48 protein-coding genes and 1 pseudogene (1 of these 49 running past the window's edge) are annotated in these 57671 nt (G+C 66.9%); 30 read left to right on the plus strand and 19 right to left on the minus strand.

Features of this window, described 5'->3' with window-relative positions; genetic code table 11:
- The 3 genes and pseudogenes from ON44_RS48065 to ON44_RS52370 form a co-directional block, all read left to right on the plus strand.
- A pseudogene (locus tag ON44_RS48065) lies at nucleotides 1–418 on the plus strand (hypothetical protein); the annotation flags it as partial.
- The gene (locus ON44_RS08465) at nucleotides 415–1251 is read left to right on the plus strand and encodes a hypothetical protein (RefSeq protein ID WP_085998500.1); all 837 of its coding nucleotides are present in this window, start codon (nucleotides 415–417) and stop codon (nucleotides 1249–1251) included. The pseudogene ON44_RS48065 and the gene ON44_RS08465, both read left to right, overlap by 4 nt.
- Entirely contained in the window at nucleotides 1248–3473 is a 2226-nt protein-coding gene (locus tag ON44_RS52370) for a serine/threonine-protein kinase (protein WP_040687704.1), read from the plus strand. The genes ON44_RS08465 and ON44_RS52370 overlap by 4 nt, the downstream gene beginning before the upstream one ends.
- A 117-nt stretch (nucleotides 3474–3590) precedes the next feature.
- Here ON44_RS52370 and ON44_RS08475 read toward each other — a convergent pair whose 3' ends face one another.
- On the minus strand, nucleotides 3591–5453 hold the full coding sequence (locus ON44_RS08475; RefSeq protein ID WP_157187080.1) for an FHA domain-containing protein: 1863 nt from the start codon (nucleotides 5451–5453) through the stop codon (nucleotides 3591–3593).
- 289 nt (nucleotides 5454–5742) lie between these two features.
- Nucleotides 5743–6573, minus strand: coding sequence for an SDR family oxidoreductase (locus ON44_RS08480; protein ID WP_040687708.1), 831 nt, complete (start codon nucleotides 6571–6573; stop codon nucleotides 5743–5745).
- A gap of 261 nt (nucleotides 6574–6834) precedes the next feature.
- Between ON44_RS08480 and ON44_RS08485 the strand changes: the two genes are divergently transcribed.
- Nucleotides 6835–7506 carry a TetR/AcrR family transcriptional regulator gene (locus ON44_RS08485; protein WP_040687709.1) on the plus strand — a complete coding sequence of 224 codons (672 nt, stop codon included), beginning with the start codon at nucleotides 6835–6837 and terminating at the stop codon, nucleotides 7504–7506.
- A gap of 20 nt (nucleotides 7507–7526) precedes the next feature.
- A complete protein-coding gene (locus ON44_RS08490; protein ID WP_245567065.1) occupies nucleotides 7527–8054 on the plus strand; it encodes a GNAT family N-acetyltransferase in 528 nt (175 codons plus the stop codon).
- Between the two features lie 5 nt (nucleotides 8055–8059).
- On the opposite strand, the gene ON44_RS08495 is transcribed toward ON44_RS08490, so the two are convergent.
- Together ON44_RS08495 and ON44_RS08500 are read right to left on the minus strand one after the other, a co-directional pair.
- The gene (locus ON44_RS08495) at nucleotides 8060–9613 is read right to left on the minus strand and encodes a glycerol-3-phosphate dehydrogenase/oxidase (protein WP_040687710.1); all 1554 of its coding nucleotides are present in this window, start codon (nucleotides 9611–9613) and stop codon (nucleotides 8060–8062) included.
- Between the two features lie 66 nt (nucleotides 9614–9679).
- On the minus strand, nucleotides 9680–10288 hold the full coding sequence (locus tag ON44_RS08500) for a TetR/AcrR family transcriptional regulator (RefSeq protein ID WP_040687711.1): 609 nt from the start codon (nucleotides 10286–10288) through the stop codon (nucleotides 9680–9682).
- Nucleotides 10289–10473: 185 nt separating this feature from the next.
- On the opposite strand from ON44_RS08500, the gene ON44_RS08505 reads away from it, so the two are divergent.
- Both ON44_RS08505 and ON44_RS08510 read left to right on the plus strand, forming a co-directional pair.
- The gene (locus ON44_RS08505; RefSeq protein WP_040687797.1) at nucleotides 10474–12051 is read left to right on the plus strand and encodes an FAD-binding oxidoreductase; all 1578 of its coding nucleotides are present in this window, start codon (nucleotides 10474–10476) and stop codon (nucleotides 12049–12051) included.
- Nucleotides 12048–13004: a YegS/Rv2252/BmrU family lipid kinase gene (locus ON44_RS08510; protein WP_051181752.1), complete on the plus strand. Its 957-nt coding sequence runs from the start codon at nucleotides 12048–12050 to the stop codon at nucleotides 13002–13004. The genes ON44_RS08505 and ON44_RS08510 overlap by 4 nt, the downstream gene beginning before the upstream one ends.
- Before the next feature lie 10 nt (nucleotides 13005–13014).
- Here the strand turns inward: ON44_RS08510 and ON44_RS08515 are convergent, their stop codons facing one another.
- The gene (locus ON44_RS08515; protein WP_245567066.1) at nucleotides 13015–13695 is read right to left on the minus strand and encodes an AAA family ATPase; all 681 of its coding nucleotides are present in this window, start codon (nucleotides 13693–13695) and stop codon (nucleotides 13015–13017) included.
- A 239-nt stretch (nucleotides 13696–13934) separates the two neighbouring features.
- Between ON44_RS08515 and ON44_RS08520 the strand changes: the two genes are divergently transcribed.
- From ON44_RS08520 to proB, 9 genes are all read left to right on the plus strand, one after another.
- Nucleotides 13935–16613, plus strand: a complete 2679-nt coding sequence (locus ON44_RS08520; protein ID WP_040687714.1) for a valine--tRNA ligase — start codon at nucleotides 13935–13937, stop codon at nucleotides 16611–16613.
- On the plus strand, nucleotides 16610–18070 hold the full coding sequence (gene folC / locus ON44_RS08525) for a bifunctional tetrahydrofolate synthase/dihydrofolate synthase (RefSeq protein ID WP_083897725.1): 1461 nt from the start codon (nucleotides 16610–16612) through the stop codon (nucleotides 18068–18070). The genes ON44_RS08520 and folC overlap by 4 nt, the downstream gene beginning before the upstream one ends.
- 223 nt (nucleotides 18071–18293) lie before the next feature.
- A complete protein-coding gene (locus ON44_RS08530; protein ID WP_373283138.1) occupies nucleotides 18294–18620 on the plus strand; it encodes a DUF4233 domain-containing protein in 327 nt (108 codons plus the stop codon).
- Between the two features lie 95 nt (nucleotides 18621–18715).
- Nucleotides 18716–19132 carry a nucleoside-diphosphate kinase gene (ndk, locus tag ON44_RS08535; RefSeq protein ID WP_040687718.1) on the plus strand — a complete coding sequence of 139 codons (417 nt, stop codon included), beginning with the start codon at nucleotides 18716–18718 and terminating at the stop codon, nucleotides 19130–19132.
- A 488-nt stretch (nucleotides 19133–19620) separates the two neighbouring features.
- Nucleotides 19621–22761: a translation initiation factor IF-2 N-terminal domain-containing protein gene (locus ON44_RS08540; protein WP_040687719.1), complete on the plus strand. Its 3141-nt coding sequence runs from the start codon at nucleotides 19621–19623 to the stop codon at nucleotides 22759–22761.
- Between the two features lie 306 nt (nucleotides 22762–23067).
- On the plus strand, nucleotides 23068–23379 hold the full coding sequence (rplU, locus tag ON44_RS08545; protein ID WP_040687720.1) for a 50S ribosomal protein L21: 312 nt from the start codon (nucleotides 23068–23070) through the stop codon (nucleotides 23377–23379).
- A 40-nt stretch (nucleotides 23380–23419) separates the two neighbouring features.
- Entirely contained in the window at nucleotides 23420–23686 is a 267-nt protein-coding gene (gene rpmA / locus ON44_RS08550) for a 50S ribosomal protein L27 (protein WP_040687721.1), read from the plus strand.
- Between the two features lie 224 nt (nucleotides 23687–23910).
- Nucleotides 23911–25365, plus strand: coding sequence for a GTPase ObgE (gene obgE / locus ON44_RS08555; RefSeq protein ID WP_040687722.1), 1455 nt, complete (start codon nucleotides 23911–23913; stop codon nucleotides 25363–25365).
- Between the two features lie 216 nt (nucleotides 25366–25581).
- Complete coding sequence (gene proB, locus ON44_RS08560; RefSeq protein ID WP_174415018.1) at nucleotides 25582–26709, plus strand: glutamate 5-kinase; 1128 nt, start codon at nucleotides 25582–25584, stop codon at nucleotides 26707–26709.
- Nucleotides 26710–26799: 90 nt separating this feature from the next.
- Here the strand turns inward: proB and ON44_RS48070 are convergent, their stop codons facing one another.
- The 3 genes from ON44_RS48070 to ON44_RS08575 form a co-directional block, all read right to left on the minus strand.
- Nucleotides 26800–28212 (minus strand): hypothetical protein, encoded by a 1413-nt coding sequence (locus tag ON44_RS48070; protein WP_083897726.1) that lies wholly within the window; start codon nucleotides 28210–28212, stop codon nucleotides 26800–26802.
- Nucleotides 28213–28387: 175 nt separating this feature from the next.
- On the minus strand, nucleotides 28388–28762 hold the full coding sequence (locus ON44_RS08570; protein ID WP_040687725.1) for a hypothetical protein: 375 nt from the start codon (nucleotides 28760–28762) through the stop codon (nucleotides 28388–28390).
- Nucleotides 28763–28848: 86 nt separating this feature from the next.
- Complete coding sequence (locus ON44_RS08575; RefSeq protein ID WP_040687728.1) at nucleotides 28849–29562, minus strand: ESX secretion-associated protein EspG; 714 nt, start codon at nucleotides 29560–29562, stop codon at nucleotides 28849–28851.
- Between the two features lie 262 nt (nucleotides 29563–29824).
- Here ON44_RS08575 and ON44_RS08580 point away from each other — a divergent pair, with 262 nt between their 5' ends.
- From ON44_RS08580 to ON44_RS08615, 8 genes are read left to right on the plus strand one after another with little or no spacing between them, the layout of a single operon-like run.
- The gene (locus ON44_RS08580; protein ID WP_040687730.1) at nucleotides 29825–32572 is read left to right on the plus strand and encodes a phosphoenolpyruvate synthase; all 2748 of its coding nucleotides are present in this window, start codon (nucleotides 29825–29827) and stop codon (nucleotides 32570–32572) included.
- Nucleotides 32559–35960 (plus strand): AMP-binding protein, encoded by a 3402-nt coding sequence (locus ON44_RS08585; RefSeq protein WP_040687731.1) that lies wholly within the window; start codon nucleotides 32559–32561, stop codon nucleotides 35958–35960. Before ON44_RS08580 ends, ON44_RS08585 begins: the two co-directional genes overlap by 14 nt.
- Nucleotides 35957–36280 carry an acyl carrier protein gene (locus ON44_RS08590; protein WP_083897728.1) on the plus strand — a complete coding sequence of 108 codons (324 nt, stop codon included), beginning with the start codon at nucleotides 35957–35959 and terminating at the stop codon, nucleotides 36278–36280. Before ON44_RS08585 ends, ON44_RS08590 begins: the two co-directional genes overlap by 4 nt.
- On the plus strand, nucleotides 36277–37368 hold the full coding sequence (locus ON44_RS08595) for an SDR family oxidoreductase (RefSeq protein ID WP_040687733.1): 1092 nt from the start codon (nucleotides 36277–36279) through the stop codon (nucleotides 37366–37368). Before ON44_RS08590 ends, ON44_RS08595 begins: the two co-directional genes overlap by 4 nt.
- Nucleotides 37365–38285, plus strand: coding sequence for a nucleoside-diphosphate kinase (locus tag ON44_RS08600; protein ID WP_040687735.1), 921 nt, complete (start codon nucleotides 37365–37367; stop codon nucleotides 38283–38285). Before ON44_RS08595 ends, ON44_RS08600 begins: the two co-directional genes overlap by 4 nt.
- Nucleotides 38282–39268 (plus strand): ScbA/BarX family gamma-butyrolactone biosynthesis protein, encoded by a 987-nt coding sequence (locus ON44_RS08605; protein WP_245567067.1) that lies wholly within the window; start codon nucleotides 38282–38284, stop codon nucleotides 39266–39268. The genes ON44_RS08600 and ON44_RS08605 overlap by 4 nt, the downstream gene beginning before the upstream one ends.
- A complete protein-coding gene (locus ON44_RS08610; RefSeq protein ID WP_040687738.1) occupies nucleotides 39268–39900 on the plus strand; it encodes a nitroreductase family protein in 633 nt (210 codons plus the stop codon). Before ON44_RS08605 ends, ON44_RS08610 begins: the two co-directional genes overlap by 1 nt.
- On the plus strand, nucleotides 39897–40835 hold the full coding sequence (locus tag ON44_RS08615; protein ID WP_051181756.1) for a UbiA prenyltransferase family protein: 939 nt from the start codon (nucleotides 39897–39899) through the stop codon (nucleotides 40833–40835). Before ON44_RS08610 ends, ON44_RS08615 begins: the two co-directional genes overlap by 4 nt.
- Nucleotides 40836–40856: 21 nt before the next feature.
- Here ON44_RS08615 and ON44_RS08620 read toward each other — a convergent pair whose 3' ends face one another.
- Together ON44_RS08620 and ON44_RS50040 are read right to left on the minus strand one after the other, a co-directional pair.
- Nucleotides 40857–41324 (minus strand): hypothetical protein, encoded by a 468-nt coding sequence (locus ON44_RS08620; protein WP_040687740.1) that lies wholly within the window; start codon nucleotides 41322–41324, stop codon nucleotides 40857–40859.
- A gap of 77 nt (nucleotides 41325–41401) precedes the next feature.
- Nucleotides 41402–41575 (minus strand): hypothetical protein, encoded by a 174-nt coding sequence (locus ON44_RS50040; protein WP_157187081.1) that lies wholly within the window; start codon nucleotides 41573–41575, stop codon nucleotides 41402–41404.
- 150 nt (nucleotides 41576–41725) lie between these two features.
- Here ON44_RS50040 and ON44_RS08625 point away from each other — a divergent pair, with 150 nt between their 5' ends.
- A complete protein-coding gene (locus tag ON44_RS08625) occupies nucleotides 41726–42013 on the plus strand; it encodes a hypothetical protein (protein WP_040687742.1) in 288 nt (95 codons plus the stop codon).
- A gap of 60 nt (nucleotides 42014–42073) precedes the next feature.
- Nucleotides 42074–44815 (plus strand): ATP-binding protein, encoded by a 2742-nt coding sequence (locus tag ON44_RS08630; protein ID WP_040687744.1) that lies wholly within the window; start codon nucleotides 42074–42076, stop codon nucleotides 44813–44815.
- A 300-nt stretch (nucleotides 44816–45115) separates the two neighbouring features.
- Here the strand turns inward: ON44_RS08630 and ON44_RS08635 are convergent, their stop codons facing one another.
- From ON44_RS08635 to ligD, 7 genes are all read right to left on the minus strand, one after another.
- Complete coding sequence (locus ON44_RS08635) at nucleotides 45116–45886, minus strand: MerR family transcriptional regulator (RefSeq protein WP_040687806.1); 771 nt, start codon at nucleotides 45884–45886, stop codon at nucleotides 45116–45118.
- Nucleotides 45887–45988: 102 nt separating this feature from the next.
- Nucleotides 45989–47491, minus strand: coding sequence for a flavin-containing monooxygenase (locus ON44_RS08640; protein WP_040687809.1), 1503 nt, complete (start codon nucleotides 47489–47491; stop codon nucleotides 45989–45991).
- A gap of 56 nt (nucleotides 47492–47547) precedes the next feature.
- Nucleotides 47548–48462, minus strand: a complete 915-nt coding sequence (locus ON44_RS08645) for a reductase (RefSeq protein ID WP_040687745.1) — start codon at nucleotides 48460–48462, stop codon at nucleotides 47548–47550.
- Nucleotides 48463–48548: 86 nt separating this feature from the next.
- The gene (locus tag ON44_RS08650; protein ID WP_051181758.1) at nucleotides 48549–49529 is read right to left on the minus strand and encodes an SDR family NAD(P)-dependent oxidoreductase; all 981 of its coding nucleotides are present in this window, start codon (nucleotides 49527–49529) and stop codon (nucleotides 48549–48551) included.
- A gap of 1 nt (nucleotide 49530) precedes the next feature.
- Nucleotides 49531–50517, minus strand: a complete 987-nt coding sequence (locus ON44_RS08655) for an alpha/beta hydrolase (protein WP_040687746.1) — start codon at nucleotides 50515–50517, stop codon at nucleotides 49531–49533.
- A gap of 162 nt (nucleotides 50518–50679) precedes the next feature.
- Nucleotides 50680–51636, minus strand: coding sequence for a D-isomer specific 2-hydroxyacid dehydrogenase family protein (locus ON44_RS08660; RefSeq protein ID WP_040687749.1), 957 nt, complete (start codon nucleotides 51634–51636; stop codon nucleotides 50680–50682).
- A gap of 112 nt (nucleotides 51637–51748) precedes the next feature.
- Nucleotides 51749–52705, minus strand: a complete 957-nt coding sequence (ligD, locus tag ON44_RS08665; protein WP_040687752.1) for a non-homologous end-joining DNA ligase — start codon at nucleotides 52703–52705, stop codon at nucleotides 51749–51751.
- A gap of 112 nt (nucleotides 52706–52817) precedes the next feature.
- Here ligD and ON44_RS08670 point away from each other — a divergent pair, with 112 nt between their 5' ends.
- From ON44_RS08670 to ON44_RS08685, 4 genes are all read left to right on the plus strand, one after another.
- Entirely contained in the window at nucleotides 52818–53258 is a 441-nt protein-coding gene (locus tag ON44_RS08670) for a MarR family winged helix-turn-helix transcriptional regulator (RefSeq protein WP_040687754.1), read from the plus strand.
- A complete protein-coding gene (locus ON44_RS08675; protein ID WP_040687759.1) occupies nucleotides 53255–54658 on the plus strand; it encodes an MFS transporter in 1404 nt (467 codons plus the stop codon). Before ON44_RS08670 ends, ON44_RS08675 begins: the two co-directional genes overlap by 4 nt.
- A gap of 43 nt (nucleotides 54659–54701) precedes the next feature.
- A complete protein-coding gene (locus ON44_RS08680; protein WP_040687761.1) occupies nucleotides 54702–55283 on the plus strand; it encodes a hydrolase in 582 nt (193 codons plus the stop codon).
- Between the two features lie 63 nt (nucleotides 55284–55346).
- Nucleotides 55347–55556: a hypothetical protein gene (locus ON44_RS08685; RefSeq protein WP_157187083.1), complete on the plus strand. Its 210-nt coding sequence runs from the start codon at nucleotides 55347–55349 to the stop codon at nucleotides 55554–55556.
- 28 nt (nucleotides 55557–55584) lie between these two features.
- On the opposite strand, the gene ON44_RS50045 is transcribed toward ON44_RS08685, so the two are convergent.
- On the minus strand, nucleotides 55585–55743 hold the full coding sequence (locus ON44_RS50045; protein WP_157187084.1) for a hypothetical protein: 159 nt from the start codon (nucleotides 55741–55743) through the stop codon (nucleotides 55585–55587).
- 112 nt (nucleotides 55744–55855) lie between these two features.
- Nucleotides 55856–57671 carry the 3' portion of a RecQ family ATP-dependent DNA helicase gene (locus ON44_RS08690; protein WP_174415020.1) on the minus strand. Its footprint extends 317 nt past the window's final position, so the window shows 1816 of its 2133 coding nt (coding positions 318–2133); its start codon lies beyond the right edge, outside the window; it ends in the stop codon at nucleotides 55856–55858.

Raw genomic sequence — 57671 nt, forward strand, 5'->3', positions numbered from 1 at the left:
GGATCCGCCGCTGCCGACGACTGCGGCGCCGCGGCCTCCGATCGCACCCCAACCCGCCGCGCTCGAGCTCACCCCCACGGCCATCGGGCTCGGTGGCGATGTCACCGCGGCCGGATCCGGGTGCGATCCGCAGTCGCAGGTCAGCTTGCTGGTCGGGGAGACGCCGGTGGGTAATGCTGTCGCAGGGGCGGACGGTGGCTTCCGGGCACCGCTGGCGCTGACGTCGATCGAAGTCGGGCGATACGAGGTGACGGCACGCTGCGGTCGCACGCTCACCGCGCCGCTGGATGTGGTGTTGGTCAGCCGGGTCAGCTCCGCCACGTCGACATTGACGGTGATTCTGTTCTTCTTGTTGATCGGTGCCTGGTTCTACGGGCATCGGCTCGTCTCGCACCTACCCGCGCGGAGGGAACCATGATGCGAGCCCGCATCTCGGCGGCGACGCGAATTATCCTGCTGCCCAGTGTGTTCGCCCTCGTGCTCGTCGGGTTGTTCGCGGCGCCGGTCGCGGCCAAGCCGCAGGGCGTCGACATGTCGGCGACCATCGACGATCACGATATCGCCGACACCTCCGCCACCGAACCGCTACGGCTGCAACCGAACAGCACCATCCGGGTGGCTATCGCGTTGACCAACAACAGCGATGGGGCATTGCATATTCGGCGGGTCGATCTGGCCGGGCATGTGCTCGGGCTGACGTTCTTCTCGTACTCGACTGCCGTCGAATTGATCATCGCACCGGGAAGAGCCGAGGCGCTGAAGTATCGGCTCGATCTGACCGGACTCGAGGGGCAGGCGACCGGACTGATCGTCGCGGATTTGGCGGTGATCGGCGAGGACGGCGCACCGATCGCCTCGATACCGCTGGACACCGATGTGCGCGGCTCGTTGTATTCGGTATACGGGCTGTTCGGGATCGCGCTGGCGGTGCTGACCGCGCTCGCCATCGCCGATGCGGCGCTGGCGATTGCCCGGCACCGGCTGTCCACCAACCGGTGGCAGCGCGGGTTGCGGTTACTCGCGCCGGGTATCGGCATCGGATTGATATTCGGGTTCACCGCGTCGGTGTTGCGGTGGTGGGTTCCGGATACCGGATTGTGGCTCGCGGTTGCCGGTGTGGCGGCTTCGGTCGGTTTTCTGCTCGGATACTGTTCGCCGACACCGGAAGTCGAGGATCTCGCGCCGACCGAGGAGTTCGACGAAACCGCCGATGTGGAAACCGTGCGCCTCCCGGATGGGGCGACATCTTGACATCTGATACCGGCCGATTGCGGGCCGTGCTGCCCGCATATGACATCGGTGCTCAGGTCGGCAGGGGCGGATGCGGTGTGGTGCTCGCTGGTACGCATCGTCGGTTGGGGCGACCGGTTGCCATCAAGCAGATTCCACCGCAGTTCGCGCACGACGAGCAGGTGCGGCGCCGGTTCGTCGCCGAGGCGCGCTTGCTTGCGGCCATCGATCATCCGCATGTGGTGCGGGTTTTCGACTACATCGAGGCCGATGAGCTGTGCCTGTTGGTTATGGAGTATCTGCCCGGCGGGACCGTTGGCAGTCGGTTCGCGACCGAGGGATTCGACGCGGCTACCGCGGTCGCGGTCGGGCTGGCCTGCGCCGCGGGGTTGGAAGCGGCACACCGCCACAAGATTCTGCACCGCGACGTCAAGCCGTCGAATCTCATGTTCGGTACCGGCGGTGCGATAAAGCTGACCGATTTCGGGATCGCCAAGATCGTCGGTGGCGATGAGACATTGGTGACCAGGACCGGTGAGATCATCGGGACCCCGGCCTATATCGCGCCGGAACAGGCACGCGGACAGCCGCTTTCGCCCGCCACCGATGTCTACGCGCTGGCGACCATGCTGTATCAGCTGCTGTCCGGAGTGCTGCCGTTTCCGCCGAACGAAGACCATCTGGCAACACTTTTCGCACACGCCTTCGGTCACCCGATACCGCTCATCGAGGTCGCCCCCGGCGTGCCGGAGCCGATCGCCGATGTGGTGATGCGCGGCCTCGCAACCGATCCCGCCGATCGTTTCGATACCGCCGAACTCTTCGGGATCGCTCTCGCCGAACTCGCCGCCTTGTGCTGGGGTGGCGATTGGCTTACGCCCGTGGGCATTCCGGTCATCGGTGCGGACACCATTGTCGCCGCCGCGACCGGGAGTAGCCGCGCCGCCGGGCGATCCGGTATTCAGACGCCGAGAGCACAAGGCGGGCCGGCCGCTGTCACGCAGCGGACAGGCGTGCCGCCCACGGGTTTCGAACCCCGCGCGCCGGCGACCGCCGACCCCACCCTGCCTCCGACCGGCGCCGCATCGCCACGGCCTGGGCTGTCCGCTGCGGTGCCACCGGCTTCGTCGGCTCCGACCGAGATCTCGCTGACGCCGCGACCGGATGGTTCGGATTCGGCTCCAGGTGGGCCGATATCGCCGGTGCCACCAGCGCACGGTGACGTCACGGGTGGTTTCGAGCAATTCGGGGCGGCACCGTCCATGCCGAGAGATACGCCACCGGGACCACCTTCGTATGGAGCGGGTCCAGGGTCGCAGGAGTATGGCAAGTCGGCGCGAGCGGTGCCGCCGTCGTTCGGGAGTCCGGAGACTGGTGGGATCGGGCAGTCGGCGGCGCCGCCCTTCCGGCCGCCGATGGTTCGGGTGCGTCCGGTGCAAGGGTTGCAGGACAACGGTGTTCGGTTGGCTGATGTCGATCGTCGGGATCTGGTGCCGATCCGCGATGTCGTCACTTTTGCCTCGCCGTGGCCGTTGTTCTTGGTGGGTGCGTTGCTTGCGGTGGCTGCTTGTGCGGTTGCGGTGATCGGGATGGGTGCGCCGACCGCCGGAGGGGATCTGGTACCGGGCACTGTCACCCTCGCCGGTGTTGATCCGACGGGGCCGAATCCGATCGAAGTCGATCTGTCGGAGCCGATTCCATTGCAAGTCAACGGAATTGATGTCGACTCCGCGGTGCTCACGGTTGAGGTATTCGGCGTGCGGTTGGGTGGGGATCCGGTGCGGCTGCAGCCTGGCGGCGTGGCCGACCTGCCCGATCCGGTCAACTCACATGTGCTTGCCGGAAACCTCGACGGCGAGCTCACGCTCCTGCGCAGTGGAAGCGAAATCGCCACGCAGCGGATCGAATTCCGCACCACCCAGAGTCCGACACGCACCGCTGCGACGGCCGTAATCGTCGTCCTCGTCCTGTTCGCCGTCGCCTACCTGGAGTCCAACACGCGCACCTTACGCCGCGGCCACGGTGGCCTCGCCAACATCATCGGCCTGTCCGTGAGTTCGGTCATCCTGTCCGCCGCCGTTGCCGGTGGCGCCTGGATTCTCCGCGACACTCCGCCCACCAGCACCACCCTCGCCGTCGCCGCCGTACTCGCCGCCGGAGCCGGGGTCGCCGCCGCACTGGGCGCACGACGAATCGGCAAGCGACACCTCTTCCTTCGCCGCGCACGACGCGGCAACCGTTGATGGCGGTAGCCCAGGCACAATCACCGCTGACCGAGCCAGTTGCCGAATGGGCCTACGCAGACTTGTGCGCGGTGAGCTATGTGAACGTCGGCAGGCTCAACGAATCGGCCTCACCACTCAGAAGCGGCGGCGTTTGCTCGTGGCCTCGGTTGGGTGTTTCGGGTGGGCCTCGGTCCGGTAGGTGAGGATGCGTTGGCCTATGCGGAGGCTCCAACCGGGGTGTAGTTCGGTGGGAGTGGTGCCGATGCGGGTCCATTCGTCGGCGCCGGGGGCGGCGATGAAAGTGCCTGCGGGGGTTGCGGCGTCGCGGACGTAGACCTTGCCGCGGTCGACCGAGACGTAGGCGTGCACCCGCGAGACGTGGCGGTCGCGCGGGACCGCCAGGGGCGTCGCAGTGGCCGCACGCACCGTCTCGTCGATCATCGGGCTGCGGCCGACAACGTACGGTCGGTCCAGCGGAAACGCGGAGCCATCCGCGAGAACCAGCGCGCCGACGGGCTGCCCCGCCCCCGAGTCTTCTGGGTTTTTCGCGCTGCCAACCGGTCGCAATGGCCGCGGTCGTACCCCCTGCAACGCCGGAATCTTGTGCAGTGCAATCGGTTCCGGCCGCGCTGCCACTCCCGACCGCGTTCCGGCTGCCTCCTCGCGTTCCCGGGCGGACATGGCCTGAGTACTGATCTCCTCCGGCGCGCCTCCCTGCCCGGATCCACCGGAGAGTTTCGAACCACTCGGCCGCGCCTCCGATGATGCTGCCCCCGGCCGGGCAGCGGCCGTCGATCCGGCGGGCCCGGCTTTATCGCTCGCCTCGCCGAATCCCACGGCCTGCGCGGCCGATCGTTGCGGGGACTGGTCAGAGTCCGTCGATCCGGTGGGGCTTGCCTTTTCGGTTGGTTCGTCGTAGTCGGCATCGGATTTCTGCGCGCGCCGGCCGGAGTGCGTCGATCCTGCGGGGCGCGTCTTCCCGGCGGACGGATCGGCTTCGGCTGACCGCGCGGCGGGTTTCTGTAGTGATCCAGTTGGGCGGGCGGATCCAGCGGCGTGCTCGAAGCCGGTGGATCCAGTGGCTTGCGCTGTGCCGGTGGGCTGGTCAGTTGTGTTGGGTCGGGCGGAATTTCCGGTCGACGCCGAATCTGGTCGCTGCCCCTGCGCGGCGGAATGTTGCGTTGATTCGGATGAGCGCACGGACTCGGCGGTTTGCGATGAGGCACGGGGCTGAGCCGATGTGGCTGGTCGCGGCGACCCTGCCAGCTGTCTCTGGGCGGCGGACCGTGCAACGGAGCGTTGCGTCGATTCGGATGAGCGCACGGACTCGGCGGCTTGCGCTGCGGCGCTGAGCTGGGCAGATCTGGCGGGTCGGGGCGTGCCGACGCGTTGACCGGTCGGGCTGGGCTCGGATTTCGCGGTCGGCTCGCGCAGGGCTTCCAATCCGGCCGGAGCGGTGGGGGGAGGCTCGGCGGTGGGGGTGCCGGTGATGTGGGCTCGGGTGGCTGCGGATTTTCCGGTTCGGCGGGCGGCTATGCGCAGGACGAAGCCGCTGCCGGGGACAATCCCGGCGCGCAGGTCGGTGCGTGGGAGTTCGTGTATCGGGAAGGCGGTATCGGCGCCAACCGTGATCCGGCGCACCGGTTCCCGCACGATTTCGTCTACCCAGGTGAACGCGCGGGCTCCGGAGAGTCGCCGGGTTCCCTCCGCGCCTTGGATCTCCGCACTGACCTGCCCGCGCAGCAGAATGACGGTGCCGTCCGCCGTCGGTGCGATGACGCCGAACGGTGGCGGTTCGGAATTGCCGCCGAAAACAACCGCGGCCAGCCGCTGCGCGATCGCCGCCCCGGGATAGCGCGTATCGGCCGCGGCCTCGATCGCACCGAGTATCCGGTCCGTGGAAGGGGTTTCGCCCGCGAGATACACGACAACCGCACCGAAGCGTGCGATCAGACCCTCGCCAGGCGCAATCCCCACCGTCGACGCGTCATTCCGCACTCGCGCCTCCTTCCCGGACCACTACCGGCGTCCAGCATAGAGCCTGCCGAACACCCGCCCCCGGCCCTCGACGAACCACGAGCGCGCACGCGCAATGATCTTTATCCGCTCCGATCGACGAAGTGTCGTGCATCACTCGATGCCGCGAATCCAAGGGCCCTTCACACAAGGGCTGCCCGCTGCCAGCTAGCGGCGCGTTGATGCTGGCGACCGATGACCTAGGCGCACGAAGTGATCCACGTGCCTGGATCGTGGGATCGATCTGCTGTGCACGACCAGCTGGGGAGGGTCAGCCGGTGAACTCGGATGCATGGTCTTCGAGCCAGGTGGTGAAGGGCCGGGCGGGATGGCCTGTGAGGGTGTTGACGGTGTCGGTGATCGGGGTGGGGACGCCGTCGCAGCGGCGCCAGTAGCCGAGGAGCCCGTCGGCGTAGTGGGCGGGAATGAGTTCGGCCACCTCCTGTTTCCATGCTTGGGGGGTGACGTGGGCGATGGTCGCGGTGCGGCCGGTGACCTTGGTCATGAGGTCGATCTGCGCGGTGAACGTCAACGTCTGCGGACCGGTGAGGGTATGGAAACCACCACGGTGATCCGGTTTCGTGAGCAGCGCATGGGCGCACTCGGCGACGTCGAGTTCGTGGATCGGATCGGCGTAGGCATTGGGGTAGGGGAGGCTGACCGGGCGGTCGGCCTTGATCGCGGACGACCAGCCGCGTGCATTGCCCGCGAAAGCGCCGGGACGCAGCACGGAGACCGTCATCGGTGCGTCGGCGAGTCCGAGCTCGGCATCGAGGTGGGACTTCGCGACCGGATTGGTGGTCGCATCCGGATCGAGCACCGCGGACGAGGACAGCAACACGATGTGATCGACCCCGGCTTCGGCTGCCGCGGAAACGAATTCGGTGCTGCACTCGGGTTCGGCATACAGGAACACCGAGGTGACGCCGTCGAGCGCGGCTGCGAAGGTGCCTGGGTCCCGCAGGTCGCACGCGACGGCGGACACTCCCGGGGGAAGCCGCTCAGGGCTTCGGGAGCCGACGCGGACGGGATAGCCGTCGGCGCGCAGCAGGGATAAGAGATTGGTGGCGACCGCGCCGCGGCCTCCGGTAATGAGAATCATGAGAAGTCCTTGGTGGGTGGTGATTCAGTGCTGCTGGTCGGCCTGAGCGTGGCGCGGTAGCAGTCGCACCAGTGCCAGGCTGATCAGCGTGATGGGGCGACGATCGCGAGGCTGACCGTCGGTACGTGCGCCTCACCCGAGCCGACCGTGTGGAAGTACACCGTCGTGATGGGGGCTGCGTCGGCGAGTTGCGCGGATGAACCATATGAAACGAACGGTGTTCGTGTCAAACGGTGTTCGTCGAGGCGTATGCTCCGGGATATGAGCGCCACACCCGTCAGCCGCCGGGCCCGTCCCGCGAAGGCACCCCTCAGTCGTGACGTCATCATCGAAACCGGTCTGCGCATCCTCGACCGCGACGGCTTGGCCGCCCTCACTATGCGACGCGTCGCACAGGACCTCGATACCGGTGCGGCCTCGCTCTACGTCTACGTCGCCAACCGCGACGACCTGATGGCCGCCATGCTCGACCAAGTGCTCGGTACGGTGCCCGAGCCGACCGGCGACACCTGGCGCGACCGCCTCACGACACTGGTCGAGACGACCGTGGACGCGATGTCCAAACACGAGGGACTCGCACTGGTCGCGCTCGGCTCGATCCCGACGAGCCCGAACGCCCTGCTGATCGTGGAGCGGTTACTTGCCCTGCTCGCCGAGGGGGGAGTGGACCCGCAGACCAATTCCTGGGCCGTCGACCTGATCTACCTGCACATATCCGCGCAGGCCGTGGAGCAGAGCGCGTACAACACCAAGGACACCAACGAGCAGGACTACATCGCCGAGGTCGCCCAGCACTTCGCCGAATTACCCGCCGACCGGTATCCGACGCTCGTGGCCATGCGCGAACAGATGCTGGCGGGCGGCGGCGACGATCGATCCCGCTGGGCGCTGCGTGCGCTGGTCAACGGCATCCTGGCGACTCCGGTCGAATGAATGCCGTGGGAGAATCACCCATGCGGATGATTCGACCGGCGGTCGAGGACGACCTGCCGACCCTGCAAGATATCGAGCGTGTGGCGGGCAAACCATTCGCCGACATCGGCATGATGGCCGTTGCCGATGACGATCCGCCGTCACTGGATACGCTCCGGGAATTCCAGCGGGCGGGCCGCGCCTGGATCTATCCCGATGACGCCGGCCGCCCGATCGGCTATCTGATCCTCGGAGTCGTCGACGGTAACGCCCACATCGACCAGGTCTCGGTGGATCCGGATCATGCGGGCAAGCGGATCGGCAAACGGCTTATCGACCATGCCGTGCGCTGGGCGAAAGCCCAAGGGATGCAGGCGATCACGCTGACCACCTTCATCGATGTGGCCTGGAACGGGCCGTACTACGAACGCCTCGGCTTCCGCTTCCTGACCCCCGCCGAGGAGACCGCGGAACTACGCGAAATTCGAGCCGCCGAGGCCGCGCACGGCCTCGACCTCTGGCCGCGCGCCGCCATGCGAGCCGAACTCGACGCCTGGCAACTGGACTGACGGAGCTAATGCTGCCGTGCGAAGGCGGCCTCCGCTGCGGGCAGTGCCGCCGCGCGGTCCTCGGGGACGAGTCCGATCCGGGTGCGACGGTCCAACAGATCGTCGGTGTCGAGGGCGCCTTCGTGGGTGATCGCGAAGGCGAATTCGGCTGCTGTGACGTCGATTCCTGGTGCGACCTGGTCGGCGAGAGCAGGGCTGCGGTCGACTAGTCGGAGTACGGACGCGGATTCGCTGCCGTAGCGCTCGACCAGCACGGTCGGCGCGGTGATGCGGTCGCGAGCGGCGCCGGAGACCGCGCCCACCAACGGAAGTCGCCTGGTTCGGCACGGCCCAGCGGTGAGGTCGGCGTGCGCGACCGCCGCATCGACGGCATCCTCGGCCATCTGGCGGTAGGTGGTGAGTTTGCCGCCGACAATGGTGATGACGCCGGTGGGTGAGCGCAGGACCGCATGGCGCCGGGAGATGTCGGCGGTGCTGTTATCGGCCGTCCTCAGCAGCGGGCGCAGTCCGGCGTAGGTGCCGCGAATATCACTGCGGATCAATGGCTTCCGGAGTGCGGTGTTGATGGTGTCGAGCAGGAAATCGATTTCGGCTTCGGTGGGCTTCGGTTCGTCGGGGACCGGGCCGGGGGCGTCCTCATCGGTGAGACCGACGTAGACCCGGCCGTGCGCGGCGGGGAAGGCAAAGACGAAACGGCTGGTGCTTCCGGGTACCGGAACGGTCAGCGAGGCGGTCAGACCGCCGAATGATTCGGCATCGAAGACCAGGTGGGTGCCGCGACTCGGACGGAGTTCGATGCTCGGGTCGACTTGGTCGGCCCAGACGCCGGTGGCATTGATGACGGTGCGCGTCCTGATGGACATGGTGTCGCCGGTCAGGGTGTCACGCAGGGAGGCCGAATCTCCGGTCACGTCGAGGGCTTCCACGCGGGTAAGGACCGTCGCGCCCTGTGCGGCCGCAGTACGAGCCAGCGCCACTACCAGCCGCGCGTCGTCCACCAGCTGTCCATCCCAGGCCTGCAGGCCGCCGCGCAACCCGTCGCGACGCACGGTCGGCGCCAACCGCAGCGCTTCGGCGGTGGCGACCCGACGCGAACGCGGCAGTGTCGCAGGCGAAGTGCCGGCACTGCGGCGCAGCACATCCCCGGCGATGAAGCCCGCGCGAATCAAAGTCCGTTGTGCAATTCCGATTTCCGGAAGCAGCGGTACCAGTTGCGGCAGGGGACGAACGAGATGCGGTGCGGTGGTGGTGATCAGAATCCCACGTTCGACCGCACTTTCGTGTGCGATGCCGACCTGCCCGCTGGCCAGATATCGGAGTCCGCCGTGCACCAGCTTCGAACTCCACCGGCTCGTGCCGAACGCCAGATCGTGCCGCTCCACCAGCACGGTTCGCAGTCCGCGCGCGGCGGCATCGAGCGCCGCACCGGCACCGGTCACGCCGCCGCCGATCACCAGCACATCGATTTCGCCGCCGTCGCCGAGCAACTGCAGCTCACGGTTGCGACGTCCGGCATTCAGCGCGGAATCGCCGTGGAGATCAGCCGAATTCGCAGTCATTACAATCCTTTTCGATGGCGTACGGATGGCCGGTGCCGAGGTATTCGGTCATCGCGATGGGCTTTGTCATCGCGTCTGCTCGACGGGAGCCAGGTAGCCGTCGATCGCACGGGTCAGTTCGGTATCCAGCGCCGCCCCGGCCAGCAACGGCGCGACCGTACCGGCCGACTGCACCGCCGACTGCGCGATGAGCAGCAGCATTGTCGCCATCTCTTCCGGATCACCCGCGCGAATCGTGCCGTCCAGGTGGCCTTCCCGGATACTGGCACTGAACAGCTCGATCAGCGCGCGCTGGTTGCGGCCGAGGCGGCCGAAGACATAGGTCAGCATCAGATCGGTATCGGCGCGGAAGATCTTGCCGAACAACGGATTCGAGCGAATCGTCGCCGCGCCCGCGACAACGCCCTCGACCAGTCGGGTGCGCGCATCGCCCTCGGCCGGCATGGCGTCGGCGACGATCGCGCGCAGTTCGCGCACCAACAGTTCGGCCACCAGCGATCCGGTATCGGGCCAGCGCCGGTAGACGGTCGGCCTGCTGACACCGGCGCGGCGGGCCACCTCGGTGAGCGTGGTGCGGCGCACCCCGAACTCCTCCACACAGGCCCTGGCCGCGTCGAGGATCGCGAGATCGGTCGCCGAGAGCGCGTCGTCGGGGGTGGACGCTGCGGAGGTCATCGAGTATCACCACCGGGTGTCGGCGGCACCGAAGTGCCGGGAAACGAGTGCCTATTCGTTACTGCTTGACAGTATATGTCAAACTGTAACGCATGGTCGAGACGCAGCAGCACACCGACGAAATCGGATCGTCCGCGACCGGGGCGCCCGCCGCAAACCCGGGCGCGTCGACGCACGCGGCGAGTATGGTTTGGGACGCCTGGGGCATCCCCGCCGGACACAAGCCGCTTTCGGCTTCGATTCGGAACCTGTTGACGCAGGTATTCGGAGTGTCCGGTGACCCGGTGGCGCGCCGCGATGAGGGCGATGTGCCGCTACGCGAGTCGACGCTGACGCCGACTCAATGGGACGGGTTGGTCGCGGTGGTCGGCGTGGGCAGCATTTCGGTCGACCACCACGATCGTCTACTGCATGCGGGCGGTAAGAGCACTCCCGACCTGCTGCGCCGTCGCGGCGCTGGTCCGCAGGACGCCCCCGATGCCGTCGTCTTCCCCGCCGATCACGAGCAGGTGCTCGCGGTGCTCTGTTACTGCGCCGACAATGCCATCGCGGTCGTCCCCTTCGGTGGCGGCACCAGCGTGGTGGGCGGCGTCGATCCGGTCCGCGGTCGCTTCGACACCGTCATCGCGCTGGATCTGCGCCGCCTGGACGGTATCTCGGAGATCGACCCGGTCAGCGGCACCGCCACCCTCGGCGCGGGACTCACCGGTCCCAAGGCCGAGGAACTGCTTGCCGCCCATGGACTTTCGCTCGGCCATTTCCCGCAGAGCTTCGAATTCGCCAGCATCGGCGGATTCGCCGCCACCCGCTCCTCCGGTCAGGCATCGGCGGGCTACGGCCGCTTCGACGACATGGTCCAGCGCCTCGAGATCGCAACACCCAGCGGCACCATCGAACTCGGCCGCGCACCCGCCTCCGCCGCGGGGCCGGACCTACGTGAACTGTTCGTCGGGTCGGAGGGAGCGCTCGGCGTGATCACCGGGGTCACGCTGCGAGTGCATCCGGCGCCGGCGGCCATCGGCTACCAGGCCTGGTCGTTTCCGGACTTCGAAACCGGCGCCGCCGCACTGCGCTCGGTGGTGCAGGCGGGTGCCGCGCCCACGGTGTTGCGGTTGTCCGATGAGGTGGAGACCGGCGTCAACCTGGCGCGCTCCGCCGATATCGGCGGCGAGGCGGTGGCCGGTTGTCTGGTCATCACCACCTTCGAAGGCACCGAGGCGCATGTCGCGGCCCGCAGCGCGGAGGCGGGCGCATTGCTCGCGGCGGCCGGCGGGAATGCGCTGGGACAGACCCCGGCCGAAGAATGGGAGCACGGACGTTTCGCCGCGCCCTATATGCGCGATGCGCTGCTCGATCTCGGCGTGTTGTGCGAGACCCTGGAAACCGCGACCACCTGGTCGAATCTGGCCGAGCTCAAGGCGAAGGTGACCGCGGCACTGACGGATTCGCTCGCCGAGCAGGGCACCCCGCCGCTGGTGATGTGCCACATCTCGCACACCTATCCGACCGGAGCCTCGCTGTATTTCACCGTCATCGCCAAGCAGTTGGACGATCCGATCGCCCAGTGGCACATCGCGAAACGCGCGGTCGGTGACGCGATCGTAGCCGCGGGCGGCACCATAACCCACCATCACGCGGTGGGCACCGACCACCGCCCCTGGATTCCGGGGGAGATCGGCGATCTGGGCGTGCGCGTACTGCGCGCGGTGAAGCGGGAATTGGACCCCGCGGGCATCCTCAACCCTGGAAAGCTGATCCCGTGATACCTGATTCGCGCCCGGTGCGTGCGGTCACCGTGGTGACCAACCCGCAGTCCGGTGTCGGCAGAGGGCACGAGGTGGCCGCGGCCGCGCTCGCGCGCTTCGCCGCACAGGGCGTCGAGGTCACCGAGGTGCGGGCACCTTCGGCCGCCGAATCCGTACGTCAGGTGCGGGATTCGATCACCGGCGGCGCCAAGCCAGACGCGGTGGTCTGCATCGGCGGCGACGGGTTGATGAATGTCGTACTGGAAGCCATCGCGCAGACCGGCGTGCCGCTCGGTCTGATTCCCGCGGGCACCGGCAACGATCTCGCGCGCGAAATCGGCGTGCCCACCGACGACCCCGTCGCGGCCGCGGACCTGATCCTGGGCGGTCGCACCCGCACCATCGACCTCGGCCGCATCGAATCGCCCGCGCCCGGATTCACCCCCAAGTGGTTCGCCACTGTCACCGGCACCGGCTTCGATGCGCGAGTCACCCTGCGCGCCAACGATATGCGCTGGCCCAAGGGGCCGCTGCGCTACACCTTCGCCGCACTGGCCGAGATATCCGGCCGCTTCACCGTGCCGTACCGAATCGAGCTGTCCGGTGTCGTGCCCGGCGCACTCGACAATCCCGACGCCGACACCGTCATCGAAACCGATGCCGTCATGGTGGCCATCGGCAATACCCGCACCTACGGGGGCGGCATGCTGGTCTGCCCGGACGCGGTAATGGACGACGGGCTACTGGATCTGACTGTCGTAGGCGCGGTTTCGCGTCTGGACATGCTCCGCATGCTGCCCGCCCTGTCGTCGGGTAGACGAATCGATCACCCGAAGTCCAAGCAGTATCGCGTCGCCCAGGTGACCCTCACCGCTCCCGGCGCGCCCGCCACCGCCGACGGCGAACCGGCAGGCACCCTCCCCGTCTCCCTCCGCGCGATCCCCGGCGCGCTTGCCGTGCTGGTTCCATGATCGCTACTGGTCAAGCCGCGAAACTGACCCGGCTCATGCGGTCGATGGTGGTCCGGTCGAGGACGACCGTCGAGACGGGTTCGGGCGGTGGTGGACGGCCGGAGTCGACGGCGCGGATGAGGCGATTCCAGCGTCGGCAGTGCAGGGCGAAGGCGATCTTATTGATCCGGCGTCCGCGGGCGTGTTGACCGGTGCGTGCGACATCGGCGGGCACGTCGAGCAGGATCACGTGTAATTCCCGGCCGTAGTGCCTTGCCCAGCGGCCGATCATTCGTCTGGCCCACCCGAAGGTAGCGCAATCATGGATCACCACCGGTCCGGTACCGTCCCGCAGCGCGGCCCGGATTCCGGCGTAATGCGCCACATGCACCACCGGCCGCCACAGCGGATACGGGAGCCGACCGAGCTTGTGCCGCCATCGATTTCGGGAATGGTTCGAATCCAGCACCACCGAGCCCCCGGGACCCCGATGCGGCCCCTCGGCATCGGCCTGCGCGCCGAAGAACAATCGCAACGCCGTACTCTTGCCCGCCCCCGGAATCCCGGCCACGAGCAGTGCAGACCTCGCTGGATACCGCAGTTCCTCGATCGTGCGGCCGCGCAGATCGTGCACGGAATCCGGTGTTACAACCCGGATGTCGGGGAGTCGCGGTTGCGAACCGGGATCGGGCGAATCAAGCGGAGGGTTCACCTCTTCCAGGCTCCCCAACGCGATTCGATTCGGCAACCGGGAAAACCCTGATTCTCGCTGGGTAATGAACGCGTCAAGAAGCTGAGAATTAGTTGTGGATTCGGGGCTCGGGCTGATTTCGGCGGTAAGCTCTCCGGGTGTAGGCGGAGTCTTCGGTGTCCCTCATCCACCGAAGACTCCGCCGCTCTTATGCCCCGGCCCTTTTATGAGCTCAGCGGGCATCCCACTAGAATGCCGGGGTGACCAGCGCAGCCCCTGACAACCCGCGTAATCGTGCCGATGCCCTCCCCAAGAGCTGGGTTCCCAGCGAGGTGGAGGCCGAGATGTACGAGCGCTGGGTAGCGGCTGGTTACTTCGCCGCCGATCCCGCCGGCGACAAGCCCGGTTACTCGATCGTGCTGCCCCCGCCGAACGTCACCGGCAGCCTGCACATGGGCCACGCGCTCGACCACACCCTGATGGACACCCTCTCGCGCCGCAAGCGCATGCAGGGGTACGAGGTGCTGTGGCTGCCGGGCATGGACCACGCGGGCATCGCCACCCAGACCATCGTGGAGAAGCAGCTCGCGGTCGACGGCAAGACCAAGGAAGACTTCGGCCGCGAACTGTTCATCGACAAGGTCTGGGACTGGAAGCGCGAATCCGGCGGACAGATCCAGTGGCAGATGCGCGCGCTCGGCGACGGCGTCGACTGGAGCCGCGACCGCTTCACCATGGACGACGGGCTCTCGCGGGCCGTGCAGAGCATCTTCAAGCGCCTATACGACGCGGGCCTGATCTACCGGGCCGAGCGTCTGGTCAACTGGTCGCCGGAACTGCGCACCGCCATCTCCGATATCGAGGTCAAATTCGAGGATGTCGAGGGCGAACTGGTTTCGCTGCGCTATGGCTCGCTGAAAGACGATGAGCCGCATGTGATCGTGGCCACCACCCGGGTGGAGACCATGCTCGGCGATACCGCGGTGGCGGTGCATCCGGAGGATCCGCGTTATAAGGATCTGATCGGCAGCACCCTCGAGCATCCGATCACCGGACGTCAGATCCCGATCATCGCCGATGACTACGTCGATCCCGAATTCGGAACCGGCGCAGTGAAAATCACGCCCGCGCACGACCCCAACGACTTCGAGATGGGCCTGCGGCACAACCTGCCCATGCCGAACATCATGGACGAGCGCGCCCGGATTACCGGCACCGGAACCGAATTCGACGGTATGGACCGGTTCGAGGCGCGGGTCAAGGTGCGCGAGCGGCTCGCGGCCGAGGGCCGGATCGCCGCCGAGAAGCGGCCGTACCTGCACAGCGTCGGACATTCCGAGCGCAGCGGCGAGGCGATCGAACCGCGGCTCTCGATGCAGTGGTGGGTCAAGGTGGAATCGCTGGCCAAGGCCGCCGGTGACGCGGTTCGCAACGGCGACACCGTGATTCACCCGACCAGCCAGGAGCCGCGCTGGTTCGAATGGGTCGACAACATGCACGACTGGTGCATCTCGCGCCAGCTCTGGTGGGGCCACCGCATCCCGATCTGGTACGGCCCCGACGGCGAGCTGGCCTGCGTCGGTCCGGACGAGACCGCCCCCGAGGGCTGGGTGCAGGACCCGGATGTGCTCGACACCTGGTTCTCCTCCGGCCTGTGGCCCTTCTCCACCATGGGCTGGCCCGATTCCACCGAGGAGCTCCAGAAGTTCTATCCGACAAGCGTTCTCGTCACCGGCTACGACATCCTGTTCTTCTGGGTGGCCCGGATGATGATGTTCGGCACCTTCGTCTCCGACGATCACGTGCTCACCGCGGGCAAGGGCGGCGCGAAGCAGGTGCCGTTCAAGGATGTGTTCCTGCACGGCCTGATTCGCGATCAGTACGGCAAGAAGATGTCCAAATCGCGTGGCAACGGCATCGACCCGCTCGACTGGATCAACTCCTACGGCGCGGACGCGCTGCGCTTCACGCTGGCGCGCGGTGCGCAGCCCGGCGGTGACCTCTCGGTCGGCGAATCGCATGCCCTCGCCTCCCGCAGCTTCGTGACCAAGCTGTTCAACGCCACCAAATTCGCGCTCATGAACGGCGCGCAACCGGGCACGCTGCCCGATCGCGCCGAACTCACCGACGCCGACCGCTGGATCATCGATCGCCTCGAACAGGTTCGCGCCGAGGTGGATTCGGCTTTCGACGCCTACGAATTCGGCAAGGCCTGCGAGGCGCTTTACCACTTCGCCTGGGACGAGCTGTGCGACTGGTATCTGGAACTGTCCAAGGTGCAGTTCGCCGCCGGTGGCTCGCGCGCCGAGTCGACCAGCATTGTGCTCGGCAATGTGCTCGATGCGGTGCTGCGGCTGCTGCATCCGGTCATCCCGTTCGTCACCGAATCGCTGTGGCGGGCGCTGACCGGCGGCGAATCCGTCGTCATCGCGACCTGGCCGGAGGCCACCGGTGTGGCCACGGATGTGACCGCCGCACAGCGGATTTCGGATGCACAGCGCTTGATCACCGAGATCCGTCGCTTCCGCAGCGATCAGGGGCTGGCCGATAAGCAGAAGGTGGCGGCCAAGCTGATCGGCCTGGATGACGCCGGCCTCACCGAACTGCACGATTCGGTGACCAACCTGGCCCGGCTCACCGAGCCCGGTGCCGAATTCGCGGCGACCGCCTCGGTCGAGGTGCGCCTGAGCGGGTCCACCGTGACGGTCGAGCTCGACACCTCCGGCGCGGTCGACCTCGATGCCGAACGCCGCCGCCTGGAGAAGGACCTCGCCGCGGCCGAGAAGGAATTGGCGACCACCACAGCCAAACTCGGTAACGAGGCGTTCCTGGCCAAGGCGCCGGATCAGGTGGTCGACAAGATCAAGGGACGTCGCGATGTCGCCGAGGGCGAGGTCGCGCGCATCGGCGCCCGGCTCGCGGAACTGAGCGGCAAATGAACGACGAGCCAGAACCGCAGTACGCCGACGACGAGCATCGCAAGCGGCGGCTGGGATCCGGGCCCTCCCCGGTGGACCTGGCCGAAATGGCGTTGGTCGAGGCGGAATTGGACCGGCGCTGGCCGGAGACCAAGATCGAGCCCTCGCTCAGCCGCATCGCGACGCTGATGGACCTGCTCGGCTCACCCCAGCAGAACTATCCGGCCATCCACATCGCGGGCACCAATGGCAAGACCTCGGTGACCCGGATGATCGATGCGCTGCTGACCGCGCTGCACCGGCGCACCGGCCGGATCACCAGCCCGCATCTGCAGCTGGCCACCGAGCGGATCAGCATCGACAACGCGCCGATCACCCCGGCCGAGTACGTGGCGACCTACCGCGAACTGCTGCCCTATATCGAGATGATCGATAAGCAGTCCGCCGCCGCGGACGGTCCGGCCATGAGCAAATTCGAGGTGCTCACCGGCATGGCCTATGCCGCCTTCGCGGAGGCGCCGGTGGATGTCGCGGTCGTCGAGACCGGTATGGGCGGCCGTTGGGACGCGACCAATGTCATCGACGGACAGGTCGCGGTGATCACCCCGATCGGGCTGGACCACACCGATTTCCTCGGCGACGATCTCGCATCCATCGCGGGGGAGAAGGCCGGGATCATCAAACGTGCCCCGGAGAGCCTGGTGCCGCGCGATACCGTTGCCGTCATCGCCGAACAGGAACCCGAGGCCATGGATGTGCTGCTGCGCCGGGCCGTCGAGGTCGATGCCGCGGTGGCGCGTGAGGGTTCGGAGTTCCGGGTACTGGCCCGCCAGATCGCGGTCGGCGGCCAGCAGCTCGAATTACAGGGTCTCGGAGGGGTTTACGACGAGATCTTCCTGCCGCTGCACGGTGAGCACCAGGCCCGCAATGCGGTGCTCGCGCTGGCCGCGGTCGAGGCGTTCTTCGGCGCGGGTGCGGATCGGCAGCTCGATATCGAGGCGGTGCGGGCGGGCTTCGCGAGTGTCACCAGCCCCGGCCGGATGGAGCGGATGCGCAATGCCCCGACCATCTTCATCGACGCCGCGCACAATCCGGCGGGTGCGCAGGCCCTGGCCGCGACGCTGACCGCCGAATTCGACTTCCGCAAGCTGGTCGGCGTCGTCGCGGTCCTCGGCGACAAGGACGTGGCGGGCATGCTGGACGCGCTGGAGCCGGTATTCGACGAGATCGTCGTCACCAACAATGGTTCGCCGCGCGCCATGGATGTCGAACGCCTCGCCGACCTCGCGGTGCAGCGCTTCGGTGACGAACGAGTGGTCACCGCCGAGACCCTGCCCGATGCCCTGGAAACGGCCATTGCCATCGCCGAGGAAGTCGGCGATGCGAGCGAGATGGTTTCCGGTGCGGGCGTCGTGGTAACCGGATCGGTAGTCACTGCCGGCGCGGCGCGCGCCCTGTTCGGGAAGGACCCGGCATGAGCGAGCGCGCACGGCGCATGCTGGAGCCGAGCGCCAGCGAGGTGCAGGCATGAGCTGCGCGGTTCGGATGCGGCAGCATGCGTAAGCACGTGGGGCCCGCGAATCCCGAGAAGGAGACAGTGTGACCGAGTCGACCGGCGACGCCGCCGAGCCCGAGCGGGCCGACGGCGAGCCGCAGGTCCCCCCGCCCGCCGCAGACCCGTGGAAGGGTCTGCGCGGCGTCATGGCGGGCACGCTGATCCTCGAGGCGATCACGGTGTTGCTCGCATTGCCCGTGGTCGGGTCGGTCGGCGGCGGTATCGGCTGGTTCTCCGGCAGCTACCTTGTCGTCCTCGCGCTGGTCATGATCCTCGGCGCCGGACTGCAACGCCGCCCATGGGCCATCCCGTTCAATCTGGGCCTGCAGGTCCTGCTGATCCTCGGCGCCTTCGTGCACATCTCCATCGGTGTCATGGGTGTCTTCTTCGCCGTCGTCTGGGGCTTCATCCTGGTGCTGCGCGCCGACGTCAAGCGCCGGATGGAACTCGGGCTGCTGCCAAGTCAACGCTAGCGACTGCTTGCAGGTCGCTCGAAAAGGTCAGCATCCAGGGCTCTTCGTAGCCGCCGGTTCGGTAACCGGGGGTATCGCCTATTAGGCTGTGCGCCGTGACTGAGCAGACGTTGGTACTCATCAAGCCGGACGGTGTGGCCCGTGGCCTCGTCGGTGAGGTGCTGGCCCGGATCGAGCGCAAGGGGCTGAAGATCGCCGCCCTGGAGCTGAAGCAGGTATCCGACGAGTTGGCGCGCGGCCACTACGCCGAACATGCCGAGAAGCCGTTCTTCGGTTCCTTGATCGAGTTCATCACCTCCGGCCCGGTCGTCGCGGCAATCCTGGAGGGTCCGCGCGCCATTGCGGCGTTCCGTCAGATCGCCGGCGGCACCGATCCGGTCGAGAAGGCCGTCCCCGGCAGCATTCGCGGCGACTTCGCGCTGGAGACCCAGGAGAACCTGGTGCACGGCTCCGATTCGCCGGAATCGGCCAAGCGGGAAATCGCGCTCTGGTTTCCCGAGTTCCCGGCTTGAGATAGGGCCCTGAGGCGTGAGCTGCGCGAACGGGCGATACAGCCGGCGTCGCCGCGGGACGGAGCCGAGCGCCAGCGAGGCGAAGTCGTGCGGCGATGGCGAGACGTCGCCGCACTATGTGGGATACTGGCAGTGGTTGCTGACGATACCGACTGTTCGCGCAGGTACGCGGACGATCGGTGCCGGACGGTAACCGGATGACACTGCGGTTCGATGCCGATCATCGCTGCTACGAACAGCTGGCCCGTTGCTGGGGCCGGAGGTTCGCGCCGGCACGCTGGATGAGCGCTCGCGCCGTGGAGTTCAGCCAACAGCCAGGCGCCGTGTGACCAGTTAGCCCGACCGACGAAAACCACGGGTGTTAACCGGACATGCGGGGCGAGACCACTTGACCTTGCGCCAACCGCGTGAGGTGAACGGACAGTGCCCCCGCGTCGGCCGCGTCACTCCTGCCAGGAGGGACGCGCCCGGGGACCCGAGGAGACTTCGTGGCCGATCAAGAGCCGCTGACAACAACATCACAGGATGCCGAACAATTGCCGGAGCGAATCCGAGTTCACGCGCTTGCCAAGCGGCTGGGGGTAACCAGCAAACGCATCCTGGCCAAGCTCGCCGAGTTGGGTGCCGACGCACGTAGTGCGCAATCGAATGTCGATCGAGCGGTAGCGGAATCTGTCCGCGAAGCGCTCGGCACGGTGGAATCGGAGGTCGTCGAACCCGAGGCGCCCGAGACCGCCGCGCAAGAGCCGGTTGCGCCCGAGCCGGTGACGCCGGAGCCGGTTGCGCCCAAGCCCGAGCCTGGGCCCATTTTTTCCGCACCGGACCAGGTGATCGACCAGTCCGGATCGCTGCCATCCGGGGAGCAGCCTGCGGCGCATCAGCCGTCGGTGCAGCTGTTCACCCATTCGGTTCCGCCGGAGTCGCACGTAGCGACGCCGGTCGTCTTCGAGGCCCCGGCCTCGGTCGCCGCACCGCTGTTCCTACCGCCGGACGCCGCGGCCGCCGAGGAAGCGCGCCGGCAGCGTCGGGCCGAGCGCGACAGCCGTCGGGTCGAGGAAGCCGCGGTCGAAACCGTCGAGGAAGAGCCCGAAACCACCGAAGACGAGTCGACCGAACAGCAGGGCGAGGCGGACCAGCCGCGTCGTCGTCGGCGGGGCCGTCGTGGTCGGGGTCGGGGCCGGGGTGAACAGCACACCGACGCCGAATCCGAGGGCGACGACACCGAAGGCACAGACGAGAGCGCCGAGGACGAGCAGGCGCCGGTCAAGAGCGAGACCGAAGCCGAGCCCGGCGACGACACCGAGACCGAGGACGACGAATCCGGTGTGCCGGAGGGTTCGAGCCGCCGTCGCCGTCGTCGTCGCCGCCGCAAGGTGGCGGGTGAGGGCGCCGACAGCGAGGCTGTCTCCGATGACGATCCGCCGAATACCGTCGTGCACGAGCGTGAGCCGCGCAATAAGAGCCGCAGCCGCGCCACCGTCGACGAGGTGCAGGGCATCACCGGCTCGACCCGGCTCGAGGCCAAGCGGCAGCGTCGGCGTGACGGTCGCGAGGCCGGTCGCCGTCGCCCGCCGATCCTGACCGAGTCGGAGTTCTTGGCCCGCCGCGAGGCGGTGGACCGGGTCATGGTCGTGCGCGAGAAGACCTTCCCGGAGCACCCGACCGCGACCCAGGTGGCGGTGCTCGAGGACAACATCCTGGTCGAGCATTTCGTCACCAATACTGGCTCGGCGTCGATGGTCGGCAATGTCTATCTCGGCAAGGTGCAGAATGTGCTGCCCTCGATGGAGGCGGCATTCGTCGATATCGGCCGCGGCCGCAACGGTGTGCTCTACGCCGGCGAGGTGAACTGGGAGGCCGCCGGTCTCGGCGGTAAGGAGCGCAAGATCGAACAGGCGCTCAAGCCCGGCGATCAGGTGCTGGTCCAGGTCTCCAAGGATCCGGTCGGGCACAAGGGCGCCCGGCTGACCACCCAGATCAGCCTGGCCGGACGCTTCCTGGTGTACGTGCCCGGTGGTTCGTCCACCGGTATCAGCCGCAAGCTGCCCGATACCGAGCGCAAACGGCTCAAGGAGATCCTGCGCGATATCGTGCCCGCCGACGCCGGAGTGATCATCCGCACCGCGTCGGAGGGTGTCAGCGAGGCCGAACTGGCCCGCGACGTCGAGCGGCTGCAGGCGACCTGGCGCACCATCGAGAAGGCCGCCGAGGCCAAGGACAACGGCGCGCCCAAGACGCTGTACGAAGAGCCGGACCTGTTGGTCAAGGTCATCCGCGATCTGTTCAACGAGGACTTCTCCAAGCTGGTCATCGAGGGTGAGCGGTCCTGGAGCACCGTCGAGAACTACATCCGCACGGTCGCGCCGGATATGCTCGCCCGGGTCTCCCGGCACGAGAACAACGGTGTCGACGTCTTCGAGACCTATCGGATCGATGAGCAGCTCGCCAAGGCGCTCGATCGCAAGGTGTGGCTGCCCTCGGGCGGCACCCTGGTGATCGACCGGACCGAGGCGATGACCGTCATCGACGTCAATACCGGCAAGTTCACCGGTGCGGGCGGCAGCAATCTGGAAGAGACGGTCACCAGGAACAACCTGGAGGCGGCCGAGGAGATCGTGCGCCAGATGCGGCTGCGCGATATCGGCGGCATGATCGTCGTCGACTTCATCGATATGGTGCTGGAGTCGAACCGGGATCTGGTGTTGCGCAGGCTGACCGAGGCATTGGGCCGCGACCGCACCCGCCACCAGGTCTCCGAGGTGACCTCGCTCGGCCTGGTGCAGATGACCCGCAAGAAGCTCGGCACCGGTCTGGTCGAGGCGTTCTCGACGACCTGTGAGCACTGCCATGGTCGGGGCATCGTCGTGCACACCTACCCGGTGGAGCTCACCGGTGGCGAGGACACCACGCGTGGTGGCCGGGAGACCGGGTCGCGGCGGCGGCGTGGCCGGGACAAGGGTGCGGCGGCGAGTGCGCCCGCCGCGGCCGGCAATGGCACCGCGCATGTTGTCGAAGACGAGGTGGAGATCGCGGTCAAGCGGGCGCATCCGGTGGCGTTGGCGATGGCGGCGCATCAGTCGGAGGATGCGCACGCGGAGGATATTGCGGACCTCGAGGATGTCGCGGTGGCAGCAGCCGTTGCGGATGTCGTCGCCGCAAGTGATGAGGCTCCGGTCGAGGAGGTCGTTGTCTCCGAGTCCGTTGCGGCCGTCGCCGAGGAAGTCGCGGAGGCCGTAGCCGGGGAGGTCGCGGAGGCGGAGATGGTGGCCGAGGAGGCCGTCGAGCCCGCATCCGAGGAAGTCGTCGCGCCGGTCGCTGCCGCGGCTTCGACGTCCGTGGCGGAGGAACCCGCTGAGCCTGTGGTAGAGCCGGTTGCGGCATCGTCCAACGGTGTGCCCGAATCCGCGGCACCCCGTTCTACCGGCCGCAGACGCCGCGTCGCGCGTTCGGCCGCCGCACCGGCCGCAGACAGCGCCGGGGCCGTCTTCGTGCTGCCGACGGCGGAGCAGGGGTCGGCAGGACCCGTCGTGGACTACACGGCGGATGTGCCGGTCGTGGTGCCGACGCGCAAGCCGCGTCGCCGGGCCGTCGGTCGCCCCGCCGGACCGCCGGTGGACGACGCGAACTGATTGCCACGATTCGGATCGAAAACCTGGGACCCCCGCCGCATTCCGCGCCGGGGGTCCTGCCTTTCACGGGCACCGGTTTGGTCGGGGTGGTACCCGTCCTGTAATCTTGGACAGTCGCTGCCCGGCGACAGCGCTTATCTGCGCTGTATTTGTGACTCGGCTCGAAGCCGAGGGCCATCAGGTTGCTGAGGCGGCGGTGACTACCAGACCAGAGTGCTGTGGTTTCCAGCCGGAGTCATCCGGGCGGGAGCACGCAGCCGCGCGAGCGCGAGCCGCGCGCATTACAGGAAGAAGGGCAGCCGACCGATGGCAACGTACGCGATCGTCAAGACCGGCGGAAAGCAGTACAAGGTCGCGGTCGGTGACCTGGTGAAGGTCGAGAAGATCGAGGGTGCGCCGGGTTCGTCCGTGGCGCTGGCCCCGGTTCTCGTGGTGAACGGCGCCGAGCTGACCACCGATGCGGACAAGCTGGCGAAGGTTTCCGTGGCCGCAGAGGTCGTCGAGCACACCAAGGGCCCGAAGATCCGCATCCACAAGTTCAAGAACAAGACCGGCTACCACAAGCGTCAGGGTCACCGTCAGCCGCTGACGGTCCTCAAGGTCACCGGCATCAAGTAAGCCTCCGCGCTTTCTCGAATTACTTCACAGGAGTTCAGAAATGGCACATAAGAAGGGTGCATCCAGCTCCCGCAACGGTCGCGACTCGAACGCCCAGCGACTCGGCGTCAAGCGTTTCGGTGGCCAGTCCGTTTCGGCGGGCGAGATCCTGGTTCGCCAGCGTGGCACGCACTTCCACCCCGGTGTGCTCGTCGGCCGTGGCGGCGACGACACCCTGTTCGCCCTGGCGGCGGGCAAGGTCGAGTTCGGCACCAAGCGTGGCCGCAAGACCGTCAACATCGTCGTTCCGGAGCCGGCCGAGGCCTGACCGCCTCTCGATCGGGCGTCGCCGGACGGATATCCGTCCTTAGTCCCTTGCGCTTGCACGAGCGAATGCGAGGGCACCGCCCATTCCGGAAAAGCTGAGCGGGTCAGGGTGCATTCCCTGGCCCGCTTTTCGCGTTCTCGAACGATCGCGTTCCCACAGAGCAGGTCCTTTCGAGCGACCTGCAAGCAGTCGCTACGGCTACCACCGAGGAGGATGATTCGGACATGTCCAAATTCATCGACCGTGTCGTATTGCACGTACGTGCGGGCAAGGGTGGTCACGGCTGCGCCTCCGTGCGCCGCGAGAAGTTCATGCCGCTCGGCGGACCGGACGGCGGCAATGGCGGACGCGGCGGGGATGTGATCCTCGAGGTCGATCCGAATGTGCACACCCTGCTGGACTTCCACTTCCATCCGCATGCCAAGGCGAGCAACGGCAAGCCCGGCGAGGGCAGCAACCGCGACGGTAAGCAGGGCACCGATCTGGTGCTGAAGGTGCCCGACGGCACCGTGGTGCTCGACGACGACGGCAAGGTGCTCGTCGATCTCGTCGGTTCGGGCAATAAGTTCATCGTGGCCCGTGGCGGACGCGGCGGTCTCGGCAATGCCGCGCTGGCCTCCAAGGCGCGCAAGGCGCCCGGTTTCGCGCTGCTCGGCGAGGACGGCGACGAAGGCGATCTCGTCCTCGAGTTGAAGTCCGTCGCCGATGTGGGGCTGGTCGGATTCCCGTCGGCGGGTAAGTCCTCGCTGGTGTCGGTGCTCTCGGCCGCCAAGCCGAAGATCGCGGACTACCCGTTCACCACGCTGGTGCCCAATCTCGGTGTGGTCTCCAGCGGTGACACCACCTTCACCATCGCCGATGTGCCCGGGCTGATTCCGGGCGCGAGCGAGGGACGTGGGCTCGGGCTGGATTTCCTGCGGCATCTGGAGCGCTGCGCGGTGCTCGCGCACGTCGTCGACTGTGCGACCCTCGAGCCGGGACGCGATCCGGTCTCCGATGTCGATGCGCTCGAGGCCGAACTCGCCGCCTACCAACCGGCTCTGGATGCCGACACCGGACTCGGTGAACTGGCCGATCGGCCGCGTGTGGTGATCCTGAACAAGGTTGATGTGCCCGATGCCGCCGAGTTGGCCGAGATGGTCACGCCCGAATTCACCGCACGTGGCTGGCCGGTTTTCGAGATCTCGGCGGTGAGCCGGGCGGGCCTGCGTCCCTTGACATTTGCGCTCGCCGAGTTGGTCGAGCAGTATCGGACCGCGCACCCGAAGGCCGCGCCGAAGCGTCCGGTGATCCGCCCGATCGCGGTGAACGAGTCCGGCTTCAGCGTGATCGCCGACCCCGAGGAGCCGGGCGGCTTCATCGTGCGCGGGCCGCAGCCGGAGCGCTGGGTGCGCCAGACCCAGTTCGACAACGACGAAGCCGTCGGCTACCTCGCCGACCGCCTGGCCCGCCTCGGTGTCGAAGACGAACTTGTGAAGCAGGGCGCCGAGCCCGGTGCACCGGTCACCATCGGCGATGTCACGTTCGAGTGGGAGCCGCAGATCTCCGCAGGTGTGGATATGGTGCCCACCGGCCGCGGCACCGACATCCGCCTGGAGCAGAACGACCGGATCAGCGCCGCCGAACGCAAACACGCGTCCCGAGTACGCCGTGGTCTGGTCAAGGACGACGAGGAATAACGTGAACGCCGTGGGCTTGTGGTGTGCGCCGAGGTCTGGCACGGCGTTTCGGCGAGCTCTGCGGTTCGGTTCGCCCATCCGGCGAGTGCCGGAATTCGGTGGCGGCCAGTGCGTTCGGGATGCAGTGTTGCGCCCGACGGGTTCGGTTGGACTGGCGGGTACGACGAGTTCTGTTGTGGTACAGGGAGTTCGGTTGCGATGCAGGTGAGTTCGGGGATGGCCGAGGTGCTGTCGCAGTCCGGGCTGAGTGAGGCCAGGACTGCGATTGCTTCGGCGCGCAGCGTGGTGGTGAAGATCGGGTCTTCGGCGCTGACCAGCCTTAAGGGCGGTCTCGATATGGCGCGACTGGATCGGCTGGCCGATGCGGTGGAGGCGCGGATGCGGGCCGGGTCCGATGTGGTCGTGGTTTCGTCCGGTGCGATCGGTGCGGGCCTCGCTCCGCTCGGGTTGACAAGTCGCCCAAGGGATCTGGCTACCAAGCAGGCCGCGGCCAGCGTCGGGCAGTTGGCGTTGGCGCATGCGTGGGGGACCTCGTTCGCGCGGTTCGGGCGGACGGTCGGGCAGGTGCTCTTGAGCGCCGACGACTTCTCGCGCCGTGAGCATCACCGCAATGCCCAGCGCACCCTGGACCGGTTGCGCTCCCTCGGTGCGGTTGCTGTCGTGAACGAAAACGACACCGTCGCAACGGAAGAGATCCGCTTCGGCGATAACGACCGCCTCGCCGCACTGGTCGCCCATCTGGTCGGCGCGGACGCGCTGGTGCTGCTCTCCGATGTCGAGGGCCTCTACGACGGCGATCCGCGCAAGGGCGCCGCCAACTTCATACCCGAGGTCCGCAGCAGCGCCGACCTCGACGGCGTCATCGCGGGCAGCGGCGGCGCACTCGGCACCGGCGGCATGGCCTCCAAACTCTCCGCGGCCCGGCTGGCAGCCGACGCGGGCGTCCCCGTTCTGCTGGCCGCCGCCACCGAGGCCGATATCGCGCTCAGCGCCGGCACGGTCGGCACCGCCTTCGCCGCCCGCCCGGTCCGTCTCTCCGCCCGCAAATTCTGGGTCCGCCACGCCGCCGACAGCCGCGGCGCCATCCTTATCGATGAGGGCGCCGTCCAAGCCGTCGCTCAACGCCGTCGCTCCCTGCTCGCCGCAGGCATTACCGGCGTCCGCGGCCGCTTCCACGGCGGCGACGTCGTCGACCTCATCGCCCCAGACAACCGCGTAGTCGCCCGCGGCGTAGTCGAATACGACAGCACCGAACTAACCGGCATGCTCGGCCGCTCCACCACCGAACTCCCGGACACCATGCAACGCCCGGTAATCCACGCCGACGACCTGGTCAAGATTTAACGGCTGCATCCGAAGTCGCCTCCGGCGATTCGCCTTCCGCGCCGTCCTGATTTTTCGAGGCTTGGCCGATTCGTGCTTATCGGGAGCTAGTTATCGCTGAACACTGTCCGGGGTTGGGATGACGCCGGGTTGGTTGGTGGTCGGCGGGGGTTGGGAGGGGCCGGTTTGGTCGGGAATGGGGCCGGTGATGCCGGGCTGGCCGCCGGGGTCGGGGAGGGGAGGGGTTGGTTCCGACGGGACGGGAGCATGGGGCGCGGGTGGCTGTTGGGTTGGGGGTGCCGGCGCGGGTGCCGGAGGTTGGGTCTCGTGCGTTGGGGGTGGGGTCGGAGGGGGTGCTTGTTGGGTTGATGGTTCGGGTGTTGGGGCAGGCACCGGCTGTGGGGCCGGAGTGGGCTGGGGCGCCTGGGATTCCGGTGTCGGGTGCGCCGGGCTTGGTTGCGGCGCTGGAGATTCCGGCGTGGCAGGTGCGGGGGAGGGCTGTGGATCCGGAGCAGGCTGAGGGGACGGAGCCGGGGTGGGCTGGGGTTCCGGGGTTCCAGGGGGCGGAGTTGTGGGTGCCGGTGTCGTCGGGTCCGGAGTTGGTTGTGGTGCTTGGGATTCCGGTGTGGAGGGGGTCGGTGCCGGTTCCGGTGGGCCGGGTGCCGGGGTGGGCTGTGGCGCCGGGGAATCCGGGGTTCCGGGCGGAGCCGGGGTGGGTTGCGGTGGCTGGGAATCCGGGGTTCCGGGCGCCGGAGTTGTGGGTGCTGGTGTCGTCGGGTCCGGAGTTGGTTGTGGTGCTCGGGATTCCGGCGTGGAGGGGGTCGGTGCCGGTTCGGGTGTGGCCGGGGCCGGGGCAGGTTGTGGTGCTTCGAACTCCGGTGTGGGGGTCGGCTGCGGCGCTTGGGATTCCGGGGTGGAGGGTGAGGTTCGGGGGGCATGCGCGCCGGGTTGAGTGGGTGCCGATGGTGTCGCGCCTGGTGTGCCGGGTAAGGCAGGGGGTGCGGGGAGACCGGGGACGGCGGTGCCTGCCATTTGGTAGGCGGGTTTGTAGATCATGTTCATGGCGAGGACGGCTTCTTGGCGCAGCGCCTCTTCCACCATTTGCGCATTGATCACATGGGCGGCTTCGAGCAGTCGGGCTATGGTGCCGATCGGGCCCGAATTGCCCGGTGGGACAACGGCGATCTTCACGGCCTCGGCGGCCGCGGCCACCGCGCCGAGGCGGGTGCCGACCTGTCCCATGATCGCGGCGAGTTCATCGACGGAGTCGGCGTAACTGCGGGCACTCGCATAGGCGGCTTCGGCGGCGGCACCCTCCCAGGCCATCGAATTCATTACCCGATCCGAGCCGGCTCGAGTCAATGGAAACGAACTGGCCAGCGTCCCTGCGACTTCCAGCCACGTGACCGATGCGTTGAGGATCTGCGCGGCGTCGATCTGCTGGGTCTTGGTGTAGATCTCCTCATGCTTCATCGACTCGAAATGCTCCATCGAGCTGATGTAATCGGGATCATTGCCACTCATCGCCGCGCCTCGCTGACGCTCGCCCGCACCATCCCGTGGCGCGCCATGTCCTGACCCGCCGGGCAGCCACCCTGTGCGTATGCCTCGCTGACGCTCGCCCACGCCATCTGAACAGTGCGTTGTGTCCTACCTCGCCCACCGGGCGCGCGACAGCCGCCTTGCGCGGCAGCACCGCTCATCGCGGCACCCGCGTTTCGATCGCACGCAGCGCCGCGGCGTTCGCGGCATCGGCCTCCTCGAACAGCCCGCCGCTGATCAGGAACGCCTCTTTCATGCGGTAGGCGGCTTCGATGTAGTGGTCGAGCAGGGTGGCGGCGTCGCGAGCCTTGTGCGCGAATCCGGCCTCTAACTGCTGTGCGGAGATGAATCCGCCGAACCCGTCCAGCTCGCCCGCCGATTCGAGGCGTTGGCGTAGATAGATGAGTCGGTCGGCTTGGTGGTCGTACATTTCGGCGCAACGTCGCGCCGCGTCCGGATCGAACTTGACGGTGCCCGCCTGTGCCTCCTGTTTGAAGCGGGCAATATCGGCTCGGCTGCTCTCGATCGTCATGCACCACACCCCCGGGGATCGGTCGGTCCGCCTCAGACTAACCGTTAGCCATGTCTCCGGATGAAATAGTTCCGGCCGGTGACGACTTATCGGGCCTGCGCGGGAATACGTTTCTGCAGCTGCGTAGCGAGTTGTTCGGCCGAGGCGGGCACGATGTGCACGGTATCGCCGGCCTTGATCAGATAGCGCCCGTCGCCCTTGACATCGATCCAGGTGTAGTGGATCGGCGGCTGCGGCGACGGGTGGTCCAGCCGCCCCTCGATCCGGATATGCCCTTCGGCGGTATGCGGCTTGAGCAGCAGACGCCGGATCGACGGCACTGCTCGCTGCGCTACCACCACTGTCTCGTCGTCGCGGATCGCATCGGCGGGTGCCGCCCGCGCCGGTTCGTGTCCGGCCGGGACCGCGGGCAGCAATGCGGCGATCCGTGCACCGAGCTTGGCGCTGAGCCCGATCGAAAGTCGTACGCGCCCACCGAAATCCGGTCCGGAACCGGGTTCCTGGATGGCGAGGACGGCGCGGTCGTAGATCGCACAGGCCAGTAGCCGGATCTCGGTGCCGGGACCATGTCCGCCGCCGATCGCCACGATTCTGGTGTGTGGTGCGGCCATGATCCGCAGGCACGCCGATAGGTCCGGATCGCTGCGCGGCGGTAGTCGCTCCTCCAACTGTGCGCGCAATTTATCGGCCTCGGACTCGGTTCTCGGGGTCTCGAGAATGCGCAGCGGATACGGGTGACGGTCCACTTCGGTCTCGCGCCAGACATGGGCGAACTCGTCCGGGGTGAAGGTCCAACCCACGCCGAATCACTCCTTACAACGCACGAAACAACCCACGAACATCATCGCGTCGCTAGCGACTGCTTGCAGGTCGCTCGAGATGGTCAGCTTACTGGTGCCTCTGGGCGTTCGAACCAAGTCTTTGCCAAGCAGTACCCAAGGTTTGCGGGCTAACGTCGAAAGCAAATCTCGGATATATCCAGACAGCCCCTTCGGTTTGCGCTGCCTTTTGTGCCGGAGCGCCTGCTCCGGTGCGGTGAACGGGGGTGATGGGAGAAAAGTCTTGCAGGTACTCGGACCGTGGACCGACTCGGCGACATTTGCCGCGCTGGGCGGGGGTAAAGCGCGTGGGTTGTACACCTTGCACAATGGTGGCTTCCGGGTCCCCGACTGGGCGGTGCTCGGTACCGACGTCTTCAACCGGTTCCTTGTCGAGACCGCCACGGACGCCGATTCGGCGGCTATTGTGTTGAATGTCACATCATCGGACGATCTGGATTCGGCGCTGGCCGCCGGGGCGGAACTACGCGCCGCGATCGTCGATGCGCCACTGCCGCAGCCGGTCCTCGAACTGATCGCCGATGCTTACGGCCGCCTGGGGGCGGGCGCGATCGCGGTTCGATCGTCGGCGGTCGTCGAGGACGGTCCCGGCCAGTCCTATGCGGGCCAGTTCGATTCGTTCCTCAATGTCAACGGTGTCGACGCGGTCGCGGCGCGCGTGCGTGACTGCTGGGCCTCGGCATTCTCGGAACGGTCCATCCGCTATGCCTTCGCGCACGGACAGCCGCGCGCCGACGCCATAGCCGTTGTGCTGCAACGTCTTATCGATGCGCGGTCCAGCGGCGTGATGTTCACCGCGAACCCGATCAGCGGCGCCGCAGACGAATTGGTCGTCAGTGCGGTGTATGGGCTCGGTGAGGGGTTGGTGTCGGGTGCGGTGGACGCCGATTCGGTCGTGGTCGACAAATCGTCCGGCACGGTGCTGGAAACGACTGTGGGGGACAAGGATCGGAGCTATGCACCCGCAGGCGAGCAGGGCTGCGCGGTGCTCGAGGTAGAGCAGCAGCGCCGCGAGAGCGCCGTGCTGGCCGATGCCGAACTGGCCGAATTGGTGGAGTGGGGGCGCAAGCTGGAGGCCGATTTCGGTGCGCCACAGGACATCGAGTGGGCCATCGATGCCGACGGCCTCTGGTTCCTGCAGTCGCGGCCGATCACCACGGCGGTCGCCGACGGCCCGGTGCGCGGTGCGGTACTGCGCGGCGCCGGTGAGGAGCTCGCCGACGGCGACGAGCGAATCTGGGACAACTCCAACATCATCGAGAGTTTCAGCGGCATCACCTCTCCGCTGACCTACACGACCGCCGCCGACATCTACGGCCGCGTGTACCACGGTTACGCGAAATCGCTGCGCGTGCCCGATGCGCAACTGCGCCAGACCGATCGCTGGACTCCGGTGCTACTCGGCTACTTTCACGGCCGGGTCTACTACAACCTGCTGCACTGGTACCGGATGGTGGGCATCGCACCCGGGTATCCGTTGAACCGGAAGGTGTTGGAGGCCGCGCTCGGCGTCGACGAACCGCTGCCCGACGAGATCGCGAAGACCTTGCGCCCGTTCACCTTCCGCACGCCACTGGCCCGGCTGCGGTCGCGGGCGATCACCACGGTGACCTATGTGCGGCGGCTGTTCGGTATCGACGACATGGTCGAGCGCTTCATGACCGACTTCTACCGCGTCTACGACGAATACGATGCGCTCGACTACTCGACGCTGACCGGCGAACAGGCCTATGCGGCTTATCGCAAGGTCGACCGGGACCTGGTCGAGCGCTGGGGTCCGCTGATGGTCCTGGACGCAATCCTGTTGACCTGCACCGGTCTGATGTATCTGCTGACCAAACTGTTGCTGCCGAAGGCGCCGGAGTGGTTCCTGTACGCCGTCGTCGGCCCTGGCGCGGATGTCGAATCCGCCGAACCGGCCCGCGCTATGACCGAGCTCGCGCAGTTCGTTCGCCGAGATCCCGAACTGGTGTCGTTGATCAATTCGACCGCGCCGGAACAGATCTACGACGCCGTGCGTGACCGCACCGAGTTCTGCGACCGGATCGAGGATTACATCGATCGCTACGGCTACCGCAGCCTGGACGAGCTGAAGCTGGAAACCCCGGATCTGCGCGAAAATCCCGCGAGCCTGTTCATCATGCTGCGCAGCGCGATCGGCCGTGTCGGGGAGGCGGCACAGCACAGCCGCAGTGCGGAGGCCGACGAGTATCTCGACGCCAATCTGCGCGGCTTCCGGCGGCGGATCTATGAACGCCTGCGCGGCAAGGTGAATCGGTGCGCGGCGCATCGGGAGCGGCTGCGGTTCTGCCGCACCAGGGCCTTCGGCATGGTCAAGCGGATGATCCGGGTAATGGGCCGAGATCTGGTCGCACGCGGTGTCATCGACGAATTCGACGATGTCTTCGCGCTGACCGTCCAGGAGTTGCGCGGCTGCTACGACAGCAGTGCTGTGCACGCAGCCGCTGGCGGCGGCCTGCGCGATCTGGTCGCCGCACGGAAAGCCCAGCGCGCCAGGGACGCCGAGCTGGTCGCCCCGGCCCGGTTCGTCACCTCGGGGCCGACCTTCGGGCGCGCGGAGCTCGCGCGCCAGGGCTGGGTGCCGGTCACCGATACCCCGGCCGCGACCGTCGGCACCGTCCTGCCCGGCACGCCCTCGGCGTCCGGAATCGTCGAGGGCGCTGCGGTGGTCGTCGACGAGCCACGCGACGTGGCGGGCGGCATTCTGGTGGCATACCGCACCGATCCCGGTTGGGTGGCCGCGCTGCCCTCGGCGTCGGCGTTGGTGATCGAGCGCGGCAGTCCCCTCACCCATGTCGCGATCGTGGCACGGGAGTTGGGAGTTCCGACGGTGGTCCAAGTCAAGGACCTGACCAAGAAGATACGTTCCGGTATGGGAATACGGGTCGACGGCACGAACGGTACCGTTACCGTGCTGTCGGGAGGAGAGCTGCGGGATGAAACCGGATAAAGACGTTGCCGCAGTTCGCAATTGGCTGGCCGATCCGGCACGTGACGCCGGGATCCATCTTGCCGACGAGGCCGACGGCTGGGAGTACCGCAGCTATCACGATCTCGCGGAGCTGAGCTGGTCGATCGCGGCGCGCATGCGCGAACACGGTATGGGCAGCGGCGATGGCGCATGTGTGATCATGCCGACCGGATTCCCCTGTGCCGCCGCATTTTACGCGGTATGGGCCTGCGGTGGGGTGTTCACCCCGGTCGCGCCGCCGATGTTCGGCGACCTCGACCAGATCATCGCCCATATCGCGGCCATTCTGGAGCAGGCCCGGCCGCGTTTGGTGGTGACCTCGACCGAGTTCGAGCAGTTGGTGCGCAAAGCGGCGGAGGCGGCGGGCCGCACGGACGAGCCGCTGGTGATCGATGCCGCGAAGCTGGGGCCCGCGCCGGCGGAGCGCGAATTCGGCGAGCCCGATGAATGCGCGCTGCTGCAATTCACCTCCGGGTCCACCGGAACGCCGCGCGGGGTACGAGTCAGCTGGCACAACCTGGCCAACAACATCGCGATGATCTCGACGCTGATCGACTGGCGGCACGGCGACACCATGGTCTCTTGGCTGCCGCTCTATCACGATATGGGCCTGGTCGGCGCATTCCTCACCACCGTGACCAATCAGGGCGAGCTGTATCTGATGCGCCCGGACCAGTTCGTCCGCGATCCGGCGCGCTGGCTGCGCGCCATGTCGCACGCACAGCACACGCCGTCGCCGTCGTTCGCGCTCGGTTATGTGGCGCATCGCGTCGCGCCCGAGGAGATCGCGGATCTGGATCTGTCCGGCTGGCGCACGCTGGCCGTCGGTTCCGAACCGGTCGAGGTGGCCGATCTGCAGTCCTTCGCGGGACTCGCCGGCAGACAAGGATTTTCGACCAACGCGTACACCCTCGCCTATGGTCTGGCCGAGGCCACGCTGATGGTGACCTCTTCCGCGCGCAACCGTCCCATTACCGCACTGCGGCTCGACAATCCGAATCTTCGCTTCGGCCAACCCGTTACGATCTCGGCCGAAGAATTGCTCGACGACACCCACCGTGTCGAGGGCTCCGGGTGGATCACCGGACTCGGCTACTCGACGCCCGAATCGACCGTGCGGGTGGTCGACGAAGACGGTCGGGAACTGCCCGACGGCACCCTCGGCGAGATGATCGTCGTCGGGGATTCGGTCGCGCTGGGCTACTCCGGCGAACCGAACGCCGGTTCGTCGACGCGGATCGTCGAGCGGGTGCTGTTCACCGGCGACGCTGGATTCCTGCACAACGGTGAGGTTTTCGTTCTCGGCCGCATGGGGTCGAGTCTGAAGGTCCGCGGCCGGTCGGTGTTCATGGAGGACATCGAATCCCGGGTGGCCCAGGAAACCGGAATCACCAAGGGCAAACTCGCCGCCGTCGCGATCACCGAGGCCGGTGCCCAGGGCATCGCGCTGTTCGCCGAATCGGCACCGGGAGACTGGATTGCCGAGGCGCGCAGGATCATTCGCGGTGAACTCGGGCCCGCACAGACGGTGAACATCGTGACCGGCCCGCGCGGCATCATCCGCCGCACTTCGAGCGGTAAACCGCGGCGTCGGCATATGTGGCGGCTGTTCGCGGAGGGCGCGTTGGCGGGTGCGGTGGTGCACGCGGCCGACGGCACCACCGAATCGAAACCGCGTACGGACAGCCCGGCTATCGACGATGCCGTGCCCGAGCCTGCACTGCCTGCCGAGCGAGTGCGTCAGTTGCTCGATCGGGCACTGGAAAGTGTTGCGGTACCGCGTGATTCGACTGTGCTGTTCGAGGGTTCGCTGGCGGAGGGCTTCGGCAATGCCGGATCCGATGTCGACTTCCTGGTTGTTGCAACCGGCGACGAGGAGTTGCCGACACTGCCGACGGTGTTGTTCATCGATGGTCGGCGCGTGGAGGTGCGGACACGGTCCGAGGCGCAGTTGCGCAATCAGCTGGAGCTGGCGGCGAGTGGGTCGGACAAGATCGACGAGGATCTGCTCAACCGGTGTCAGCGATTCCTGCGCGCTACCGTGGTCCGGCCCGGCGAACCGAACGTCGCGGAATTGCGTGCACTGCTGCCACATTCGAGGTTCACGGCGCTGGTGGCCGACTGGTGGACTCGGCGCGCGACGCAGGCGCTGCGATACGCGGTCGCGCTGCGGGCCCTGGAGGCCGAGGCCGAGGCCGCCGACTGGGCGCGCGATGGACTGCTCCAGGCGATGAAGGGCTGGGCCGCCCGCAAGGGCGAAAGCTACCTGGAAACCAAGTGGCTGCCGCACCAACTCGACCGCATCGGAGCCGATCCGCTCATCGATCGCTACAACGACCTCACCGAACCGACCGAACAGGTCGCGTGGGAACAGGTTTGGGAGCTGGCGACGGCGCTCGGCGTGCCCGAGATCGCCGATGATCCGCACCAGATCCTGTTCGCACGCCGACCAGGAGTCACCACCTGGACAATCGGCGGGCGCATCCATGTAATCCGCGACGACCATGACGTCTTCGCGCTCTCGGACAGCGCGGCCCGTGCCTGGCGTTCGGTGGTATTCCGGCATTCATTGCGCGATGTCCTCGGCCGCGCCGAACACGACATCGCCGCGGATCTGCTCGAGTTCCTCGGACTCGGTCTGGTCGGATTGCACTGGCGCGGTGGGGAACTCATCGAACCCGCGCTGGCAATGTGCAAGCCGGTCAAGCCGTACACCCCGGTGCCGTACGCGGCCGCGCCCGCCCTTGGCCTGACCGGTGCCACCCGCGACGATGTGATCGCGACGCTGTCGCCCATGCCCGCAACCAGATTCACCGAATGCGCGCTGAATCTGGTGTGGTCCAACGTCGTCCTGGAAAACGCCAGGGAGGACCTGGCGGGTGCGGTCAAGAATTCCCAGGGCGCCGTCGCCGATATCGCCGCACATCGGCTCATCGCCATGGCAGTGCGTGTCTTGTTGTCCGCATTCGGGATCCACTCGCTGCCCGCCGACGTCGCGCCCGCGCAAACCCTGCGGCGGCTGTTGCCGGACCACGCCCTGCGTCGCGACGATCTGCTGACGCAGCTGGAATCGGCACGGCGGGTCCGTTTCTCGGAGATAATCGGAAAGGGCGGAGATACTCTCGCGGGTCTCGCGGTGCTGGATGATTTCGTCACACTGGTCCGATCGGTCGCGGCGGGGGCGGAGACGACAACGGGATTCCCGGCCTCCTTCGATTCACGTGAGCAGTGGCGGCGCACGCTGGCAATCGGTTACGACTGGCTGCGCATCGCCGGGTACCTGAATACCGACCTGCCCCTGGACGAGGCCCGCGATCTGCTGGCCTCCGGTGGCCAACAACCGCATCTGCGGGAAGGAGAGTCATGAGGGCATCGCGCAGCGATTCGGCACGGGACGGCGGCCGGGTGACGGGTGGGCCTGCGGTGGCTGATACTGCGACTGCCGACAAGGTGCGCCGGATCGTCCTGGCCACGGCCCCGGAACCGCCCGCCGAATTGTTCGACGAGCATCGCCTCGTGGAGGATCTCGGCTTCGATTCGCTGCGTCTGATGGAACTCACCGTCGTCCTCGAGCGTGCGTTCGAACTGCCGCGCTACCGGCCCGAGGAACTGGTGGGCGTGCGCCGGGTCGATGCGGTGATCGCCCTGGTCTCTGGCAGTTTGGCGGCTGGCGAGGTGCCACTATGAGCTGCGGCGATACCGTGCTGGTTACCGGTGCGGCCGGACTGGTCGGTGCCGAGGTTGTCGCCAGGCTTGCGGCCGCGAGCCGACCGGTCGCCGCTGTGCTGCACAGCAATTCGACCATCGTGCGCAATGACGGCACCTTGATCGAGGCCGGTACCGCCGTCGCGGGTGACGTGCGGTTGCCCGGATTGGGCCTGTCCGAGCGCGATACCGAGGATCTGGCCGAGCGGGCCGGCATCATCGTGCACTGCGCGGCGACAACGGCATTCGACGCATCGGCAGCTGACTACGAGGAACTCAATGTGGTCGGCACCGCGAATGCCATCGGACTCGCCCGCGAGTGGGAGGTGCCGCTCGTGCACGTCAGCACCGCTTACGTCTGCGGTATGCGGGGCGGCACGATCGCCGAGGACGAACTCGACGCCGGTCAAACCTTCGGAAATGGCTACGAGGACAGCAAGTTTCGCGCCGAAAAGCTGGTGCTGGCGGCCGGGGAGCAGGGCCTGCCGTGGGCGATCGTGCGCCCCGGCATCGTGACCGGAGCGAGCGATACCGGCACGATTCGGGAGTACAAGAACCTCTACACCGTCGTGAAACTCATGGTCGAGGGCAAGCTGCGCTCGCTGCCCGGCCGCTACGACGCGACGCTTTCGCTGGCGCCGGTCGACCATGTCGCCGATGTAATCGCCGCGGCCGTCCTGGATTTCGACTCCGCGCAGAATCGCACGCTGCATGCGCTCGGCCGCGACACCCTCTCGCTGCGCGAGGTCTCCGATGTGCTGGCCGAATATCCGTCCTTCGAGGTCGCCACCTTCGTGCCGGAAGCGACCTTCGCCGAGGACGATCTCGAGCCGATCGAGCGCGAATATTACCGCCGCATCGGTTCGCTCTACACCAGCTATTTCCGGCGGCGGCTGGTATTCGACACCGCCCACGCCGACGTGCTGCTCGGCAAGCCGTCTCCGGCGAGCGGCAAGGAGTATCTGCGGGTACTGCTGGACTACTGCCTGGAATCGGGATACCTCGGCATGCCGCTGCCGTCGATCGCGGACATCCTGGCGAGCAACGACTTCGACGGAGCCGCCCCATGAGCGAGTCGTTGCGGGAGCTGCTGAGCGTGCTGACGCCGTCGCCGCGGAAGGTCGACGCCTACGTCGCCGACACCTACGTGCAGGAATCGGTGGACCAACTCGATCGACTCGGCGTCGACGCGGCCGAATTCGCCAGGGCGCATTCCCTGTTGCTGCTCAAGCCGGACGCGATTGTCGCGCGTTCCGTCGATCCGACACTGAACTGGTTGGCCGACAACGGGTTTCGTGTGGTCAGCGCGTTCCGCGTCCCGGTCGACCGGCATCTCGCTCGCGCACTGTGGTACTTCGCGTGGAATATCGCCTCCCCCGAACGCCGCCGCTTGGCCGATCTGCTGGTCGCCATCTCGGATGTGCTCGTACTCGTCGTGCACGCACCCGACGGCGAACTGCCCGTGCCGGTGCGGCTGACCGAGGCGAAGGGTGCCACCGATCCGCGCAAGCGCCGCCCCGGTGAGCTGCGGTATCTACTCGGCCGTCACAACTACCTGCTGAACCTGGTGCATTCGCCCGACGATCCCGCCGACGTACTGCGGGAACTCGCCATCTACCTGGACGAATGGAGCCGGGCAGCGGTGATCGCACAAGCCTGCTCCGGCGCGGACCGCGCGGCCGACGCGGCTGCGATCGCCGAGGAACTGTATGCGCGCACACCCGCGCGCAGCTTCGATCGGGCGGACGCGCTCGACCGGGTGCTACACGATTCGACACGGGGCGGTAGGTCGGCCCCATCCGGCTTCGATCCGGCCTCGGATACGGACTGCGCGCAGTTGCTGTATCGGGCCTGGGCTGATGGCCGGGAGCTGGATCCGTGGTCGGCGATCGTACTCGGATCCTATGTACTTCCCATGCGGACCGGCACCGCGTCGCAGACGTTGCGGCCGGTGTCCGCCGAAGAATGGTTGGAGGGTCGAACGTGACCACAGACGCGGCCGCCGTGCAGACGGCGAGCCATACCCGCACGATCCCCCGGGAACTCGCACACCGATGCGCGGTCTCGGAGGTGTTCGTCACCTCATTGGATGCCGTCGGCGAGCACACCTTTGTCGCCGGAGCACAACTACCCAGAATGCACGCGTATTACGGCGATCACGCCGGATCTCTTGCGGTGCGGCATGATCCGCTGGTGGTCATGGAGGCGGCCCGGCAGGCTGCCATCGCACTGACGCACAAGTTCTACGGTGTGCCGAACGAAATGGCCTTCGTGGTGCGCACTTTCAACGGCACCGGATGCGACACCGCCGCCTGGGAGGTGCGCACCGCGCCCGCCGATCTGGTGATGCATGTGCGAGTTCCGCAGCGCCATCAGCGCGGTGGCGTGCTGCAGGGTCTCGATATGGTGCTCGAGATCGAATCCGACGGCGAGCCGATGCTGACGGTCGACGGATCCTTTTCCTGGGTGACCGCACGGCAGTGGTCGGCGCTGCGCAGCGGATTCCGGGACAGCCTGGAGCTCGGCGAGTTTCGCGGTGCCTCGGCGCTTACCGAACGCGCCGTACCTGCCGCGGTGGGCCGGGAGAACTGGCGCAATGTGGTGATCGGCCCGCCGATGCGCGACGGCGCGACCGCACGGGCGCGGCTGGTACCCGATCTCGGCCATCCCTTCCTGTTCGACCACCAACTCGACCATGTGCCCGGCAGTCTGCTCATCGAGGCCTGCCGTCAGACCGCATTGTCGATGGTCGTGCGCGACCTGCCCCAACTCGAATGTGTGGCAAGTACTTTCGACCGATTCGTCGAGCTCGATCTGCCTGCGGAATGCACCGCGGAGATTGCCGACCAAGGGGCGGGCAATACCGTCATCCACTGCGAGATCCTTCAGGCCGATGCCGTGGCCGCCCAAATCGATCTCGAATTCGCCGAGGACGCACTGGTTTCCGAGGCCGATCCCGAAGGAGTCTGATGGACGAGGAGTTCTCGGGCACCGACCTGCTGACCACCACCCGGGCCTTCCGTCGTCGCCTCGACCCGACCCGTCCGGTCGCGCGCCAAGACCTGCTGGACTGTCTGGATATCGCGGTGCACGCGCCGAGCGGCACCAACCGTCAGCCGTGGCGCTTTCTGGTCGTCGAGGATCCGGAGACCAAACAGCAGATCGCCGAGTACTACCGAAAGGGTTTCGCCGCTTACCTTTCCGCGCGCACACCCCGTCCGGACCAACTCGGTGATCTGGCCTCCGGGCAGCATCTCGCGGCGCATCTGCACGAAGTGCCCGCACTGGTCATCGTGTGCTCCCTCGGTCGCCCACCCGCGAACGCCTCGCCGCTGCTGCTGGCCAGTTTCTACGGCTCGATCTACCCGGCGGTCTGGAACTTCGTGCTCGCGCTGCACGAACGTGGGCTCGGCTCAACCATGACCACCGCACATCTGGCCTATGAGCGAGACATCGCCGACCTGCTCGGAATTCCGTTCGAGCAGGTCACCCAGGTCGCCATGCTGCCGGTCGCGCATCTGCTGCCCGGTACTCGGGGGCCGGGTTCGCGGCGCACGCCTGCCGCGGAGGTGACCATGTGGGATCGGTGGACCGAGGCATGAGCGACGTCGCTGGGACGTCGTCCTCCGGTCTGCTCGATTCCGTCGTCCGCATCGGGCGCTTCACCGCGGTCATGTACAAACCGCATTACGTCCTGTACGGCGTGCTCTGGGTGCTTGCGTTGGAGGGCACTGCGGCCCTTGTGTCACAACCGGATTCGGCCTGGCATCCCACCGGGTCCACGGTTCTGCGCATCGTCGTCGTCGCGTTCGTCCTGCTGTATCTGCGCATGGTCGACGAACAGAAGGACCTCGACTACGACCGCGTGCACAACCCGGACCGCCCCTTGGTCACCGGTGCGATCTCCGCCACCGAACTCCGTGCCGCCATGGCCGTCATCGCCGTCGGTGCGATCGTCGCCAGCCTGACGCTCTCGGTGGTCTCCGCGCTCATGATCGCCGCCGTCCTCGCCTACGGCCTGGCGCTGTGGGGCCTCGAGCGCCTATCGGCGACCGTCCGAACCGATATCCTGGCGAATCTGGCCGTAACCTATCCGGTTCAACTCCTGGTCACCGCCTATGTCGTCCTCTCTGCCGCCGACACCGGCGAAGTCCGCGCCACTTGGAAGACCGCAGCCGTCGCTCTGATCTTCGCGGGTGCGTTCTTGCAATTCGAATTCGCTCGCAAGACATCTCGCACACCACGCACCGACGAGCACTTCTACTCCAATGCCCTCGGCGCGATGGGCAGCACCGCGTTCGGACTGCTGTGTGCCGCCGTCGCCGCCGCCACCGACATTGCCCTCGTCCAACCATGGACGTACACGTCGGCGCAGGCGGTGATCGCCTGGATTCCGTCGGCGCTCTTACTGCTTCCTATCTGGGGAGCGGTGAAGTTCCTGCGCGGCGGCAAGCCGGACTATCCGGTGCTCCCGGCTGTCCTGTTCATCCTGACGCTGTACACAGCATTGATCGTGCAGGCGATCACGCTGACGTAAGTCCAACGCCCGCAGCTGATTTCAGCCGATCGGTAAGCACGCCGACCCGAGATCGGTGCCTGTTCCGACGCGCACCACAACCGAGCCCTCCGACTCCGGCGTGTAATTGCCGCCCACATACTTCGCGCGCACCGTGTGATTGCCGGTCGTGGCGGGCTTCCAATCGACCTGGGCGGTCAACGAGACACCGTTCGACGGCGTAGCCTTGTTCACCGTCGGTGTGACACTTCCGAGGAAGGTTCCGTCATCCCAGAACTCCACCGGTGGAATGTAATTCCCGAGCCCGAGCGAGGAACTCCCCGCCACCGTCGCCTTCACCTGAGCCGTGCATCCGGTGGCCGCCTGCCCCGATAGCGTCACCGTGGTGGTGACATCCCCCGGTGCGCCGCCGGCGGCGCCGGACGCCAGCAACGACCCGCCGCCCAACGCGACAACCGCGGTGAGAACAACGAACCCGGACGAGATACGACGAACAGCTGTGACGGCCATGTTGGCTCCTGCACTCGCGAAACTTCGACCGATCCAGTTTCGACAGAGACTCGCCCTATCGCAAGATCTGAAACGCCTCAGCCGCCGTAGAGCCGGATGAAATCCTGGGTGGGATCGACCGCGGGCAGCGTGTACGACGAATATGTCGGATCCACCTGGGTTTCCTCGACATAGTGGTCCGGTTCCTTCGGCAGGTGCCGCCAACGGGCGCGCGGGTCCGCAACTCCGCTCTCGAAACTATCCGACGCCATGACCGAACCCTCTCGAATCGTGCTACTTACCAGGCTACCTGCGCGAATGAGTAGCTGGAATGAGTAGTTCGGCGGACGCCGGACCTGCCGGTTCCTTCGTAATCTCGCTGCAACCACCGCACCCGACGGTGGCATGAGGTAGGAGAAACCATGCCGTACATCAACATCACGCGCACGCCCGGAGTGGGATTGCCGGAGTACCGGGCGGTCGTGGCCGAACTCGGGGGTGCGCCGATCACGGGGCAATTGCTGCATATCGTCGGGGTATCCGACGGGGCATTGCACATAGTCGACGTCTGGGAATCGGCGGCCGCCGCCGACCGATATGCGGCCGAACGGCTGTTCCCGGCATTCGAACGCGCGGGGGTGCGTCCGGGTCCGGATGCGAGCGTCCACGCATTCGAAGGCGATGTGAGCACCGACGGCATGGCGTCCTAGTCGCGATGCCGGCTCGTGCGCACCACCGCGCGGGTAATGTCAACGTCTCGGAGGTGGCACGTGTCGACCGAGCTGATCGGGCGGGGAGACGAACTTGCCGATCTGCTCCGCTGGCTCGACGCTGCGGTGAACGGAAATCCGCAGTTGGTCTTGTGTTCCGGCGAGGCGGGTATCGGCAAGACCCGTTTGGTGTCCGAACTGGCCGAGCGCGCGCAGGCGCGGGGTGTGCGCACGCTGTGGACCCGGGCGCTGGAACTGCCCGACGGACCGCCGTTCTGGCTGTGGCGGCAGGCCCTTGCCGATCTACCGACCGTCGACGTCGCACCCGTCGAGCGCACCGCGCTATTCGAAAGCTTTGCCGATCGTCTCGATGGCACCGCGGCCCTGTTCGTCATCGATGACATCCACTGGGCAGATGAACCGTCGCTGCAGGCGCTGCTGCATCTGATCCGGAATCTGCGCGGTAAGCGAATCCTGGTGTGCGCCACCGAACGTGACGCGGTATCCGCTGCCGCGACCGGCTGGCGCGCGATCAAACCGGATCTGCTGCGGGAGCCGGTGACCAGGACACTCGGCCTGACCGGTCTGTCGCCGGAGAGTTCGGCACAGTGCCTACAGGCCGAGGCCGGACGGGTCGTCCCGGATCAGATCACCTTCGACGCCTATTCGATGACCGCTGGAAATCCGTTCTACCTGCGCGAACTCGGGCGATCGCTACAGGAGACGGGGGCGCTGCAACTGCCGGCGACCCTGCGTGAGGTGGTCCGCGGCCGACTGGTGCCGCTCGCGCCGCGTACCCAGGAGTTGCTGCGGGCGTCCTCGATTCTCGGCGAGGAGTTTCCGATCGCGGTGGCGTCGCGGTTGATCGGCAGGCCCGCGCTGGAGTGTCTGGCCGCGGTCGACGAGGCCGTCGCCGCCGGATTGCTGGTGATGGGTTCGGGGCCGGGCGCGGTGCGATTCGGCCATGCGCTGGTGCGTGCCGCACTGCAGGAAAGCCTGTTGTTGCAGCAGCGGGTGATTCTGCACGCCAGGGCGGCAGCGGCCATCGAGGAGCTGTATCCCGATGCGCTGGAATACTATTCGGCCGCGTTGGCCCGACATTGGGCGGAAGCGGCGGTGACGGGCGAACACGGTCCGGCGGTGCACTGGGCGCGTCGCGCGGGCGATGCGGCATCGCGGGAGTTGGCATTCGAGGAGGCCGTGCGGCTCTACGGCCTGGCGCTCGATCATGCCGCCGGATCGGCCGCCGCCGATCGGGGCAGATTGCTGCTGTCAAGGGCGACGGCGAGGCTGCGAGCGGGCGATCTGGGTGCGGCCCGCGCGGATTGCGTTGCCGCGCTGACCATCGGCCGTCGCGTCGGCGATGCCACCCTGATCGCGGAGTGCGCATTGGTACTCGAGCCGGTCGGTGATCGTGTCTGGGATCGCGACATTCGTGAATGGTGCACGGAAGCAATGGAATTCGACGGCCTGTCGGATCTGCTGCGGACGCGGCTGCTCGCGCGGGCGACGGAGGCCTCGGTGTATCTGGGTCTGCTCGACCATGTCGACGAGACGAGCCGGTCCGCACTGAAGCTCGCCGACGCGTGCGGTGATCCGGAGGCCCTGGTTGCCGCCTTGCGCGCACGCCAACTCGCCTGCGCCGCACCGGAACACCGCGTGGAGCGCGCCGAGTTGGCCGCGCGCATGACGGATGCCGGACTGAGCCTGCGCAGCCCCTCGATCGAGCTGTGGGGCAGGCTTTGGGCCATCGACTCGCTGTGGGAGCGTGGCGAACTCACGGCGATTGGCAGTGAGCTGTCGCGGCTGCGCTGGTGTGTGCGGCATACTGGCGGGCCGATGGCGCGCTGGAATCTGCTGGTGGCCGAGGCGGCCTTGGCACAGGGCCATGGGGATCTGGACGACGCACTGCGGCTCGGCGGGCAGGCGCGCGAACTGGCCGAATCGATCGGCCATCCGGCGGGTTACGGCGCGTACCGGGCGCTGGTCGCCACTATCGGTCACCATCGCGGCCACCTCGATATCAGCTTCGAACTGCCACCGCTCTCGGCGCGCAGCGAAGTCCGCAACGAGATCTTCGGTCGGCTGGGCACATCGTTTGCACTGGTGGAATGCGGACGCACCGCCGAGGCCGAACCGCTGTACCGAAGCCTCGGTCCACCGCGGGAATGGGCGATTCCGCCCTACTTCACCCTCAATGGGCTGGTGGTCGGTGGGGCCGTCGCCCTTGGGCTCGGCCTGGATGACGATATCCGATACTTCGCGCAGCGTCTCGCCCGCTATCGCGACGGCCACGTGGTCGGCGGCGGTGGGAACGGACACTACCTCGGCCCGATCACTCTGTGGCTCGGGAAATTCGCCGCCGCGCTGGGCGATTCGGACACGGCTGAACAGGATCTCGGCACCGCGCGCAAGATCTGTCGTGAGATCGGCGCTCGCTGCTTCGCTGTCGAGGCCGATTGTGAACTGGCCGACCTCCTGATCCGCCGCGGCGCTACCGAGGACGGCGTTAGCATGGCCAAATCCGCACTGCCACTGGCGGAGTCCTACGGTATGGCCCCCTGGGCGCAGCGCCTGCGCGCCCTCGCCGCGACACCGCTGAACCGCGCGACGCTCTCACCACGCGAACGCGAAGTCGCCGCCCTCGTCGCCACCGGCAAAAGCAACCGCGAAATCGCGAGCGAACTGGTGTTATCCGAGCGCACCGCGCAGAACCACGTCCAACACATCCTGACCAAGCTGGGATTCGCCAATCGCAGTCAGATCGCGGCCTGGGTGAGCAGGAACCCGGGTCCGAAGTAACGGTTGTGTTGCCATGGGCTCACATGGCATTGATTCCGCCGGAATTGGGAATTCCTCGTGACACGTCCCGTGAGCGGAATGAGGTGCCACATGAACACAGTGGTATGCGGCGATTGCTGGCGTCGCGAAAACTTGACGTTCGCACAGCGACTGGACCCGGCATTCATCCGGCCCGGATTTGCCTATCTGTGCCCCGAGCACCGAGCCTGCCGAGCCGAAACGCTCGGTCGGCCCGAGCTCGGACAATCGGCGGCGTGAACCTCCGAAACCAACGCGCACCCCAGCGAATTTCGCTGGCGGTCAAGGCGCGTCGGGCAATGAACCGGTACGTCCGCGTTCGCGCTCCGCGGCGGTGGCGAGGTAATCGCCCAACTCGCGGCGCAGCGTGACATCGAGCGACCGGGCCAGGGTGGCGTGCACCGAGGCGACGGCCAGTTCGCGCATCTTGTTGAGCATCGTTGTGGTGTCGGCGATTTCGCCGCTGGTCTCCGGCAGCCAGCCGGGCCCGTGTTCGTCGACGATGTGCTGTTTGGCGGCCGTGATCATGATGTGGGTGATGTCATCGATGCGGTCGGCGACCTTGGCGTAGATCTCGATGAGCGTGCGCAGGTCCAGGCCGTATTCGTGCAATTCGGCGAATGAGGTGAGCAGTGCGGTATCGGTGAAGGCGACGGTATCGCCCTCGATCCGCACCAGCTTCATCCCCGCGAGCCGGTCGACGAGTTCGTCGGTATCGGTGCCGAGAATGGTTCCGATCAGTTCGCGGGGCACCTCGAAGGTTTCGTCTTTCGCCCAGGGGGCCGTCACCGCGTGCTGCAGGCCGAGCACCTCGGTGAGGTCCTTGCCGGTCTCCCAACTGGTGATGAAGTCGGCGATATGGGCGGTGGTGAAGCCGCGCTGCAGCAGCGCGTCGATGAGTCGCAGCCGCTCCAGATGCGAATCGTCGTAGATGCTGGCGCGCCCGTCCTTGCCGACCGGGGGCGGTAGCAGTCCGCGCTCCTGATAGGCGCGCACATTCCGGCTCGTGGTGCCCGCGGCGCGGGCGAGATCATCGATCCGGTACTCCGGCACCGGTATCACCTCCCATAGCGACTAGGGCACGCTTGCACCGGCGGCCGGAATGCGGTCTTCGAACCGACCGAGTCTAGCGTCCCGGTCGCCAGTGCCCGTCACCTAGGAAACCGCCGCGATCCGCTGCTCCGTCGTGCGCGCGGCGGGTACGACGTGATAGTCGTCGAGGTTCACTGTCCGCAGCTGGCCCACGTACTGGGTGGCGAAACCCGGATACATGGTCGCATTGAACCCGTCCTCGGTGAGATACCAACTGCGGCAGCCGGAGTTCCACGTGGTGCTGTCGAGGCGCCGCTGGATCGCCGCGTTGTAGCGGTCCTGGCGGTCCTTGCGCACATCGAGCATGCGCAGATTTCGGTCCAGGATGGTGCCGATCGCGCTCACCAGATAGTCGATCTGGGCCTCCATGTACACCAGCGCCGAATTGTGTCCCGGCCCCGAATTCGGCCCGAAGGTGAAGAACAGATTCGGGTACCCGGATACCGCGATGCTCTTGTACGCATATGCGCCGCGGTGCCACTCGTCGGCCAGTATCCGCCCGTCCCGGCCGACGACCGGAATGGGCGTGCCGGTCTTGGAGACATCGAATCCGGTAGCGAAGACGATGCAATCAGCTTGGTGCTCAACACCTTCCGCGGTGCGGATGCCGTGTTCGGCGATGCGGGCGATCGGCCAGGTGACCAGCTTGCAGTTGTCGCGTTGCAGGGCCGGGTAGTAGTCGTCGGTCATCAGCAGCCGCTTGCAGCCGGCCCGGAAATCCGGGGTGAGCTGGCGACGCAGCCACGGATCCTTGACCTGCCTGCGCAGTTGGGCTCGCCCGACCAGTTCGACGACCCTGGTCAGCGGGGTATTCCAGACCACTCCGAGCGCGACCGATTCGTGCCCGTAGAACCAGGCCAGGCGCGAGAGGGATTCGGCCGCGGGCACCCTGCGGTAGAGCTGCTTGGTCAGCGGGGTGGTGCGCCGATTGACTCGGGGCAGCACCCATCCCGGCGTCCGCTGGAACACCTTGACCGAGGCCGCCCGCTCCACCAGCTCCGGAATGATCTGCACCGCACTGGCCCCGGTGCCGACGACCGCCACCTTCTTACCGGTGAAGTCGTAGTCGTGATCCCAACGGGCACTGTGGATCTTGTGTCCCCGGTAGTCCGCTATGCCGGGAATATTCGGCAGACTCGCATTGGCCAGTGGTCCGGACGCCAACACCACCGTTCTGGCGCGGACGGTCTCCACGCGGTCCTCGATCGTGATGTGCCAGACCCCGGCGTCCTCGTCGAACGCGATTCCGGTGACGTTGTGGCCGAAGCGAAAATGCTTGTGCAGTCCGAACTTCGCGGCCATCGACTCGATATAGCCGAGGATTTCGCTGCTGCCGGAGTAGGTCTGTGACCAATTCGGATTCGGCGCGAAACTGTAGGAGTACAGCCGCGACGGAATATCGCACGCCGCACCGGGATAGGTGTTGTCGCGCCAGGTCCCGCCGATCGCGGTGCCGCGTTCGAAGATCGCGAAATCGCCGATTCCCTTTTGCTTCAGGCGAATCGCGGCACCGATACCGGCGAATCCGCCGCCGATAATGGCGACATCCACGGTATGCCCACCCATCGCCCGACCGCTGCCCATCGAATCGCTGCGCGATGCTGTATTCAGCTGGTCCTCCGTCATGCCGCGGGCTCGTAGGTGAGTTCCTTGGACCAGGTCGGCTGCGGGCGCAGCAGCCGCTTCGGCACCCGGGCGGTGATCTTGACCAGTGCGTCGGCCAGTAGGTGATAGGGGTGGCCACGGTTGATCACCCAGCCGCCGTGCATCTTCACGATCTGATACATCGGCAGCCTGCGCGCGAATTCACTACGCTCGCCGACATTCGCATAGCGCTTCAGCGCCGCATACAACTTCTCCTCGTCGACGCCCATCTCGACGATATTGTCGCGCATCTTGTTCAGCAGCGGCACATAGCTCAGCACGCCGATGATGAACGTCGGCTTGGCCCACCCGCCCACCAGATCGATGAGCAGTTTGCGCATCTGTGCGTGGCCAAGTAGATCCATCACCGCGAAATCCACGGCCAGATGCCGGGATTCGTCGGCATTGATCTTCTTGAAGGCCTCCTGGCAGATCGGATCCTCGATCTCGTCCATGATGAACTTGATCAGCGCACCGTCGAGGGCGACCTCCAGCATCGGAATCACCGTGCCGAGGAACGACAGCGACATATCGTCGGAGTACTGGTCCAGGAAGTCGATGACCAGCTTGACGTTCACATTCGGCTGCGGGATCTCGTCACCGTCGAGCATGCCCCAGCGCCGCATCAGGGCGAGTTCGGCATTGGCGTGCTTCTGCTCCTCGGCGTGAAAGTAGCGGTAGATCTCGCGCAGCGTTTCGGTCGGCGCCTTCTTCGCCATGGCGGCGAAGCCGCGCGCGCCGACATTCTCGATCCACATCAGATCGGCCATGAACGGCTTGAGTTTGGCGTGCAGTTCGGGCGAAATCGTTTCCGCGCCGGGGGCATCCCAGTCGATATCGGCCAGCGCCCACTGGCGATCTTTGATCTTGCGGAGCATGTCGTCGAAGTCCATAGCGTGGCGATCGCTTGCGGGTCGCTCGAAAGGGCCAGCGTGGCGATCGCTTGCGGGGCGCCCGAGAGGGCCGGCGTTGGCCATGATCAGACTCCTGTCTTGTCGGAGACCGAGGATCGGTCGGTGGTGGTCGAGTTCTCCTGTGGCAGTAGCCGATCCAGGAGCCCGAGGGCGTAGGTGTACTGGGCGGGGAAGTAGCGCTTGAGCCGCCAGATGAGGTGCGCGTCCAGTTGCGGCAGCACATACAGTTGGCCGCGGTCGTGGGCGTCGAGGGTGGTGCGCGCGACGCTGTCGGGGGAGAAGCCGGTCAGGCGCATGAGGGTGTCGGCCAATCGGGCCGATTGCGGTGTAATGCGGCCGTCGCGAGCCACATTCGTCTTGACGAAGGTCGGGCACAGCACGGTGACCGCGACTCCGGTGCCGCTCATTTCGGCGGCCATGGTCTCCGAAAGCGAAAGCACCGCGGCCTTGGACGCGTTGTAGACCGCCATCGATGGTGCGGCGGCGAAGGCGGCCGCGGAGGCGACATTGATGATGCCGCCCCTGTGTTGATGGGGGCGTGCGCGGGGCCCTGCGTGGTTACGCAGGCTACCGCCTCCGGGCCCGTCGCTCCCGCCACCGCAGGCGGCGCGCAGCTGCGGTGCGAAGATCTCGCATCCGTGCACCACACCCCACAGGTTGATGCCGAGCGCCCACTCCCAGTCGTCGAAACCGATTTCGCCGACCGGCTTTCCGCCGATGCCGACACCGGCATTGTTGACCACCAGCGTGACCGGGCGTTCGAACAGCGATTCGGCGAAGCGCGCAAGCACTTCCACCTCCTCGCGCCGCGAAACATCGCAGCGGAACGCATGCGCGGCACCGGGATGATTGCGCTCGATGAGGGCGACGGTCTCATCGGCCCGGGATTCATCGATATCGGCGCAGATCACCTGTCCACCGCGTTCGGCGATTTCGAGTGCGAAGGCCCGGCCGATACCGCTGCCCGCACCGGTCACCACCGCGCGGGCGCCGTGGCTGCGCCGTGGTCGGATGCCGATCGGAATGAGTCTTTCCAGTCCGAACATCTCAGCTCACCTTCTTCGTGACGGTCTGGGAAATCAGTGCGGTACGGAGGAATTCGGCGGCCCGATCCAATGCCTTGTCCGCTTCCGGAACCAGCAGCGGCAATGCCTGGAAGACGTGCACCTGCCCCGGCCAGATCTCGAGTGCGCAGTCGCCGCCCGCGTCGCGCACCATCGCGTGCAGGTGTCGGGCGTCGGCGCCGAGCATTTCGGCGCCGCCGGCCTGGATCAGCAGCGGCGGCATGGCCATGCCCGGTGGAATTCTCAGCCGCAGGCGTGGTGCGTCGGCGGGCAGGTCGCGGGTGTAGGCGTGGGGGAGTCGGCCGGCCGCGCGCGCCGAGATGACCGGATCGCGTTGCCGCCGTTCCTGTTCGGCGGCCAAGCCGAGGGTGAGATCGATCAGCGGGGAGAACATCGCGACGGCGGCGGGTTGCGGCCGGGCGTGGCGGTCGTTCTCGATCAGCAGATCCAGTGTCAGATGCCCACCCGCGGAGTCGCAGGCGATCACCAGGTCTGCTGCGGCGAAACCGCGGTCGAGCAGCCAGCGGTATCCGGCCTCGACATCATCGGCGGCGGCCGGAAACCGATGCTCCGGCGCGAGCCGGTAGTCGGTGAGAAAGACCGGAAGTCCGGTTTTCCTGGACAATTGTGCGGCCAAGCCGCGGTGGGTGCGGGCCGAGCAGAGGACGTAGCCGCTGCCGTGGATGTAGTAGATGGCGCGCTGTCCGAAATCCACGCCGGGTGCGCGGACCCATTCGCCGCGGACAGCGCCGGACCTGACCTGGACGACGTATATGCCACGCGGCGTCGGACCCGCCGTGGCCATGATCGTCGCGATCAGTTTGCGTGCGAACCACACTCCCGGTGCGTTCATGGGTACCGCATTGTTCAGCGGCCGCAGCCCGACCTCGCATGCCGCGGCAGCGAGTCTGGACCGTGCCGACGGCACCGTCGGAACGCCGGGGACCGAGGTCCTCGTTGACCTTGTCATGAGCTAAGAGTCAGGCATGAATGTGCCAGTTGTCAATGGCACATTTAAAACAGGCTGTTTGCGGCGCGCGGTTATCGTGAGCCAAGGCCGCCGCTCATTGGGGTGGATTCAAGACGCCAGTGCCCGTAGCCGACAACGGCCTGGCCCCGATCCTGGGTGTGGTCAGTAACCCCGTTCGGTATCGATCGGAGCGAGCAGGTCACGCCCGGTGGTGAAGCGCTGCACATTCGCCCCGACATGGTCTGCGAAAGCCGCGAGCCGCAGCTGCGGTGGATTCGAATCATGCGGTGTGACAATGGCATTCGGTAGCACCCAGAGTGGGTGGCCGTCCGGCAGCGGTTCGGGATCGGTGACATCGAGACCGGCGCCGCCGATCGCGCCGGAGGCCAATGCGGCCACCAGCGCGTCGGTATCGATGAGGCTGCCGCGCGCCACATTGATCACCCAGGAAGACGGCTTCAACCGGGCCAGTTCCTCGGCTCCGACCAGGTGTTTCGTCTCGGGCGTCGCGGGTGCGGCGATCACCACGTGATCGGTGCGCGGCCAGATGCGGGCGAGATGTTCGGCCGGAAGGGTCTCGACGGTATCCGGAATGCCGGGTCCGGTCACCGGGCGGCCGGAGCGATTGACGGCGATGATGTGCGCGCCGAGCGGGACGAGCATGGGAATCAGGGCGCGCCCGATCCCGCCCGCGCCGACGATGGTGACCGTTCTGCCGTGCAGTGTGCCGACGTGCGGGAAGAAATCGTGCTGTCGCCAACTGCCCGCGCGCATGTGCTCCGGCAGATAACGCACTCCGGCGAGCAGCAGCATCAGCGCGTGCTCGGCCACGCTCGCGGCGAAAGCGCCTGCGGCGGAGGTGAATCGAATATCCGGGTGCCGAGCGAGAATGCCCGCGGTGAACCAGTCCTCGACACCGGCCGCGGGCAGCTGCACCCATTCGACGGACGGCGGCAACTCGTCCGGGAATTCGCCCGGCCCACCCGCCCAGATCAAGGCCCGCGCCTGCGGCAGATCCGCGACGGTCGCGCCGCCTTCGACGACGGCCTTGCGCAGCAGCGTCGGCGCGGGCGTCGACGGGCCGATCGCGACCGGCACCGGAACCTCGGCGGGGCTCATGGACGACCTCCTGTCGCGGGCAAAACCACTGGCACAGCGCCTGCGGCTGACTCCGCAGCGAACCGTAGCACCGGTGTCTTCTGTCCGGTCCGGGCCGTTCCAGTTCGGGCGGTCAGTCCTCGTCGAGTTCGACGTCCAGATTGTCGCGCTCGGCCCACTCCAGCAGTTGGTCGATGCGGAATACCGCCTCGTCGATGCCCTCGTGCAGATCGCCGAATTCGGTGAAGCGGGCGGGGACCGTCTTCATGGTGAAGTCGCGCGGGTCGGCGTCGGGTATCTCGTCCCAGCGGATGGGTGTGGAGACCGTCGCCTCCGGGACACCGCGCACCGAATAGGCGGCGGCGATGGTGTGGTCGCGGGCGTTCTGGTTGTAGTCGACGAACAGCAGTTTCGGATCGCGGTCCTTGCGCCACCAGGTGGTGGTCACATCGTCGGGCGCGCGGCGCTCGACCTCGTGCGCGAAGGCCAGTGCCGCGCGGCGCACCTCGGTGAAACCCCACTCCGGCGCGATGCGCACATAGATGTGCATGCCCTTGCCCCCGGAGGTTTTCGGCCAGCCGACCGCGCCCAGCTCGTCGAGTACTTCCTGCGCGACGCCCGCGACTCGCTGCACCCGCGACCACGGGCAATCCGGCATCGGGTCCAGGTCGATGCGCCATTCGTCGGGTCGTTCGGTGTCATCGCGGCGCGAGTTCCACGGATGGAATTCGACCGTGGACATCTGCACCGCCCAGATGACATCTGCCAGCTTGTCCACGCAGAGTTCGTCCGCATGTCGGCCGTAGCGCGGAAAGAAGACGCGCACGGTGGGAATCCAGTCCGGCGCGCCGGCGGGCAGCCGCTTCTGATGCACCTTGTCGCCCGCGAGCCCCTTGGGGAACCGATGCAGCATGCACGGCCTATCCCGCAGCGCGCGGACGATGCCGTCGCCGACGCTCAGGTAGTACTGCACCAGGTCGAGCTTGGTCGCACCGGATTCCGGGAAGTAGATCCGGTCCGGATTGGAGACGCGGACGGTGCGGTCGCCGACATCGAGTTCGACGGCGGGAGACGCGGACTTACTGGCCACGGTCCGACGATATCGGTTCGGTGGGTCCCCCGCCGGGGTCCCGAGTTATATACAGCTAAAACTGCGTAGGTAAAACTGTACAGTTGAGACTGAATAAATTAGAGTCGATGGCATGGACGAGAAGATCTCCGAATCGGCCGTCCGAGCCGCCAGTGAGGTGCGGGTTGTCGTCGGCAGGCTGCGGCGCCGCCTGCGTGAACTGGCCGCCGATGACGACCTCACCCCCTCGCAGGCGGCGGTACTGAGTCGCTTGGATCGGGACGGCGCGGCATCCACCAGTGATCTGGCGGCGGCCGAGCGGGTGCGTCCGCAGTCGATGGCGATGACCGTCGCGGCGCTGGATCGCTACGGATTCGTGGCGCGTCGTCCGGATCCCACGGACGGCCGCAGGCAATTGCTGTCGTTGACCGCCGCCGGCCGTGAGCGACTGAGGGGTGACCGGCAGGTGCGTCAGGAGTGGTTGGCGCGCACGCTGCACGAGCGGTATACCGAGGCGCAGCGGCGCACCATCCTCGAAGCGCTCGCATTGCTGGACGATGTGGCGCAATCATGACGGCCGTCGAAGAGCGCTCCGGATCATCCACTGGTACAAGGGGATTCGATCGCAGGCTGATCGCGCCGATGATCTTCGGCTCGATTCTGAATCCGATCAACTCCTCGATGCTGGCGGTGGCGCTGGTGCCGATCGGCAAGGCGTTCGGCGAGCCGCCATCGGAAACCATCTGGCTGGTGTCGGCGCTGTATCTGGCCACCGCGGTCGGGCAGCCGGTGGCCGGGCGGCTCGTCGACCGGTACGGGCCGCGCACGCTCTATCTGCTCGGTACCGCTTCGGTCGGTATCGCGGGCCTACTCGGTGCCGTCGCACCGGGGCTCGGTGTGCTGATCCTGTCCAGGGTGCTGCTCGGCTTCGGCACCTCGGCGGCGTATCCGGCCTCGATGTTCTTGTTGCGCAGCGAATCCGAGCGCACCGGATCGCAGAGCCCGGCCGGGGTGCTCGCGATGTTGTCGATCGCCAATCAGGTGATGGCGGTGGTCGGGCCGACGCTGGGTGGGGTGCTGATCGGTATCGGCGGCTGGCATCTGATCTTCACCATCAATGTGCCGTTATCGTTGGCTTGTCTGGCGCTCGGGCGGATGAGTTTGCCCAAATCGGCCGAACTGCCCGCGAGCGTGCGGGCACGACAGGGCGGTGGCGTGGATATCACCGGCATGGTGTTGTTCGCGGGAACGCTGGTCGTCTCGATGCTGTTTTTGATGAAACCGGCTGTCGCGCACTGGTATCTGCTTCCGCTCGCCGGTGCGGTGGGTACCGGATTCGTGCTGCGGGAGTTGCGTGCCGCCCAGCCGTTCATCGATCTGCGAGTGCTCGGCGGCAATGCGCCGTTGCTGGCCACCTATGGCCGCCAAGTGCTCGCGTTCGTCACGGCTTATGCCTTCCTGTACGGCTTTACGCAATGGCTGGAGGAGGGACGGTCGCTGAGTGCGTCCGTGGCCGGACTGGTGCTGCTACCGATGTCGTTGAGTGCCATCGCGATTACCGCGATCACCGGGCGGCGTCGCCAGGTGCGCGGCAAGCTCGTCGCCGGTGCTCTGCTACAGGTCACGGCGTGTGCGTGCCTGCTGCTGCTCGGTCCGCACACCGGGATCTGGCTGCTCGTGGTGGTCGGTGTGCTGAGTGGTCTGCCGCAGGGACTCAACGGGCTCGCCAATCAGAACGCCCTGTATCACCAGGCCGATCCGGCGCGGATGGCGTCGTCGGCCGGATTATTGCGCACCGGAACGTATCTCGGTGCGCTGATCGCGGCGGCGGCCGATGCCGCGGTATTTCCGCACGTCGCGGACAGTGCGGGAGTGCACGAGCTGGCACTGTTGCTGCTCGTCGTCTCGCTGCTGCTGGTCATCGTCACGGTCACCGATCGCTCGCTCGGGCGGGTCGGACGCGACTCCGCCTGATCTTGTTATGTCCCAGGATGATTCAGTCAAGAAAGGGTAATTCATGCCGGTCACCACACTCGACGAGCGCACCGCCCTGGTCGTCATCGACCTCCAGCAAGGCATTGTCGCCGCACCGCGCCAACCACATTCGGCCGCCGCGGTCATCGAGAATTCCGCCGCACTGGTCCACGCGTTTCGGGAGCACGGCCTCCCGGTCGTCCTTGTCCGCGTCTCGTTCGCGCCCGATGGTGCCGATCAGGTGCAGGGGCGCAATGAATTTCCGTATCCGGGCGGAAACCCGCCCGAGGGTTGGGACCGAATCGTGGACGAGCTCACCGGCCATCCGGAGGATATCCACGTCACCAAGCGCAACTGGGGCGCGTTCTACGGCACCGACCTCGATCTGCAACTGCGCCGGCGCGGCATCACCCAGATCGTGCTCGCCGGAATCGCCACCAGCATCGGCGTCGAATCCACCGCCCGTGCCGCCCACGAACACGGCTACCACGTCACCTTGGCCGTCGACGCGATGACCGACTCCGATGCCGAGGCCCACCAGCACAGCATCAGCAAGATCTTCCCGCGTCTCGGTGAGACCGGCAGCACCGCCGAAATCGTCGAACTGCTCGCCGCGACCCGCTGACCCGCGGCTTCGCCGGTTGTGAACACCGATGCCATCCGGAGCGAACGGGCGCACACTGGCGAGATGATGACCAAGCTGATGCGAGCGATTCGTCGACTGTTCGGCCGGGGCGCGGTGCCCGCAGGCGGTGGTCAGGGTCCTGGTGAGGCCGGTGGCGGAGCCGCGGGCGTCCGCGAGCCGCGCAGGCCGATACCGCCGGACGATCGACTGAGCGACACCAGGCGGATCGAGCCGGACCCGCCGACGCTTCGACTACCGGACGCGCGCCAGTAGGGCGCGTCCGGTGACCATCCGCGCAGGCTCAGTCGCGCCCGCGCAGCTCCGGCATGGGCGGTAGCTCGGTGGTATCGGCGATCGGGTCGATGCGCAGTTTGTCCAAGGATTCGAAGAATGCCTCGGCCGAGCCGTACCGCGCTTTGACCTCCTCCAGCAGCCGTTTTGCGGGAAGGTTCGAGTACATAGGCATATCGTGACCGATAGTTGCCGGTCCGAGACGCTAGTTAGCCAAATATTTGCCGGTTTGTTAGTTGCCGATCGGCAAACGGCGGGTTCGCGGACGCGAGCGAATCCGACTAGGTCTGGCTGGCGAGTGCGAACGGCAGCACTGCTGGTGCCCCCGCGTTGCGCAGCGCATGAGCGGCCACGGTCAGGGTCCAGCCGGTATCGGAGAGTGCGTCGACGAGCAGGATCGGACCGTCCACCGAACTCAGATCCGGGATCAGCCAGGAGTCGAACAGTCCGGCCACCCGGTGCGCCGAGTTCGCGGCGGACACCGGCGGCCGGTCCGGCCGCAGTTGCAAGGTGCCGAGGTCACGCAAACGGCCGACCTCGGCCAAGCGGGCGGCGAGGGTGGCGGTGAGCACCGGATAGCGGTGCGATTCGAGGGCCATTACCGCGGTCGGGCGCGTCGTCCAATTCCACTCGCGAAGCACCGCGATGCAGGCGTCGAACACCGCATCCGGCACCGGATCGTCGGGCGCATCCAGCAGGGCGCGCAGGCGCTGACCCCAGCTGAGATCGGTGAGCCGACCGAGTGCACGGCCGGTCTCCGCACCGTTGGAGATCTTGCCGGACAACGGAATACCGAGTTTTGCCATCCCGGTCGGCCACTGCTTACGCGGGGTGAGATCGAGGCCGGGACGGTCCAGCCGGGCGCGGGTCGCGGCGATGGCCGAGGAGTCGATGGTGGTATCGAGGCGGGTGCCGGTGCAGTTGTCGCAGCGGCCACAGCCGGGCGCGTCGGCCTCGAGTGCGGGCAAGCCTGGATCGTCGAGCTGGCGGCGCAGGAATTGCATCCGGCAGCCGGTGGTGCGCTGATAGTCGATCATCGCCTGCTGTTCGACCTCGCGGGCCGCGGCGAGACGTTCATAGCGTTCGGTGTCATAGACCCACGGCTGTCCGGTGGCGATCCAGCCGCCGCGGACCCGCCGCACCGCGCCGTCCACATCGAGCACCTTGAGCACCATTTCCAGTCGCGAGCGGTTCAGCTCGACCATGGGCTCGAGCGCGACGGTGGACATGGCCCGGTCGAAATCCAGTGCGTCGAGTACCGAGCGCACGATGTGTTCGCGCGGAAAGGCGACGGAGGCAAAGTAACTCCAGATCCGGGCGTCCTCCGGACCGGGCAGCAGCACCACCTCGGCGCGATCGGTGCCACGACCGGCACGACCCACCTGCTGGTAGTAGGCGATGGGGGAGGACGGTGCGCCGACGTGCACCACGAAACCGAGATCGGGTTTGTCGAAGCCCATACCGAGCGCCGAGGTGGCGATCAGCGCCTTCACCTCGTTGTTCAGCAGCGCCGCCTCCAGCGCCTCGCGTTCAGCGGTATCTGTCTGCCCGGTGTAGGCGGCGACATTGTGTCCGTGCGAATTCAGCACATCGGCGAGGTCGTGCGCGGCGGCGACGGTGAGGGTGTAGACGATGCCGGAGCCGGTCAGCTTGTCGAGGTGTCCGCTGAGCCATGCGGTGCGCTCGACGGCGTCGTCGAAACGCACCACCGACATGTGCAGCGATTCGCGATCCAGGGTTCCCCGCAGCACCAGCGTGGCGTTACCGATCTGGGTGGCGACATCGGTGACCACCCGATCGTTGGCGGTCGCGGTGGTCGCGAGCACCGGCACATCGGAGCCGAGATCGGCGATCAGGGTGCGGATGCGGCGGTAGTCGGGCCGGAAGTCGTGCCCCCAGTCCGAGACGCAGTGCGCCTCATCGATCACGACCAGTCCGGCGTCGGCGGCCAGCTTGGGCAATACCTGGTCGCGGAAGTCCGGATTGTTCAGCCGCTCCGGGCTGACCAGCAGCACATCCACCTCGCCCGCGGCCACCCGATCGTGGATCTCATCCCATTCGGTGACATTGCCGGAGTTGATGGTCGCCGCGACGACG

The organism is Nocardia vinacea NBRC 16497 (genome assembly GCF_000308835.1).
Lineage (GTDB): Bacteria > Actinomycetota > Actinomycetes > Mycobacteriales > Mycobacteriaceae > Nocardia > Nocardia vinacea.

Coding starts and splice junctions, on each gene's coding strand:
- ON44_RS08465 (WP_085998500.1), top strand. CDS start 415: ATGATGCGAGCCCGCATCTCGGCGGCGACGCGAATTATCCTGCTGCCC.
- ON44_RS08480 (WP_040687708.1), bottom strand. CDS start 6,573: ATGATTCTCATTACCGGAGGCCGCGGCGCGGTCGCCACCAATCTCTTA.
- ON44_RS08485 (WP_040687709.1), top strand. CDS start 6,835: ATGAGCGCCACACCCGTCAGCCGCCGGGCCCGTCCCGCGAAGGCACCC.
- ON44_RS08490 (WP_245567065.1), top strand. CDS start 7,527: ATGCGGATGATTCGACCGGCGGTCGAGGACGACCTGCCGACCCTGCAA.
- ON44_RS08495 (WP_040687710.1), bottom strand. CDS start 9,613: ATGACTGCGAATTCGGCTGATCTCCACGGCGATTCCGCGCTGAATGCC.
- ON44_RS08500 (WP_040687711.1), bottom strand. CDS start 10,288: ATGACCTCCGCAGCGTCCACCCCCGACGACGCGCTCTCGGCGACCGAT.
- ON44_RS08505 (WP_040687797.1), top strand. CDS start 10,474: ATGGTTTGGGACGCCTGGGGCATCCCCGCCGGACACAAGCCGCTTTCG.
- folC (WP_083897725.1), top strand. CDS start 16,610: ATGAACGACGAGCCAGAACCGCAGTACGCCGACGACGAGCATCGCAAG.
- ON44_RS08530 (WP_373283138.1), top strand. CDS start 18,294: ATGGCGGGCACGCTGATCCTCGAGGCGATCACGGTGTTGCTCGCATTG.
- rplU (WP_040687720.1), top strand. CDS start 23,068: ATGGCAACGTACGCGATCGTCAAGACCGGCGGAAAGCAGTACAAGGTC.
- rpmA (WP_040687721.1), top strand. CDS start 23,420: ATGGCACATAAGAAGGGTGCATCCAGCTCCCGCAACGGTCGCGACTCG.
- obgE (WP_040687722.1), top strand. CDS start 23,911: ATGTCCAAATTCATCGACCGTGTCGTATTGCACGTACGTGCGGGCAAG.
- proB (WP_174415018.1), top strand. CDS start 25,582: ATGGCCGAGGTGCTGTCGCAGTCCGGGCTGAGTGAGGCCAGGACTGCG.
- ON44_RS48070 (WP_083897726.1), bottom strand. CDS start 28,212: ATGAGTGGCAATGATCCCGATTACATCAGCTCGATGGAGCATTTCGAG.
- ON44_RS08570 (WP_040687725.1), bottom strand. CDS start 28,762: ATGACGATCGAGAGCAGCCGAGCCGATATTGCCCGCTTCAAACAGGAG.
- ON44_RS08585 (WP_040687731.1), top strand. CDS start 32,559: ATGAAACCGGATAAAGACGTTGCCGCAGTTCGCAATTGGCTGGCCGAT.
- ON44_RS08590 (WP_083897728.1), top strand. CDS start 35,957: ATGAGGGCATCGCGCAGCGATTCGGCACGGGACGGCGGCCGGGTGACG.
- ON44_RS08595 (WP_040687733.1), top strand. CDS start 36,277: ATGAGCTGCGGCGATACCGTGCTGGTTACCGGTGCGGCCGGACTGGTC.
- ON44_RS08600 (WP_040687735.1), top strand. CDS start 37,365: ATGAGCGAGTCGTTGCGGGAGCTGCTGAGCGTGCTGACGCCGTCGCCG.
- ON44_RS08610 (WP_040687738.1), top strand. CDS start 39,268: ATGGACGAGGAGTTCTCGGGCACCGACCTGCTGACCACCACCCGGGCC.
- ON44_RS08615 (WP_051181756.1), top strand. CDS start 39,897: ATGAGCGACGTCGCTGGGACGTCGTCCTCCGGTCTGCTCGATTCCGTC.
- ON44_RS08620 (WP_040687740.1), bottom strand. CDS start 41,324: ATGGCCGTCACAGCTGTTCGTCGTATCTCGTCCGGGTTCGTTGTTCTC.
- ON44_RS50040 (WP_157187081.1), bottom strand. CDS start 41,575: ATGGCGTCGGATAGTTTCGAGAGCGGAGTTGCGGACCCGCGCGCCCGT.
- ON44_RS08625 (WP_040687742.1), top strand. CDS start 41,726: ATGCCGTACATCAACATCACGCGCACGCCCGGAGTGGGATTGCCGGAG.
- ON44_RS08640 (WP_040687809.1), bottom strand. CDS start 47,491: ATGGGTGGGCATACCGTGGATGTCGCCATTATCGGCGGCGGATTCGCC.
- ON44_RS08645 (WP_040687745.1), bottom strand. CDS start 48,462: ATGGACTTCGACGACATGCTCCGCAAGATCAAAGATCGCCAGTGGGCG.
- ON44_RS08650 (WP_051181758.1), bottom strand. CDS start 49,529: ATGTTCGGACTGGAAAGACTCATTCCGATCGGCATCCGACCACGGCGC.
- ON44_RS08655 (WP_040687746.1), bottom strand. CDS start 50,517: ATGACAAGGTCAACGAGGACCTCGGTCCCCGGCGTTCCGACGGTGCCG.
- ON44_RS08660 (WP_040687749.1), bottom strand. CDS start 51,636: ATGAGCCCCGCCGAGGTTCCGGTGCCGGTCGCGATCGGCCCGTCGACG.
- ON44_RS08670 (WP_040687754.1), top strand. CDS start 52,818: ATGGACGAGAAGATCTCCGAATCGGCCGTCCGAGCCGCCAGTGAGGTG.
- ON44_RS08675 (WP_040687759.1), top strand. CDS start 53,255: ATGACGGCCGTCGAAGAGCGCTCCGGATCATCCACTGGTACAAGGGGA.
- ON44_RS08680 (WP_040687761.1), top strand. CDS start 54,702: ATGCCGGTCACCACACTCGACGAGCGCACCGCCCTGGTCGTCATCGAC.
- ON44_RS08685 (WP_157187083.1), top strand. CDS start 55,347: ATGATGACCAAGCTGATGCGAGCGATTCGTCGACTGTTCGGCCGGGGC.
- ON44_RS50045 (WP_157187084.1), bottom strand. CDS start 55,743: ATGTACTCGAACCTTCCCGCAAAACGGCTGCTGGAGGAGGTCAAAGCG.